Below are 57,671 nucleotides of genomic sequence, written 5' to 3' on the forward strand. Positions count from 1 at the left end.
GACAGGAGCATATAGTTTTCAATTATGGTTTTTCTCTATCTAGATATAGCTCTAAACTATATTAGTAATGCATCAAGACCTTGTAATCGTAGTCTCCGATAGCTTCGCGGCCTTTGAGTTCATCGAGCTCGATCAAGAAGGCACAACCTGCAACGACCCCACCGAGTTTTTCAATCATTTCGATGGTTGCTTTAACTGTACCACCAGTTGCCAAGAGGTCATCGACGATGAGGACGCGTTGACCTGGTTTGATGGCATCGGCGTGCATGGTCAAGGTATCCACACCGTATTCTTTTTCGTAGTCCGCTGAGATAACTTCACGTGGCAATTTACCAGGTTTACGAACAGGTGCAAAACCAATTCCCAACTCAAAAGCGACAGGACATCCAACGATGAAACCACGCGCTTCTGGGCCGACAATCATATCAATCTTCTTATCCGTTGCGTATTGAACGATTTCACGAATCGCATAACTATAAGCATTGCCATCTGCCATCAAAGGGCTGATATCACGGAAGGTAATCCCTTCTTGTGGATAGTTTTCAATGCTTGCAATATAATCTTTTAAATTCATGGTTAACTTTCTTTCAAAAAAATTTTTTACATTCCATTATACCATGAATTCTACAAACGTGCATCATTTTTTGCTAAATCATTTTCCCAAACACCTGCATCAAAAGCAAAAATCCCACACCTGAAAAAGATGAGGGATAATAAATGTTAGAAGAGCCTTTTACTGGTCTTCTATCAATTTGTAGTACTCAATTTTCATATCACCCAGGTTTTTCAAGGAGTAACGCGAGCTTCCGTTTTTAAACCAAGTACCAAGGATGTATTGCTCAGTGACTTTCTTGCTTTGGTTTCGAAGCCATGTGCGGTCTTTGCCATAGGTAGAAAGTTTCTTTAGAAAATCACTCCCCTCAACTGTTTGACCATCCGCATAAAGATAGACATTCCTTTGAAGGAAGACCTTATTTGCAGAATCGTATTTGAAGGACATTCGAACGGATGCATTTTCGTTCAGCTGGTATTCATACCAGTAAACCCATTCAGAACTGTCTCGAAACATCATGACAGATAGGTCTTCCTGACCACCAACGATGTCATCTGAATAGGGATAGGACTGAAATCCTTCATCCTCCTTCCAGATGCGATCACTACCGATTGTCTCTGTATAGGGGCTAAACATCACATAGCGCATCCAGCTGCCATTTTCAGCGTAGTTGATCTCCTCCATGGGGTTTCTCAAACTCCAGTAGATCCCTAGCCAATAAAGGGAAAAGAGTAGAAAAGGGCTGAGCCAGAGGAGTAGTTTCTTCTTGTTCATCACATCGATTCCGTTAAATAATCATAAATTTCTTGCACAGATCCTAGGGCCATGAGCTCTTGGTCTTTGACCGTCTGCACCAAGTCCTGATAGATGGAACTAGAGGTAATCTCCTTCTTCTCCGCATCCTTGTTGACAGTCATGATGCCATTTTCAATCTGGACAAAGCCTAATTCTTGGAAAATCTTGATCATCTTGATCAATAAAACCTGTGGAATCTTGAGGTAGTCAGATAGTTGGCTCAGCTTATGGCGGATATCAAACTCAGGGAACTGGTACAGTGTCTTATAGAGTTTGGCATATTGATCGCGGTTGCCATAACCGGTCAAATAATAGGCCTTGTCTAGGTGATTCTTAAAATAGACCGCTTGGAAGCTCTGTTCTTGGAAGAGGGCTTTCAATTCTGCCAAGTCATCTGGTATGCGATCGATGACAATGGCTGGTGATTCCACCCCTCCTTCTAACTGACTAAAGAGTGGGATGGCTTGTGGGAGAGGAGCATTCTTTCCTCGGATATTGTAAAGCTGTACTCCTTCTACACGGGCATCCACCATCATCAATTGCAGGGTGGTCTGTCCATTCCATTGATTGATGGCCAAGGATACCACCAACTCCAAATTTTTCGCTTGGGAGAATTCCAATTCCAAATGGCCCTGACCAAAAGCCACCACATCAAAGCGGGCATTGCCTTTTTGAATCTTCAACTTCAGATGGCTATTGCCGGCTCCCATGGTCCGGCTAGACTCCACTTGGAAATCTCGAATGTAAAAGACGGGTTTCTTATGGTCCATCCCAAAAGGTGCTAAACGATCAAAGCTCTTCAAGGTATCCAAGGTCAGCTCTTCAAGGTCCAACTCCTCATCTACAAAGAGAGTAGATTTAGCCGTCAGGTCAATCCCTTTTTCACGAATATAATCAGAAAAAATATCGGTCAGACGAGGAAGATTATCTACTTCCAACGTCATACCAGCTGCACCCGCATGGCCCCCAAAGGCGATAAAAAGATCACGATGGGGATCCAGGGCTTCGAAGATATGGACACTTTCTGGGCTTCGCGCACTACCCTTGGCTTTGCCTTGGTCTATGGTTAGGACGATGATGGGCTGATGGAGCTCTTCTAGCAGTCGACCAGCCACGATTCCTAAGACACCAGGATTCCATCCTTCCTTGGCCAAGATTTGAACCGGAAGACTTGGATCGACCATAGCTTTGGCCTCATCATAGATGGCTTGTACGATCTCTTTGCGCTCTTCATTCTTAGCTTGAATCATCAGAGCAATCTCTAGTGCTTCTTCGTCATCAAAGCCTGTCAAGAGCTCGACCGCTGGATTAGGGTCATCCAAGCGACCCAAGGCATTGAGACGAGGGGCAATCTGGAAACCAACCGTTTCTTCATTTACATCTTGAGGAGCGATGGAGGCCAGTTTGAGCATTTCCTGGAGACCGATCCGTTGGGTTTGACGAAGGACACCTAGGCCATACTTGACTAGGATGCGGTTTTCATCTGTCAGACTGACCATATCCGCAATGGTCCCAATGGCCACCAAATCAAGGAAATCTAGGGGCACCTCTTCTAGGAGGGCACAAGCCAACTTAAAGGCAACCCCGCAGCCAGCTAGGTGCTTGAAAGGGTAGTCGGCATCTGGATGCTCGGGGTGAATGATGGCATAGGCATCGGGCAAGACTTCTGGCATGGCATGGTGGTCGGTCACAATGACATCTACCCCCATGCTTTGGGCCAATTCAATGGCTTCGTGGCCTGCTACCCCGTTGTCCACCGTTATGATAAGGGAAATCCCCTGCTGTTCAATAAAATACTTGTAGACACTAGCATTGGGACCGTACCCATCTGTAAAGCGGTTGGGTAGATAGACTGCTACTTCCGCCCCCATCTGCTCCAAGGTTTCCTTCATGATAGAAGCGGCCGTCATCCCGTCTGCATCATAGTCCCCATATACTAGGATGTGTTCATAATCTTCAATAGCTTGGCGAATCCGATCCACTGCCTTGTCCATATCGTGAAGCAGGTAGGGATCATGGAGATCTTCTAGCCGCGGTTCTAGAAAACGATCCAGCGCTTCTTCCGTCTGGATCCCTCTTTCTCCCAGTAACTTGGCTACGGATGCTTCTAATCCTCTCTTCTTTGCTTGCGCCAAAAACGTATCATCTGAAAAGGGCGTAGCAAACTGCCATTCATATTTTGACGTGATCATCTCGGTCCTTGTCTCCTGTTTTTCTTATCAGCATATTATAACATGAAAGCCGGTAATCCGGAAAATGAAAGAGCCTATTTGGAAAGATTGGGAAGAGCAAATAGAAGATAACCCATTATAGTTTCCCCACTAACACACTGGAACCCCATTTCAAGTGTATCCATTAGATCCACTCTATCTCCGCTAAATTCATTTTACGAATGACTGACCCTCCCTATAAATAGTTTCTACTATATTTTTTTATTATTTAGATACAAATTACTTGACACTGCAAAGGATTGTAATATAATATAAGTGGCTTTAAATTATATGGTAACGGACTGATCGGTTCTTCAGCCGTCTTGGTTTGAAATCCTTGACTTTATGGCCATTGGAGTTATTAATTCTGTGTGTGGAAAGGACAATCAGTTTTTTATTTTAAGCTGTCCCAGTCGACTTCCGCTTTTCTCTGGCTACAATAATGGTCTCTACCATTCAGTTCTAGCAGAAAAACCGTCATAAAAATCTAGCCGACTCCTTGTCGGTATAGAACTGGACACGCTTAAAATGTGTGGAAAAAAAGTGATCTACTTCCAAACCAGGAAAAAGGAATGGAGGAACAAGTGAAAACTTTCTATAAAAAATTATTCGCGTTTGTAGCAATGATTAGTGTAGTTGCTCTTGGCTTATCAATTATTAAGCCAGTCTCTGCAGCGACTGTTACACCAACCATTACAAACCTTAAAGCAACAGCAGCTGGTCAAAAGGTCACATTTTCTTTTGACTGGGACTTAACAGGTATCTCTGTTAAGGAAGGTGATACGTTTACCATCGACGCTCCAGAAGGTGTCAATATCACTGAAATCGCAACACAATCACTACAAGCAAACGGTGCTGAAGTGGCGACTGTTTCGATGACAGGTAAAAAGATTACTTTTACTTTCAAAAAAGCAATCGAATCCATGAACCAAAACGTAAAAGGTGGATTCTCATACAAAGCAGAATGGGATAACACACCAGGAAATCCTGGAAACAAGACTGCCACTTCTAAAGTCGGTTCAGAATCCGTTGTCATCACTCGTCCTGATGGACCTGGTGTATTTGAATCTGTGATCAATAAATATAACCTTACTGGGGACTATGTTACTAAGCAATTCAAATTAGATGCATCTGAAAACTATGCATGGATGAATGTTGGAGATGACTACTATCTTACAAAATGGTTCATCCGTATCAACGGAGATGGTAAGAAACAGGCCATCACGAACCCAGTTGTGTCAGATCGCATCCAAGCTCCAGCGGTAGATTACTCAAAAATCACTTTTGCTCCAGCTGCGAACCACGCTGCAAGTGAATTCTTCGTTGGAACTTACTTGAAACCATCCTTCACATTAAGAAAAGGTGGACAAGTGGTTGCTTCAGGATGGAACTTCTGGCAACATGTGAAATTCGATGCTGACGGTAATGGATTTACTGTGAATTTATCAGATGTCAGTGATGTTTTCAAAACAGCTACAGACGAAGAATTAATCATTGAATACCAAACATTAATTCCTAAGACTACTATTCGCGTAGACAACAACGCTACCTTGAAAGCTGACGAAATTACAACACCTCAAGAAGATCCAGCTTTCTGGAACAACACTGAGTTGAAATTCTGGGTTTCTGGTGACACAACTGTGACCGTTCAAAAAGAATGGGTTGGAGATAGCGAAGCTGACCGTAAAGATATCACTGTTCAATTGTATGCTGACGGCCAAGCCTTGGAAGGGATGACACAAACTCTTACAAAAGCTTCTGGTTGGCAAGCAACATTTACTAAATTGCCTGGTATCAAAGACGGTAAGAAGATTGAGTACTCAGTAGTGGAAACAAACACACCTGAAGGTTACACTTCAAAAGTTGAAAAAATTGATGATGCAAACGTGATCAAGGTTATTAACACATCAAACAAACCAACTACAACAACCACTACTACGACTACTACAACCACTACAACTACAACGCCTGAGACTCCTGCTACAACTGTTTCATCAGAGGAGCCTAAGACTACAGTAACTACTACACCTGAGACTCCTGCTACAACTGTTTCATCAGAGGAGCCTAAGACTACTGTAACGACTACGCCTGAAACTCCTGCTACAACTGTTTCATCAGAGGAGCCTAAGACTACTGTATCTACTACACCTGAGACTCCTGCTACAACTGTTTCATCAGAGGAGCCTAAGACTACAGTAACGACTACACCTGAAACTCCTGCTACAACACCTGGAACACCAACTACAACACCTGGAACACCAACTACAACACCTGGAACACCAACTACAACACCTGGAACACCAACTACAACACCTGAAGGACCTAGTACAACACCTGAAGGACCTAAAAAGAATGGTTCTACTACCACTACAGCTGAAAATCCAACTGGACCAAACGGTGGAGAAAATGGTGGCGGACGTAAGAAACTTCTTCCAAGTACAGGTGAAGTTGTCGCAACAGGTCTTGTTCTTACAGGAGTATTGGTCTTGGCTGGTGCCGTTGTCTTGAAACGTAAAATTACTGATAACTAATTCAGTCACATTAACACTATTAGCTTGCACTAGCTCCACCTCCTAGTCGCTAATAGCAAGAGGCTGGGACAAAAGTCCTAGCCTCTTTATTGTCTTTAGATTGTCGAGCAAGACGCAGTGGCTGAGTGGTATCTTTGTTCGCTTTTTAAGCTCCAAATATGACCTAATGAGGGAAACAAAGTTTCCTTTATCTGCAACCTTCAACAGTCTCCCAGACTGTTGAAGCTGTGCGGAGGTGGGACGACGAAATCGAATTCTAACGAATTGGCGATTTCTGTCCCACTCTCTTTTTCTATGGAACTATGACGATAGAATATAAAAAAGAGCCTGTGAAAACTTCACTAGGCTCTTTCGTATCTTCACTTGTATTCCAGTCTATTTCATATATGGGAAAGCTTCTATTATTTTCTTCCTTAATTTTTCATTTTCTATCTTTTCAATATTGAGGACCTCTTGAAATTGGAGCGTATCTTGAACCACATGTTCTTGCCCATCTTTTGAAAACTCGGCGGGAATGGTCAAATTTTTAAAAAGCTCTTTCCTTAGGTATCCTTCTGGTGTTACTTCGTAAAATATATTCATAAGAGCTAACTCAAAATTAGCACTGTGTTTTTGAGGCTGAGATTTGAAGTATCGAAGAAATTCTTCTTTATTCTGAACAAGGTGCTCTTGCCCATCTATTGAAAAATCAGCAGGAAGCGTGAAATCTTTAACGAATGAATTATAGGGACTTGTTAGTAATTCTAAAAAGGAAAGACGAAACTCTACATCTTCTTCGCCTAAGAAATACAAAACTGAGCGATAGTGATTTTTCAACATCTGATAGACCTTTGGATGGGCTGATGCTAGAGATATTTTGCTCCCTTCAGTTTCCCTAAAACTTTGATTAAACCTAAGTTGTAACCCTCTAGAAATATAGTCATTTCCTCCGGAACCAGTTAATTTCGTTTTTGACATAAGAGCGAATGGATGCCTATTCTCAAATCTCTGTTTTGACTCCGTTTTAACTTCTTCAACACTTTTACCAGAGGAACTTATTGTGGATATTTTTCCTGTTTTTGCATCAATCAACCCCTCCTCAACCGGATACTCTGAAGTCTCGTTAAACTCCTCCGTAACAACTTTCATAGCTCCATTTTCAATCACTACTTTTGATTTCTTGGGTGCTAACATAGTAATAAGAAAGTAGGTTTCATTATCCTCTGTTTCGTATATTTCTTCTGAAATATCGAGTGGGATATATTTCTTATTATAGTCACGAACCATTTTAAAGACATCATAGGTTTTAGGTTTTAGTTTTCGATCGTTTGTGTCGTAAACATCAATCAACCAATACTCCCCTTCTTTGGGCTCATTGTAGCTTAGATAAGGTGCCGAATCTGGTGCAGTACGATAGCGTGAAAACTTATCACTACTCGCTTTTAACCTATAGCTTTCTTGCATGATATAGCGCTCACCACTTGCACCATCATGTGTATTAAGTTGGTACGCAAATTTTGGTTTACCATTATTAACTTCTTCAATTAATTCTCTCTCATCACCATCGTCCCATTCGATAACTAGCGCTTCCCCATTATGAATAAATTCATAGTCCTTAATTACTGGCCTTGGTTTCCACTGAACATACTGACGCAATTCTCTTATACGAATTTGTTCTTTAATAGAGTACACAGAGCCAACTACCACGACGAATAAAGTAAATAAAAACATCTTTGACTTAAATAACTTAGGCATAAACAGTTCCTCCTAATCTCCCCCTCATTTTACCATCAATTCCCTCTTTTGTCAGTCAAATAAATAATGAGGCTGGGACAAAAGTCCTAGCCTCTCAATTGTCTTTGGATTGTCGAGCAAGACGCAGTGGTTGACTGGGCTCTACTACGCTGATTTCATCAGCTTTTACAGCCCTACTCAACTATGCGGAGGTGGGACGACGAAATCGAATTCTAACGAATGACCGATTTCTGTCCCACTCTCATTTAACTAGCATTACAAAAATAGATTTATTAAATCTTATTAGGATACCCAAGAAGACTCATTTTAGTTTTGATCTTCTAGTCCATCCTGTTGATCTTCATAAAAAACAACTTGACCATCTTTAACTTTGAAGGAGTATCTGAGCGTGTCATCCGAATCATCTTTACGATTGGAATAATAGAAACTATAGGCACCATCCGGTAGTTTGCTAGCATCTAGCTTTTTCACAGCCTTCTTCAAGTCTTGATCCGTAGTGACAGATGCACTATCATCGACAAAAATAGTCATACGTACAAGCTCTTGATCTATCAAAGTTTGAAAAGGGATTTGATAGTAGCCGGCAAAGTCCTTCTTTCCTTCTTTGAGATTTTGCTTAGCGATGCTATCCAGGTTTTCCTCTTTTTCTTCAGGATAAAAGTTACTTAAAACGATAAAGAATTCAATTGGAAGGCCGAGAGATTGCTTCTTTATTTCCTTCTCTAGTTTTTCCTCGATATTTTTTATGGATTTCTGCTCTAAAAACACTTTCTTATAGTCCGGAAGATTAGTAATAGATGAACTTGACCAGTCATCATGAAAAGTTGCATCATGTTCCAATCGTACCGTTTGATCATCGTAAGTTTTCTCAGAGTAAGCGTAGCTTACGTGATAAGTTGGGAATTCTAGGGCAGTCCAGGACAAGTTAGTGATGGTAACTTTGCCATACAAACCAACGTGAGTAAGCTCACCGCTAACAACTTCTTTAGCCTTTTTGTAATCGCTCGATGTCATGATCTTACAACTGGTTAGGAACATCGTTAAGAATAGGATGGGAACTAGGAATAAAAAAGAATAAGGTTTGTTTTTCATAGATCTACCTCCAAAAACAGAAAACTTCCAAAAGTTGGATAGATAACGAGCAAGAACTATAGGATGAAGGGTTCTCATAATTTGAAATGCTGATCAAGGTACTCAATAATCTAGCTCTATTCTACCATTATTTACAAGGAATGTCAGGAAAAACAAAAAAAGAGGCCGGGGCAAAAGTCCTAGCCTCTCAATTGTCTTTGGATTGTTGAGCAAGACGCAGTGGTTGAGTGGGCTCTACTAGGCTGATTTCATCAACTTTTACAGCCCTACTCAACTGTGCGGAGGTGGGACGACGAAATCGAATTCTAACGAATGACCGATTTCTGTCCCACTCTCTCTCCGTCAATTATTATAAATCATCCCCGTACAGGCTTGCTCTGAAAGTTCGACAAAGCCCAGGGATTGGTAAAAGGCTAGATTCTTCTCGCTCCGTTCAGTGACAAGGAGGCGTTGATAGACATGGGGGAAAGTTGCTAAAGCCTCTTCTAAGAGTTTCTTTCCGATGCCTTGGCGCTGGTAATCTGGTCGTACCAAAAGGTCCTGCACAAAAATGATAGAGTGGCCGTCTCCTACCAAGCGAATGTAGGCTACAAGCTCTTTCACATCATAGACGGCCAATTGCCAGAGACTGGCTTTGACAGCTTCTTCTAGCATAGCTGGATTGTTGGTATAATTGGTCCAGCCGACTGAGCTGTAAAGTGCGACTAGGTCTGGCATTGCTGGAATTTCTTGTTTGTAATCGAACATCTTAACTCCTTGTTAACCAATAGTGCTGAAAGAAGGCCATATCCCGGTAAGGGGGCTCTTGGCAGACAGCCAGCTCCATTTGAAGCATAGATTTTCGCCAGCCTTCTTGGCCTTTGAAGCGATTATCCTGCAAGCCATAAAAGACTCGAATTCCTTGGTAGTCTTTGACTTCAAGGGCTAGGTCTTCTACTGCTGCATCCAGATCATAGGCCTGAGCCAAGCCCATGGAGTGGGTTTCTAGGTCCTGACCTGCTAAGAGAGCAAGCGCCTTCCGAGTATCGTTTTCAAAGACCACCGTCTGCAGGACGCGGCCCACCTCATTGTGCTTGACGATAGAGAGAAGGCCACCTGGTTTCAAGAGGCGGGTAAACTCCTTGAGAATCGCCTTGCGATCCTCTACATACTCCAAGACATTGTGGCAGAGGATGACCTCAAAGCTAGCATCTTCAAGACTTGCTAACTGGTCCAGACTTCCGACACATTGCTGGTAGGGATGATCCTGGACCCGCAAGGCCACCATTTCCTCATTAGGTTCCACAGCAAGGACTTGATTTTCTTTCGCTAGGTGATTGGCCACAAGGCCGAAGCCACTGCCAAAATCAAGGAGCCGCTTGCCTTTGATGTCCTTTAATTGCTCAAAAAGGATATCATAATAGAGTTGTCCCCAGGGTTGCTGGAGGTTTTCTAAATAGGCTTGAATATTTGCGACCATCTAGCTCCTCCTATTTATAATTGAACATCTTGCTGGCTAGCTTGTCCGAGATACGTGGAAACAGGGTATAGAGCTTGTGGGTCAGGTTCAAGAGCCAAGGAAGATTGAGCTCGCGTTTTGCTTTTCCAAAATTCTTCACAATCTTCTTGGCCACAAAATCTGGTTCCAAAATATAACGGTCCACAGCTTTGACATAGGTCCCGTCTGGATCTGCCTGGTCAAAGAAACTAGTCCGGATAGGACCTGGATTGACCGTCGTTACATAGACACCAAAGGGCATGAGTTCCAAGCGGATGGCATTGGAAAAGCCAATGGCCGCAAACTTGGTTGCTGAATAAAGGCTAGATTTAGCAGTTGCAACTAAGCCCGCCATACTGACGATGTTAACAATGTGCCCCTTGCCTGCTGTCTTCATGTGCGCACCAATCATGCGTGAAAGGTTCATCAGGGCAAAGGTATTGACTTCAAACATGGCATGAATCTGCTCATTAGTGATCTGATCAAACTCTTCAAAGATTCCATAGCCAGCATTGTTGACCAGGACATCAATCTTTCCATAGCGCTGAATCAGCTTTTCGACAAGCTTTTGGACAGCTGAGGAATCTGTGATATCAAGCCCAATGCATTCTGCCTGAGGATGGCCGGCATAGAGGTCTTCCAGTTTTTCTTGATTTCTCCCTAAGAGAATGAGCTGGTCTTCGGGGAGGAGTTTGACCATTTCCTGAGCCAGGCCTCCACTCGCTCCTGTGATGATGATGGTTCGCATCTTAGATCTCCACTTCTTCTAGGTCCTTGACCACATGGACCTTGTCAAAAATAGTCGCGGCGTCCTTGCGCAATTGGCTGACGTCCTTGGAGAGGAAGCGGGCGCTGATATGGTTGAGAAGAAGGCGTTTGGCCCCTGCTTCACGCGCCACCTCTGCCGCCTGCATATTGGTCGAGTGTCCGTGCTTCCGAGCAATCTTCTCATCGCCCTTGCCATAGGTGGACTCGTGGACGAGGACATCGGCATTGACCGCCAGTCTGACACTGGCATTTGTCTTACGTGTATCGCCCAGGATCGTGATGACCTTACCAGATCGAGGGGCTGAAATATAATCCGCAGCAATAATCTGGGTGCCATCTTCTAATGTAACGTCCTGTCCATTTTTAACCTGGCCAAAGAGCGGTCCAAATGGAACCCCTGCCGCTTTGAGCTTGTCTGCGTCGAGCGTTCCTTCTAAGTCTTTCTGCATGATGCGGTAGCCCACACAGAAGATGGTATGGTCTAAGGCCTCCGCATAGACTGTGAATTTGTCTGTCTCCATGATTTTCCCAAGTGAACCTTCATCAAACTCATGAAAATGGATCTGGTATGGGAGACGAGAGCCAGAAACCCGAAGACTAGTCAAGACAAAAGACTTGATCCCAACTGGGCCATAAATCTCTAGATCGGTCTGCTCTTCATTGGCCTGAAAAGCTCGGCTAGAGAGGAAGCCTGGCAAGCCAAAAATATGATCCCCGTGAAGATGGGTGATAAAAATCTTGCTAACTTTTCGAGGACGGATGCTGGTTTCTAAGATTCGGTTCTGCGTCCCTTCCCCACAGTCAAAGAGCCAAACTTCATTGATTTCATCCAGGAGTTTGAGAGCTAGACTAGAGACATTACGAGATTTGGACGGTTGCCCCGCACCCGTTCCTAAAAATTGAATTTCCATTGTATACTTTCTAACTAATATAGATCATAGCGGTCCGATTCTTGGTTCGAACAGCGATTTTCCCAGGGTAGGCAGTGGCTAATTGAACCAATTCGTCCTGGTTGTAACCAGATAGACGTATGGTCCCATCTGCCAGCTCTTCGAGATTCGACAAAGCTGACAATTCCTTGGTCTCGACTATCTCTTGTTCCCTAACAAGGCGCATCAAGATCAAGCCTTCCTCTTCATAGACGAGGTAGTGAGGAAAGATTTGCGCGATCTCAAACAAGAGGTCCATGCTGATGGCTTCTGCTTGCTGAGCAAATACTTGAGCCAGTCCCTTCTCTCGGTAGCAAAAACCATAGGCCTTACCCGAAAGATTGAGACGGACAAAGGGTTTCTCCTCCTCAAAGCTGGGATGTGTCTGATAGAGAGCAAAGGCCTCAGTGACTTGTTCATAGTAGTCAGTTGCAGCTTCTGGGTTCTTTTTTTGGTAAAGCTCAGCGAAGTAGGCATTGATCACACTCGGTGGTGGTGTAATAAACTGGAGCTTCTGCTCCTCTGTCAATCCCGCCAAGATCCGATCTAAATAGACCTTGTCTAGACTGGTATAGCCTCCATAGCTGAGGGCGAGGTTAAGATAATCCATGATGATAAAACTCCTCTAGTCTCCATGCATTTTTAGGGGCGATGTAGCCTGTTAAGACCTCGCCAGTCTCCTCATAGGAACGCTCGGTCAGAATAGCTATGGTCTCCAAATCATGGATCCGGTAGGCTTGCTCAAAAGGTACTTGAATCGTAAAGGGCTGGAAGAGCTCTTGCATCTTTTCAAGTAGAATGTCCTGAAGTTTAGTCCGACTATCGGGATCCTTGGCTGAAACCAGGCGGTAAGGTGTTTGAGTCGGGGTAAAGTCCTCGACCTTATCTGCCTTGTTGTAGAGGGTCAAGCGTGGAATATCCAGCATCTCCAAATCTTTCATAATCTGAAGGACTGTCTTTTCATGCTCCTCATGGTTGGGATCAGAGACATCGATGACATGGACCAAGAGATCCACATTCTTACTTTCTTCTAGGGTTGACTTAAAGCTGGTCACCAGCTCTGTCGGCAAATCCTGAATAAAGCCAACCGTATCTGTCAGGGTTACTTGTAAATTACCTGTTAGATGAATGCTCTTGGTTGTAGCATCTAAGGTTGCAAAGAGTTCATCTGCTTCGTACTGGGTCTTACTGGTCAAGGCATTCATAATGGTTGACTTCCCTGCATTGGTGTAGCCAATCAAGCCAATCTTAAAAACAGAAGATTCTAGGCGTTTTTCTCGAACCACTTCTCGGTTCTTCTCGACTACCTTGAGTTGACGCTCAATATCGGTGATTTGATTGCGGACACTCCGGCGGTTCAACTCCAACTGACTTTCCCCTGGGCCACGTGAACCAATCCCTCCAGCCTGCCGGCTGAGCATAATCCCTTGACCCACCAAACGAGGCAAAAGGTACTTGAGTTGGGCCAGATGAACCTGGAGTTTGCCTTCATGGCTCCGAGCCCGCATGGCAAAGATATCCAAGATGAGTTGCATCCGGTCGATAACCTTTACACCCAAAATTTCTTCTAAATTCACATTTTGTCGTGGGGTCAAACGATTGTTAACGACAACTGTCGAAACCTCATCAGCATCGACCATTTGGGCAATTTCTTCAAGCTTACCAGAGCCGACGAAGGTCTTACTGTCGTACTTCTCTCTCTTCTGAGTGTAGACACCGACTACTTCAGCTCCGGCTGTCTTGGCTAGACTGGCCAACTCCTCCATGGACATGTCAAAGTTTTCCATGCCTTGGAGTTCGACCCCGACAATGAGGACTCGCTCCTGTTTTTTCTCAGTTTCTATCATCTAAAAATCTTTCTATATCTTGAAGAACCCGCTCCTTAAAGCCTTCTTCTCCTATCTGGTAAAAATGGACCGTCATCCGATTGCGGAACCAGGTCAACTGGCGCTTGGCAAAGCGGCGCGTGTTTTGCTTGAGCTGCTCCAGGGCCTCTTCTAAACTTTGCTCCCCCTTAAAATAAGGGAAGAGCTCCTTGTAGCCAATCCCCTTAGCCGCCTGAACCTCAGGATGGTTATCATAGAGCCATTTAGCTTCTTCTAACAAGCCTTGCTCAACCATGAGATCCACCCGTCGGTTAATGCGGTCATACAAGGCTTGGCGATCATCGTCTAGACAGATCATATAGGTCTCATAGGCTGGAGCTTGATTTTCCAAGTCCTGACCGAAATGGGCGATCTCCAAAGCCCGCATGGCCCGTCTACGATTGATCTGCGGAATCTCCATTCCTTCTTTCGCTGCTAGCTCAAACAGTTCTTCGTCCGTAAGAGGAGACAATGACTCCCGATAGGCTAGGATATCTTCGTGGGCAACGTCCCCTCCTAGATGATAACCTTCTAGGAGACTTTGGACATAGAGACCTGTCCCTCCAGCAATAATGGGGAGATGGCCCCGTTCTTGAATCTCCTCGATGGCTTGGCTGGCTTCTTTGACAAAATCATAAGCCGAGTAGGTCTCTGTCACCTCACGGACATCGATCAGATGGTGGGGAGCCGCCGCCTGCTCTTCTGGACTAGCCTTGGCTGTCCCAATATCTAGTGTGCGGTAGACTTGCTGACTGTCCCCACTGATGACCTCGCCCTGAAAGCGCTGGGCCACCTCGATAGCAAGGGCTGTTTTTCCAACAGCGGTCGGCCCCACTATCACAATTATCTTGTTTTTCATCGTTTTTCCTTGCAAAAATCGCATTTTTTCGTTACCATATATTATAACATAAAAATTTAAAGTTCTAAAAAGGAGAAATTCTCATGGCTAAAGGATTTGGTAAAGGTTTTGTTACTGGTGTTGCTGGTACTGTCGCTGCTGTAGCAGGTGCAGTTTATACTTTCAAGAAGAAAGTCATCGAGCCAGAAGAACAAAAAGCAGCTTTCATCGAAGAAAATCGTAAAAAAGCAGCACGTCGTCGTGTATCACACTAATCAGTCAAAAAAGCTCCGGAAAACCGGAGCTTTTTTGTGTTCTTATCGTTCTTTCAACATTTTGGTCGCAAGGTCTAGCATCTCCACTGCCTTTTGGTAATGCTCGTCCAACAAATCGTAGACGGCATCTTCGGATAAGACACCACAGTAGACCTCTTCAGGAAAGTCTGGCTGATTAGAAAGTTCGACATCCTCCATATAGACCTGGCTAGTGTAGTAATCGCGAAGGGCGATATAGCGAGACTGGCCAGCTTCTACTCGTTGCAAACATGCTTCAAGCTCTTCGATTAAACCTTTGTAGGCGTTGAGATGGCCTTCCATCTCTTGGATTCGTTCGATAGGAGTCATGATTAATCCTTTCTATCTGCTAGTGAAACGACCTGTAATTGCTCGCCTCCTAGTAAGATTAAATACGATTCGATGCTGTCTATACCATAAGAGCGACGGAGGGCTTCTGCGTAGAGTTCCAGTTGGGCTTGGTAGCGATCTAGCAAGTCCTGAGGGTTGCGGTAGCGGTCTGTCTTGTAGTCAAAGAGAAGGATCCGATCTTCTAGAAGCAGGTAGCCGTCCAAGATCCCCCGGACTACAAAGTCCTGGCCACTAGTCGGATCCGTCTTGAGCATGGCAAATGGGGCTTCACGATGGACTTTGCCTGACTCCTTGAGCAAGAGTTGGCCCAAGTCAGACTGGAAGAAGGCCAGGACCTTTTTGAGGTCGATTCGCTCCTTGACAGCTGGGCTGGCATTGACCTCTTGGAGAACCATTGTTAAGCTCTCCATCGTTGGAACTGTCGTCAATGGAATTCGTTGCATCAGTTCATGCAGGGCACTACCGACTGCTGCCCCTGTCACAGCTTCTTCCTTGCCAAAATTTGGAAACTCAAAGCTTGGTAAGGGAACGTCCGCTTTTTCCATGAGATCCACTCCTTCGATATCTTGGATGGGTTCATAGAATTTTTTGATTTGACTTGGGGTCCGCACACTAGGCAGTTGGATAGCTGCTTGGTACTGGGTGTTGAGCCGGTCCACAGATTCTAAGACATCCAGGGCACGCCGAATCTCTTCTGATTGGCGGTTGTCCTTCAGGTCATCGACTGGGAGGGACGTCTTCAACTCCAAGTGGCCGATTTGCTCCGGCGTCAAGTCTTGGTCGGTCACAAAATGAGTCTGATAGGCTAAGTGTTGCTGGGCAAAGACTGCCTGAATGGCATAGAGCCAGTCTTGGAAACAATTGATCTCCTTCCGAAGAGCTGGGCTCAAGCGTCCATTGACACTGGCTCCCCATTTTCTCTCTTCCAGCTTATCCTGCCGGCCCTTACCGACAAGATAAAGCTTACGCTCTGCCCGGGTCATAGCGACATAGAGGAGACGCATCTGCTCCGACAAGGCTGCCAGACGAATTTCCTCGACATTTCGCTGGTAAGGCAGGGTCTCAATGACCAATCGAACCGCCTCAAGAAGTCCCTCTTGATCAGACTCGACAGGAAGATTCGCAATATACTTGATGCCCACCCCATTTTTCCGACTGATAACGGCATTGGTAGACAGTTCTTTGCCGACAAACTTTTTATCGGTATTGAGGATAAAGACGTAGGGGAACTCAAGTCCCTTGCTCTTATGGATGGTCATGAGTTGGACAGCATCCTTAGGAACTGCCTGGGCAACATTGGCCAAGTCGTGCTGGTTTTCCAAGATCTTATCAATCATGGAGATAAAGCGAGGCAATCCCTTGAAGCTAGATCTTTCGAAGTCATTGGCCCGAAGGGTCAAGGCATAGAGATTGGCCTGCCGTTGGGCACCATTTGGCAAGGCACCCACATAATCATAGTAGTGTCGATCCTGGTAAATCTTCCAAAGCAGGTCATAGAGAGAATGCGTCTGGGCATAGTCACGCCAGGCATCCAGTGTCTCCATAAAGCGAGTGAGTTTCTCTCTTAAGCTTGAATCGATCAACTGAGGAGCACTTCCAGTCTGGTCTAAGGCATGCTGCAGTTTCTCATAGAGATTTTCTGCTTTCTTGCCTTCAACTCCCTGTAAAGCTAAGCGAGCTAACTGGTCCTCGTCAAATTCAAACATAGCTGATTTCATGAGGGCCACCAAGGGATAGTCCTGTAAGGGATTGTTAATGGTCCGGAGGGTATCCAAGAGGACCATGACCTCAACAGACTGGAGGTAGTTTTCCTCTCCCCCGTCCGCAACGATAGGAATTTGATAGGCTTCAAAGGCTGAAAGCACCTTGTCGTTACGGGTCCGAGAAGCCGTCAAAAGCGTAATATCTTTGAAGTTTACCCCTTCTTCATTGTGGAGGCGGATGATCTCCTTGATGACCAAAAGGACTTCACCTGAGGATAGGCTATCACCTTCTTGCTCCTCTTCTTCACTTGTTTCAGCTACGTCCTGACTGCCATCATAGAGCAGGAACTCCGTCTCATAAGCTGGCGTCGGCTCTTTCTTCTCCGGATTTCCCGCTATCAAGCGGTGGCTCTGGTCATAGAGAATCTCCCCAACTTCCTCATCCATTAGACGTTCAAAGACATGGTTGGTCGCTTCTAAGACCTCTACATGGCTCCGGAAATTCTCCTTGAGCAGGATCAATTTGCCATCTGCCCCTTCTTCTTGGTAGGCCTTAAACTTGTCATTAAAAATCTGAGGATCAGCCTGACGGAAGCGGTAGATAGACTGCTTGATATCTCCCACCATGAAGCGGTTGTGGCCATTAGACAAGAGCTCCAACATCCGCTCTTGAGTGTGGTTGGTATCTTGGTACTCATCGACCATGACCTCGTGGTAGCGCTCCTGATAGAGACTGCGGATATGAGGAAATTCTTCAAGAATCTGGATGGCAAAATGGCTGATATCGCCAAATTCAAAGGCATTTTCCTGCTTCTTGCGCTCCAAATAGGCAATCGAGAAAGCTTGGACAAAATCCCTGAGCAAGACTAGCAAAGGCAAGGGTTCATCCTTGAAGCGAATCTGATAGGTTAGTTGGTAGTGCTGGGAAGCTGCTGCCCGCAAGGCTTCGATGCGTTCTTTGCGTTCGTCATTAAAGGCAGTCGCTAACTCTCTCAGGTCTTCTTTTCGTGTCGTGATGGTCAGGCTTCGTCCTCCACTGGCACGGGAGATCAAGACCACCCGCTCCAAGACTTCAAAAATCGCTTCCTGGCTGGATTTCTCATTGAGACGAGCAATCAAGTCTTGAATAGAGGTGACATTTTCTTGGTACTTGGCCCCTGAAAATGCTTGTCCTTCGTTAGCCAGATGGAAGCTAAAGAAAGATTCCAATTCAAAGAGTTGTTCTTTGACCTTTTGGGCTAACTGGTCCAAGGCTTCATCATAGTCCAGATCCTGATAGCCTTTGAGGAAGGACTCCTCCAACCAGGCGAGAGGATCCGCAGTGGATTGCAAGAAGTCTACTAGGGCGTATACCTGGTCCTTAAAACCTGCTAGCGACTTACCCTTTCCTGTGAAGTTCTTAACCAAGCGACTAAAGAGGCGTTCAGGCCCTTGCTCCTCATAAAACTGCTCAAAGACTTGCTCGAAGCAGTCATTCTTGAGTAAGGACTGCTCACTAGCACTTTGGAGGATACGAAAGGTCGGCGAGAGGCCTAATAAATAGCTATATTTGGAGACCAGTCGCTGCGTGAAGGCATCCATGGTCCCGATATCACTAGTTGGTAATTCTGCAATTTGTTGGGCCAGGTGGTGCTTGAGCTCCTCGTCCTTGGTAGCCTTTAGGCTCTTCTCCAACTCCTTTTCCAAGCGTTCCTTGAGCTCAGTCGCTGCCTTGACCGTAAAGGTTGAGATAAACAATTGCTGTATGGAAATCCCTCGGTGCAATTGATCCAGGATCCGTTGGACCATGACAAAAGTCTTCCCAGAACCGGCCGAAGCTGAGACTAGGATATTGGTTCCTGACGAATAGATAGCTTCTATCTGCTCAGGTGTCCGCTTTGGTTCCTTATCAGACTGGGCCTCCTGGACTTGGAGGTCTTGAATCTGGCTGGGATTTAAAAATTCAATTGGTTTCATTGATTCAATTCCTCCTTCATTTTTTCTATCCAGGCCTGGCGGAGCTTGTCCCCGACTGGGCGTTTCTCGTAGTGACTTGGATCCAATTTCTCCAAGAAGCGGGCTTGTCCTAGGTGGAGATTGGCTTCAAATCCCGTAATCGATTTGTACTGTTCTACATAGGGAGCAATGCTTCTCCCATTTTCAGTATAAGGGTTGATCGCAAAGTTACCCGACAAGATCCCTTCGGCTGCTTGTTGATAGAGGTGGGCATTGTAAAGCAAGAGCAGGTCTAGCTCTTCTTGACTCAGGAGCATAGCCTTGTTTTTCTCATAGTTCTCGTCAAGTTGGCTGGACTGATCTACCAAGAATAGACCCTTGTATTGTTGGGTCTTTAGAACGGCTTGGACAGCATCATCGACCGCCTTGGTATCCTTAAGAGGCACCAAAGGATCCACCATCTGCAAGTACATGGCTCCAAAGATCCCCTTGTCAGGATCAAAGGCCTGAAAGTCTTTGATAGCAGAGAGATAGGTTGGCAATTGGGAGTTGAGACCGTTAAAGAACTTCTCAAAGTTAAACTTGGTCTCACTGGACTTGTAGTCCACCACTCCCAAAGCTCCTGTGTCAGACAGCCGGTCAATCCGATCGACCTTGCCCTTGACCAAGAGCGGACGACCATCTTCTAAGGTTAAGAAGGGACGATCTGCCTGACCGAAGAGAGCTTCTTCTCCAATGGTTTCAATGCGATCATTGTGAGCAAGTACACGTCCAGTTGCTCGAGCTGTATCCAGGAGCAATTCTTTTGAAAAGGCAGCCATGGCATTCTCCTGATAAAGGAGGGCAAACTCTGTCTCCTGGCTGGTTTCGCGGATGGCCTTGTTCAAGCGCTCATCAAATGTCTCTTCTGAAGGATCTTTCAACACCCGTTCAAAAATTCGGTGCAAGAAGTTTCCATGGCTTCTCGCATCTGGTCGCAAGTGCCACTCCTCCTGCAAACCTAGGACATAGTGGAGATAATAGCTGTATTGGTTTTGGAAGTAGGTGTTGAGAGCTGAAGCAGATAAAGTCAGAGCCTGACCTTTTGGATAAAGGACCTCAAGGGTCTCATCCTCTAGTACCTTGGTCGTCAAGCTTTGGCTGATTTGCGGGATGTGCAAGCCTTCTGACGCCAATTTCTTCCGAAGGACACGAATGGCAACTGCCCAGAAAGTCGCTTCTTCCTTGCTCAACTCCTGGTCAATTTCTCCCTGGTGCAATTCAATCAATCGAGCTAAGAGGGCCTGGTAAGACCCCATATCTTGACTAGAGGCTGTTGCCTTCTTCGAAATGACAGATAAATTGAGGGGTGCCTTGGTCAGCTCGAGCAAGTAAGGGGACATCTTGTCATCCACCTCGTTGACAAGGATAGGACTGGACAAGACTAAGTGTTTGGTGGCTGCATTGAAGAGGGACAGGGCGACGAAGCGATTCTTCCGTAAGTTGTCCTGACTGGCAATTTGAAGATTGGCCTGTTGGTCTGAAGCTTGGTTCAGGACCTGACGCTCCTCATCCGTCAGCAAGGATTGGTCCTTGGCAATCTTAGGGAAACGCTCCTGGGTCAAGCCAATGGCATAGACATAAGGAGCTGATAAGGGCTCAATCAAATCATAGGACTGGACTGTCACTACATCCACAGTCGCTGGGACCGTTCGATAACTTGCCAACAAGATCCCTGACAAGAGAAGGCTAAGAAAATCATCTAAGGTCACCTTGATTTGATCAAAGACCTGGGCAAATTGTTCTAGCACATGGCTAAAGGACTTCCAGACCTGGTCATAGCGTTCTATTTCCTGTTCAGAGCCACGACTGGCTAACTGTTGCATGTTTTGCGCCAACTGGGCATCTTGACAAAACTGGGCAAACTTTTTCACTAGGCCCTGGCTGGTCTGGCTCTTGGTCTTGTAAAAATCCTGCAGGGGATTGATGACTTGCTGGCGAATCTGGTTGAGACGCTCTAGATCAAATTTGTCCTGGTGGTTGGCTGTAAAGTCACGAGAAAAGGCAGCCAGGCCCTTGATCTCCGCAAAGCGAACATATTGTTCGAAATGGTCAATGTCCTCTCGTGTTAGCGTCCCATAGAGCCCCGTCTTCAAGAGATTGACCACATCCTCGGTCAAAAACCGATAGCGACGAAGACGGTCCAAGGATTCCACCCATTGGACCAGGGGATGCTGGGACATGGACTCACTCTTTCCAAGATAAAAGGGAATCTGGTACTGGTCAAAGATGGTCTTGAGCTGGAGCTGATAAGCATCCACATCCCCCAAGAGGACTCGAATATCTTTGTAACGAGCGCCCTCATACAGGTGCTGACGAATGGAGCGGGCTACAGCCTCAAGTTCTTCCTTTTGATGGTTACAGGTCCAAATCTCTACTGCTTCTCTGTCTTGATCAGACAGCTCACCTTCTACCTCTGTAAAGTCATAACGAGCTTCCAAGATCCGCGTTATACGACTAAAGGCATCCTCTTTTCCTTGACCGACATAGCTTGGCGTGACCTGGTAGGTCCTAGCCAAGTCTAGCAGGAAGTCCACACTGGCCTGGTAGAGGTTTCCTTCACGAAAGGTCGAGCGATAGGCTTTCTCACTGGCGTATGCCCCAATAATGATCTCTACGCCCTTGTCGTGCAGTAAATGAACCAGGTAGTCCTCCTCGGCTGAGAAACGGGTAAAGCCATCAATCACTAAGGCCAAATCCTTTAACTCCTCATCCAAATCTCCCTTGATAAGATGAGAGGCAAAACTAGCCAACTTAGACTCAGACTCAAAAGAACCTGCAACTAACTGGTCTTGAACAGCCTTCAAGATATGGACCAAGTCTTCTCTCTTCTCCTGATCTGGCAAGGCATCCAAGTCGGATGCTGTCATCTGGGCTGTCTGCAACTCATGAAAGAGCTGGATCAATTGTTGGATAAACTGGGGATCCTTCTTAAGACGGGCATAAACCTTGAGCTCTTCATCCAGCATCTGAGAAAGCACCTTAAAAAAGAGCATGCCAAGACCGATATCATCTAGCGCTTGCTGCTGGTGGCTTTCATTAAGTGTAAAATAGCGTGCCATCTGAGCAAAGCGCGTAATGGTGATGGCAAAAGAAGCCTTCTGGTCTAGGAGTTGCAAAACTTTGCGCTCCTTCTCAAAAGATAGAGAGTTGGGTGCGATATAAAAGACCCGCTTCCCTTCTTCAACCAATCGATTGGCCTCATCCACCAAGACCTGGGTTAAAGGGGTTCGAATATCTGTATAGACTAATTTCATAATGTTATGATTCCTGTAAAATGATAGTTCTATTATACCATCTTTGCGCCTTTTCTACAGGGATTTTCCCATCATTAAAGAGTTTCAGAGCAGATAAAAAACTGGACAAAACGTCCAGTTTTAGAATGCAGACTAACTATTTTTTCATAAAATGGTTAGATAATTTTTTAAAGTCTTTATATATTTTTGAGTCATTTAAACAGAACTAAAACTTTCCGCCGTGAGAAAAGTTCCTGAAACGCAATTGTTTCAGGAACTCGGAATTATTGAGACCTTAGGCTCAATAATTAGTCATGGAACTTCTACCAAGTTCGCTGACGTCCGTACTCACCTTAGGAAAGTTTTTAAGAAGACTTTATCTTAAATATGAAACCGGACAAAACGTCCAGTTTTTCAACTATGTTATTAAGTTCCCCAGTTGATTAAAAGATAGAGTATGCTAGAGCCAAACATATCGGCCAAAGCATGCATGAGGAAGAAAGGTAAGAGGTTTTTGATCACCTTCTTGTAGAGAACATAGTAGAAGAGTCCATAAATAACTCCAATAACCACTGCCCAAAGCAAACCTTGATAGGTATGGAAGGAGATCCGAATCAAGATCGAATAAGCTAGCGCCAACCACTTGTACTTGTCATTAACAGATGTCATGACTCCCAAGAAGAAGAACTCTTCGTAGAAGCCATTGAGCAAGGCATAGGCAATTGTCATGGGACTAAGCGCTAAGAACTTGTGGATAATCTGCATGGGATCGATATAAGCGAGGAGATTGATATTGAAGTAATCATACTCTCCACTCACCGTTGTCACGATATCCCCAAATAGCCCAACAATGGCAAAGATCAAAGGTACCCAAAAGAGGACGGACCATTTAAAACGAATCGGTAGCTGTTTAAAATCAAAATTCCGGAGAAGTAAGTAGGCAAAGGCGAGAGTTAATAAGATGATCTGCAGGGTAAAGTTGCTCGAGTATGCTGCCCCATCCCTAGCTGTTTCAGTCGTCGTTTCTGCTACACTGGTCACCGTTTGAGCAACTGGTTGAAGACTGGCAAGGAAGAGTTCTGTAGACCATACAATAAACTGCCCAAACATGATCGCAGTCACAATAGCGATATCAAACCACTTAAGCTCTTTTAAAGGCTTTTCAGGTCGTATCAACTTTAAAATTTTCATCATTCATCCTTCTATTCCCATAATGGAAGTGTTTTTGATAGTTCTACTATAGTAGAATATGCTTAAAGAAACTTTAATTCTTAGTTAGTAATAAAATCATATCAGTAAAAAACGACCATTTGGCCGTTTCTATATTTCTATTCTTCTAAGAGGTCTTGGATTCTATCCAGATATTGGTTGTCTGTCACCGCCATCACGCGCACCCCTTCTGGCCAGATAAAGTCGGGACCAATCTGACTTCGCAAAGGCTGGTCTTCCGCATCTCGATAGCCAATAATATTGAGTTGATATTGGTCTCTGATTTCCAAGTCTTGGATGCTTTTTCCTACCCAGCTAGCTGGAACCGTAAACTCGACCACCACCACTTCTTCATCCAACTGGAAAACTTCAATCCCATGTTGGAAGAGAATCATCTTGGCTAGGGACATTCCCGCTTCCACCTCTGGTAGGATGACCAAATCAGCCCCAATTTTCTCAAGGACTTCCTTGGTCACTTCATTCTTGACCTTGGCAATGACATGCTCGACGCCAAGTGACTTACAGTGCATAACAGCCAGCACACTGGACTCCAGGTTTTCACCCGTCGCGATCACGACTGTGTCACAGTTCCCAATATCTGCTGCATCCAAGAGGTCCAACTCCGTAATGTCTCCAACAATTCCAGTTGTAATCATGGATTCATACTGATTAATCACATCTTCGTGATCATCAATTGCAATAATATCCACATCCTGGTCCTGTAGGGTTTTCAGGACACTCTGTCCAAAAATTCCTAATCCTAAAATTCCAATGGTTCGATTCTCCATAAGTTTCTCCTATCCGATAATGATGTCTGCCTTGGCATACTGCAAGGTATCTGCTTTCTTGGCTTGGTAATTGTTCAAGCTAACCATGAGGGTCAAAGGACCAATCCGTCCGATAAACATGAGGACCATGATAATGCCTAGTCCAGCTCCATTTAAGGTTGAGGTTACATTGGCGGTCACTCCCACTGTCGCTAGAGCGGATACCACCTCAAAGACCAAATAAATAAAGCGTTGGCCATCCGGCGTCACCAAACAGATTCCTAATAGCCCCACTAAGAAGGTCAACTGGAAAATCACCGCTGTCCCAAAGGAACGTTGAACAATGTCTGGTGAAATCGTACGTTTTCCTAAATTGGTATGTGGTAGCCCCAATAGTTCCTTCCGAGCCAGGAGCAAGAGGACCAGGAAGGTTGTGATCTTCATGCCCCCTGCTGTCCCACCTGGTGCTCCACCTAAAAACATCTGCAAGAGATAGACGAAGAGCGTCACTGGCCGGACTGCTGTATAATCTAAGGAAGCAAAACCAGCTGTCCGCATGCTGACGGTTTGGAAAAAGCTGACTAAAATTTTCTCTCCTAAGGGGAGGGACCCAATGGATGCCGGATTATCAAACTCGGTCAAGAGACTGGTTACTGTCCCAAAGAGGAGGATCGCAGCTGTTAACCAGAGAACCACCTTGGTATGGAAGCGAAGAGTCCGCCGTCCGGATTGATTGCGGGCCTTGGTAGCGAGGTCAAACCAAACCATAAAGCCCAAACCGCCTGTGATAATTAGGGCAGACAAGGTCAGGTTCACCAGCCAATCGGTCTGGAAACTCATCATACTATCGCCCCCAAAATTATCGAAGCCCGCATTACAAAAAGCTGAAATCGCGACAAAGATGGAGTTAAAGATTCCATGCCCCCAGCCGAAGCGAGGAATGAAGCGAATCATGAGGAGCAAGGCCCCCAGTCCTTCGATGGTAAAGGTGGTTATGAAAATAGAACGGACAAAACGGGCCAAGCTCTGGTTATTGCTAAAGCTAAAGCTGTCCCGGATGGTCTGTCGGTCCTTGTAGCTGAGCTTTTGACGACTTTCCATAAAGAAAAGTCCGATAAAGGTCAAGATTCCCAGGCCACCGATCTGAATCAAGAGCATACAGATTAACTGCCCCCAGGCATTGTAGGTAGAGGCTACTGATTGGGTAAAGAGCCCTGTCACACAGACCATGGAGACTGCAGTAAAAAGGTGGTCGACATAACCTGCTGTTGAGCTTGCTTGCTGGACAAAAGGCAGACTCAATAAGAGGGAGCCAATTAAGATAACCAAGAAAAAGCTGAAAAAGATCCTCCTTGCTGGAGACAGACTTTTCATCTTGGACTGCCATTGTTTAAAAAATAATTTGACTAACATAGCTTCATTGTACCATAAAAAGTGAATAGACCTACAAGTGATGAACCATTTCTAGGCACAATTCTAAGGCTTTATCGAATGCTTCAGATCCCCAATCACGCTGGTCATAATTTTCCAGGTCTGCAAGAGAATCTGCGGTAAATAGGAGCAAGCCCCAAACCGCATCACGAAGCTGGGCTACTGCTGCCAATGAGGCGCACTCCATCTCCACAACGCTACACCCTTCTTCAATGCGATAGGCTACCTTGTCAGGCGTTTCTCTATAAAAGCCGTCCGTCGTCCAAGTCATGACCTCTTGATAGGGAATGGACGCTTGTTTTAGGACCCTTTCAATGGCAGTCAGTGCTCGACTATCCACTTCGATATAACGGGAGGGTGCCACATAATGGTAACTAGCTCCCTCATCTCGCAAGGCCTTGGTCGGGATTAAAAAGGCATTTTCTTCCATGTCCACCAAGACGCCACAGCTACCTGCCGAAATCATCTTCTTCACCCCATAGCCAATCAACCAATCCATGAATTGGGCAGCAGGTGCAGATCCAACCGGCGCTTGGGCCAAGCAGATTTCCTCTCCTTGGTGCTCCATGACATAAACTGGATAGGTCTTGGTAGCTGAGATAAAAGAAGCTACTTGTTTGGCCCCAGCAGCTTTGGCAAAGCGATCAATCTCATCCTCTAAGAAAGCATAAACGCATTTTTCAGGCAAATGCAGGTCTAACCCCTCATGAGTCGGCATAATGACTGCCTGTGGGTTGTCGTCAAACTCTAAAATAGGAATTTCATGTTTATGGATCATCAGCTACCTCCAAACTTGTTTGTAACATTATATAAGTCCATCTAGCCGGTGTCAAGAAGAGATAGCGAAAAGGACGATTTCCCTTCCATGGCAACTCCCCTTCTTAACTGAATACCTTCAACTATGATATAATGGGGACAGTACAAGGGAGGAAACCAATGTTACAAGAACTAGCTTTTACAGGTCAATGGAGACACTATCAAAAACGCGTTCTCGATAAGAGTGACACTTTTATGGCGGATGGGCACCTACATTTGGTAGCGGCTCCTGGCTCTGGAAAAACAACCTTAGGTATCGAATTTATCCGGCGCTTTGGCCAGCCAACCTTGATTTTGGCACCTACGGTCACGATTCGTCAACAATGGGTCGATCGGATTGTCCAGGCCTTCTTGACGAATGAAAGCCAAGCGGAGCAATTGATTTCTCAGGACCTCAAACATCCTAAGCTGATTACAGTGGCTACCTATCAGGCCCTACACAGTGCCATGAATCAAATCGTCGGCCAATCACAAGTTGAGGATACCGATGACCAGGCAGAGATTGAAACCTTTGATTTTAAAGGCTTTGATATTTTTTCTACCTTTAAAACGATTTCACTCGGGACCCTTTGTTTGGATGAATGTCACCACCTTCGCAATGAATGGTGGAAGAGCTTGGAAGCCTTTCGTCAAGCCTTCCCTGACTTAAAGATGATCTCCCTCACTGCTACCCCTCCCTATGAAGGGGACCCTGCCCTTTGGGAACGCTATATCCGCATGTGTGGCGAGATTGATGAGGAAATTACGGTTCCCGAATTGGTCAAGGAAGAGACCCTTTGTCCCCATCAAGACTATGTCTACTTTGCCTTTCCAACCAAGGAAGAGCAGGCTCAGTTGGATGCCTTTAGCCAACAAAAGAATGCCCTCTTGCAGCAACTGACTTCAGACCCCCTCTTTTGTCAATACCTGCAAACCTGCCAAGCTTTATCTGGTCAGATCAGTGATGATGAATTGCTCAATGAGCCCAAGTATCTCTCTGCTACCCTGATCTTTCTTCGGAGCAAGGGAATCGCCTTTCCCCAACGTTTCCAGGATCTTCTAGGAGCAAAAAAACTTCCTGCTTTCACCCTAGACTGGCTTGAAATTCTCCTGCAAGGTCTGCTCTTTCAGGTGCCTCACTGGTACAATCTACCAGAAGAATACGAAAAGCAACTCCTCCATGAATTAAAAGCAGCGAGCTTGATCGATCGAAAACAAGTCAAACTGGTCCGCAACAAAAAACAGGATCTCCTGCTGAACCAATCCCTGGGAAAACTCAATGCGGTTCGAGAGATTTTCAAGGCAGAATATCAGGCTCTTGGAAGCCAACTGCGCCAACTGGTCTTAACAGACTACATTCGTCAAGACTTTGAAGTTCATCTAGGGGACAAGGACGCCCAATTCACTCAATTGGGAGTGCTCTCGTATTTTGAATCCATTCGCAGAGAAAGCCTAGAGCTAACTACTCCACCTGCCATCGCTGTCCTAACAGGTAGTATCGTCATCATCCCGACAGTTGCTAAGCCAAGACTAGAAGAGCTTCTAGGAGCGAATCGGCTGACTTACCAAAGTGTCGGCCAATTATCCCCTGATGATTTTCTCAAGGTTCGCTTGGTTGGCTCTCAACATGATTTAGTGACAGCTGTAACCCAACTCTTCCAAGAGGGGCTCATCCAAGTCGTGATTGGAACCAAGTCTCTTCTAGGAGAAGGCTGGGATGCTCCTTGTGTCAACTCCCTGATTCTAGCTAGCTTTGTCGGGAGTTTTATGCTCAGTAATCAAATGCGAGGTCGTGCCATCCGAGTGTGGCCCGAAGAGCCAAATAAGACCAGTAATATCTGGCATTTAGTCTCTATCAATCTTTCCCTAAAGAGATGGTATGAAAAGTCAGATCTTGAAAAGGAAGAAATTGAAGCTATCACTGATCAGCTGAAACAATATAGTCCTGATTTAGAGCTCTTAGAGAGACGGATGAAGCAATTTTTAGGCCTCCATTACAAGGAACCTTTCATCGAATCCGGCATTGAACGTTTGGCCTTTGATCAGATCCGCTATACTAAAAAACACTTAGAAAAACTGAATGAAGAGACCTTAGAGCGCTCCACCCATCGTCAAGAACTCAGAGATAGCTGGCAAAAAGCCCTTCCTATTTTAGAGAATATGGAGATTGCAAATGAGGTCCAAGTGGACAAACACTTCCTACCTCTGGCTCTATTTTTCGATGCTAGAAAGCTGGCACGGTGGCTTACGGCCGGCGCTTTGACCGATGCTTTCGCCAACCTTATTTACTATTCACATAGAGGAGGAAGGAATTCAGCTTCTCTGATTCTTCTCTTCTTCTTAGCTGTTCTCTCACTCCTTGCTTGGCTTCGCTACTATCTCTATAAGAGTCCTTACAAACGCTTAGAAGTCTTTGGCCAAGCTATTCACAAAGTCCTGCTTCTTTCGGGACAGATTCAAACACAGGAAACCCGCATCCAAGTAGTACGAGACAGAAAGGATGCTATCAACACGCTGATTTATTTGAAGGGCGGAACCATGCGGGAGAAGGAACTCTTTTCGCAAACCATGATCGAATTTTTCGCACCAATTGAAAATCAACGTTACATCCTGAAAGCACAGGAAAAAGTGTCCGATCAGACAGAATATTTCGCTGTACCAAGCCTCTTTGACAAACGGAAAGAGGATGCGCAAGCCTTTCTTGAGCAGATTCGAAAAAGCTTAGGTAAGTATGACCTCATCTATACCCGAAGCGCTGAAGGCCGTGCTATTCTTTTAGATGCACGCATCAAGGCACTTGCCAACAAACAAGAGCGCACCTTCACCAAGAAGCAAGTGATGTCAGATTTGAAATAAGAGTTCATTTAACTAAAAAGAGGCTGGGACAAAAGTCCTAGCCTCTCAATTGTCTTTGGATTGTCGAGCAAGACTCAGTGGTTGAGTGGGCTCTACTACGCTGATTTCATCAGCTTTTACAGCCCTACTCAACTGTGCGGAGGTGGGACAACGAAATCGAATTCTAACGAATTACCGATTTCTGTCCCACTCTCTTTTCGTTATTCAATCACAATCATAGCCTTAATTGTCTTGCGTTCATCCATATCTTTATAGGCTTGATCAATTTCGTCCAAGCTATAGCTATGGGTGAAGACGCGTCCTGGATTGATGTCGCCATCAAGGACAGCCTTGAGCAAGAACTGCTTGTCATAGGTAGTGACAGAGGCTGCTCCACCTGCCACGGAAATGTTTTGGGCAAAGGTTGATCCAAGCGCACGATTATTATAGTGAGGCACACCTACAAAACCTAAACGCCCCCCATTGTGAAGGACCCCAAGGGCTTGATCGACAGCTGCTGCAGTACCAACACACTCGAGGGCGGCATCTGCTCCTCCTCCAAGGATTTCACGAACCTTGGCAATTCCTTCTTCACCCCGCTCTGCTACAACAGCTGTTGCACCAACTTCCAAAGCCATTTGTTGGCGGTCTTCGTGACGGCTCATGAGGACAATTTGCGATGCTCCTCGCATCTTAGCAGCAATCACAGCACATTGACCCACAGCTCCATCCCCGATGACCACGACTTTGTCACCTGGTTTCACATCTGCGACACGCGCCGCATGGTAACCCGTCGGCATAACATCTGCTAGCGTCAAGAAGGATTTAAGCATGGCTTCGGTATAATCAGACGGTTGCCCCGGGATTTTGACGAGAGCCCAGTTGGCATAGTCGAAGCGCATGTACTCCGCTTGCACCCCGTCAGACCAGTTGGTCCCAATATGGCGGTCACAGGTCCCATCATAGCCAGCACGACAAGCATCACACTCCCCACAGCCATGGGTGAAAGGCGCAATCACAAAGTCACCCGGTTTCACCGTTGTAATAGCTTCTCCGATTTCTTCGACGATCCCAATGGCTTCGTGACCACTATTTTGGTGGCCCTCTTCAATATCTGGATTGCGGTAGCTCCATAGATCAGAGCCACAGACACAGGTGCGAACGATGCGGAGAATGACATCATCTGGTGCTTCTATGTGTGGACGCTCCACTTCTACAAGGCCCACTTGCCCAGCTTTTGTATAAACTGTTTTCTTCATAGGAACAACCTACTTTCTATTGCTTACTTACCTATAATATACACTTTTTATCGAGCTCTAGCCCACTTCCTGTTTTAAAGCTCCATCATTTAATCATATTTTTTCCCATACTTCTTTTCTAGCATTTTCTTAACTAGATATGGCATCTTGACATTCTCTCGACCTTTTTTAGCAATCAATTTTTTGACGAAATCAGGCATCTGAATATCTTCTGACTCTTCTAAAATCTTTCCTGTGTTTGAAGGAGCTTCCAACTCATCAAAAGTCTCTAGTTGAGGTTGAAAGTAACAATAGTCACCGTCTATATGAGACTGAATGGTTGAAAGAAGGGCTTTAATCAATCGAGTATCACTATTTGGCATAGGAGGACGGTGATAGGTCACACCAAGCTCATGACAAAGCTCCTTACACTCCACATCATTATCAAAAAGAACCTCAATATGCTCACTAATAAAAGCTATCGGGACAAAAATATAGTGGTCAGGGTGTTCCTTCTCATCACGAAGGTATTCTAAGACATCAGGCTTAATCCAAGGAATACCAATATCACTTTCACTCTGCCATGTATTGGTATACCGGTCTTCTTCAAGGCCTAAAATTTCCACAATCAAGCGAGTATTGTCATAAATCTGATCGATATAAGGATCGCCAAAATCAAGTGCCAAAACTGGGACACTATGAGCTGAAAAAATCACCTTATAGCTGTCATCTCTAATTTGATCTAAAATATTTCGAATCTCATCAGCCCAATAGTGGAGAAGTGAAGGTTCTTGGTACCACTCCTTGATAATTTGGAACCTAATCTGCTCACTTTCTAAAAATTTCTCATATCCCATGACAGAATAGTAAGAATAATGGGGCTCTAAAATCAAGCATAAACATTCTTCAATTCCGTCATTCTCCATCTCTTTGATTACATCAGTGATAAAAGGGCGGGAAAATTTATTAGCAAAGTATACTGATGCGTGTTCTCCAAGAGCAGAAGCAACCAAATCCACTTCTTTTCTAGTTATCCTTTGGAGTGGAGTTCCGCCAATTCGTACGTAATTGTCATATAAAGTCTGAATTTCATGTGGTTCAGGACGAACACCACGCCGGATATTCGTGAAAAACTCCGCTACTCCTTCATAGGTAATCTCTTCAGGCGACCCAAAAGTCATCATCAACACAGCTCTTTTACTCATAATTACTCCTTGTTCCACGTTTGTTCTATTTTAGCACGAAAAGGCATACTTTAGAGAGTTTAGTGTAAAAAAACTCCTAGAGAAGCCTCTAAGAGTTTAAAAACAAACCTTAATGATGGTGTTCCTGCTCACTTTCTGCTTCCAGCTCTTCGATATTGCGCTTGTGGGCGCGGTGAGTTGCTAGGTCTTCATCCACCTCAATGGTGACGTTTTGAAAGCCACGATCTTTGAGCAAGCCACGTATGGCTTCTTTACAACTCTCCATCTGTTCAATCTCTTTTAGACAAACATGGACAATAGCGTTTTTTTCCAAACTATCCATGGTCCAGAGATTAAGCTGATTCACACTGGCCACATGCTCCAATTGCTCCAAATCACTCGTTACTTGCTCAATATCTACCCCTTCTGGCACAGCATTCAAGAAAATCTTGAGTGTAGACCAAAAACGCGGAATAGCTTTGGACAGAATAATGAAGGAGATAGCAAGAGACAAGAGAGGATCTAAGATATACCAATCCGTAAATCGGAGGACAATGGCCATCAGGATGACGGCGACCCAACCAAGGGTATCTTCCAGAAAATGCAGACTAAGAATAGACTCGTTCTTTGTTTTTCCATTACAAACCACTAAACTCGCTAGCACATTGATCGTAACCGCAATAATTCCTAGCCAGAGGATTCCCTCATCATTGACAGGTTGGGGATGAAAGAGTTTTGTTATATTCTCCAAAATGACAAATGAAAAAGTGGATAAAGAAACATTTTTCTATCCACTTTTTGGATTACGGCTTCTATTCGCTACGCAAAGATTCCACTGGGTCTTTCTTCGCGGCGATGCGCGAAGGGATGAGACCTGCCAACATCGTTAATACAATCGAAATACCGATGAGGATAAGTGCTGCTTCCCATGGTAATTGTGCCACGTTTTCCACGTTGGTCATTTTAGAAACAACTGCATTGATTGGAATCGTCGCAAGGAGTGTAATGGCGATACCGAGCACCCCGGAGATAAATCCTTCGATGGCTGTTTCGGCTGTGAAGATGCGACGGATGTCTTTCTTCGAAGCCCCCATTGCACGTAGAATTCCGATTTCTTTGGTACGCTCGAGAACCGAGATGTAGGTAATAATTGCAATCATAATTGATGATACGATGAGCGAGATGGCTACGAAACCAACAAGTACGGTTGTAATCACGCCCACCATTGTCGTAATCGAAGACATGATGGTTTGAATATCATCGGAGTAGGAGAGCACTTTATCGTCTTCACCGGCGTCTTTTTTGGCCGTGTTATAGGCGTTAATGAAGTCCTTCAACTCTTGTTTTTGTTGGAAGGAAGAGGTGTAGAACTCGATGGCAGCCGGTTTGGATTTGTCGATGACACCCAATTTCGCGAGATTTTCCTCGTAAGTGGCAGCCGAGTTTTCGTTGTATTGTTGGATGTATTGTGCTTGTTGTTCAGGCGTCAATTTGACCAACTGGATTTTTTCTTCTTCGGTTAAATCAGCCGAATTGAATGGTTTTGGATCTTTGGCAAATTCTTTTCCAGTAAATACATTGATAGTTGGGTTAGCTTCTTGCTCCTTCACGATGTCACTGTTTTGAATTTGTTCAGAAGTGTCATCGATAAGGGCGCTTGTATAAGCTACCCCACCAGAAGGAGAGTTCACCCCAGAACTGGTGCCTTCTTTCTGACGAAGAACGCCGACAATTTTAAGCTCGAGGCCATTCTCGATTTGCGTCTTCATATAGGCTTCGTCGTTAATTTTATTTATCCATTGGTTGTTTTCTTTAACGAAGCGGTTCGTGTTGACAACAGCTTTGAAAGTTTTTCCAATGAAATCCCTATACTGATAGGTTTGTGATTTGAGTTCATCCAGTTTCTTCGCATCGTTTAATTCGCTAGGGTCTTTGATGCGTAAGCTATAAAGGAGAAGGTCACTGATTTGGTTCTCTTCATCCACGATCAGGACGATTTCAGATTTATCCTTCGGAAGGCGACCTTCTAGCACATCATATTGCGCATTTAGCATCTCCTGGTCGCTTGACAGTTGGCTCCAGTAGTCGATGTTTTGCAAATAGCCTTTAATTGTTTGGTTGGCCGTATCGACTTCGTCCGCGAGGTTAGACGGAAGAATGCTCTTTGGACCGTTGGAGGTGTCACTGGCGTAAATATAGGGTTGTAAATTGTATTGGTAACGAATGTCTTTTGTAAGGTGTTCGACTTCTGAAGCGTGTTTATCCAAGTAGTTTTTGAAGGAAGCGAGGTCATTTTTCCCAATTTGTTTTTTCAATAGATTCGTTAAAAGCGTATTGACACCGAGTTCGTTTTTATCCCTATAAGGCTTTTCACTCAAGTCTGGAGAGGTTGCCATCAGATTACTCTGGTTCTGCTCGCTAATCGTCAATGGCAAAGAGACGAGAGTGTCTTCTTGCACCTTTTTCACATAGTCGCTCACACCATTTGAGAGGGCCAAGATCAGGGCAATCCCGATAATCCCGATGGAACCAGCAAAGGCAGTCAGAAATGTCCGACCTTTTTTCGTCAATAGGTTATTAAACGAAAGGGCCAAAGCCGTCAGAAAGCTCATCTTTGTCTTTGTGAAATGAATGTCGCCTTGTTTGGGTTCTTCGGTTGGTTCGTATGGATTCGAGTCGCTTAAGATATTTCCATCTAATACTTGTACGATACGTGTAGAGTAGGTTTTCGCCAGTTCTGGGTTATGCGTCACCATGATCACTAGACGTTCCTTGGCGATGTCTTTTAATAACTCCATGATTTGAACAGAAGTCTCAGAATCGAGCGCTCCTGTTGGCTCATCGGCTAAAACGACTTTAGGATTATTGACAAGGGCACGCGCAATCGCAATCCGTTGCATTTGTCCGCCAGACATTTGGCTTGGTTTCTTATATAAATGATCTTTTAGGCCAACGCGTTCAAGTGCTTCGATGGCACGCTTCTTACGTTCCGATTTAGAAACGCCAGAGAGCGTCATCGCAATCTCGACGTTTGAGAGTGCCGTTTGGTGACCAATCAGATTATAGGATTGGAAGACGAATCCGATGGTGTGGTTTCTGTAGCTATCCCAATCGCGGTCTTTAAATTGCTTGGTTGATTTTCCTTGGATGAGTAAATCACCCGATGTGTATTGGTCGAGTCCACCGATGATATTTAAGAGGGTGGTTTTCCCTGAACCCGATTGTCCGAGAATCGAGACGAACTCATTTTCACGGAAACGAATCGAGATATCCTTCAAAGCGTGAAACTCTTGATTCCCCGTATAATACACTTTTGAAATACGTTGTAGTTGTAACATATACTCGATCCTTTCATAAATATGAGTAGTCTATCACAATTTGAATCAGGAGTCAATATATTAAATCGATGATTTCTAAAATATCCTCAACAAAGGAATGATCGATTTCCATTAATGATGGTGATGGTGGTGGTGATCATGTCCATGACTTTGACTGGCTTCCAGCTCTTCGATATTTCGCTTGTGGGCGCGGTGAGTTGCTAGGTCTTCATCCACTTCGATGGTGACATTTTGAAATCCCCTCTCTTTGAGCAAGGCACGGATCTCTTCTTTACAGACCACCATCTGCTCCATACGTTTGAGACAAACATGAACAATAGCATTTTTCTCTAGTCCATCCATGGTCCAAAGATTAAGCTGATTGATACTAGCGACATGGTCCAACTGCTCTAAATCATTCTTAACTTGCTTGATATCTACCCCTTCTGGCACAGCATCCAAGAAAATCTTAACGGTGCTCCAAAAACGTGGAATGGCTTTGGACAGAATAAAGAAGGAAATAGCAAGAGACAAGAGGGGATCTAGGATATACCAGTCAGTAAATCGGAGGACAATGGCCATCAGGATGACGGCCAACCAACCCAAGGTATCTTCCAAAAAATGCAGGCTGAGAATGGATTCATTCTTGGTTTGTCCCTTGCGAATGACCAGACTCGCCAGCACATTGACACTGATAGCAATAATTCCCAACCAAAGAAGCCCTTCGTCATTGACGGGCTGAGGGTGGAAAAGCTTGCTTACATTTTCTAAAATCACCATACCAGCCCCGGTCATCAGAATGACTGCCGTTACTAAAGCCCCTAATAAGCTAAAACGCTTGTAGCCTAGGGTATAGCGACTATCTTCTTGACGATTGGAGATCGTTTCTAGAAAGGCCGAGAGGCCAATGGCTAGAGCATCCCCCAAGTCATGGACAGAATCAGCGAGAACAGCACTGGAGCCAAAGAGTCCACCAAAGATAAATTCGATAATGGCAAAGCTAAAATTTAAGAGAAAGGCTAGCCAAATGGCACATTTAGAACTCAATTTTTTACCTCCTCTGGTATATGGTATAATTGGAATAGAATCATTCCCTTACTATTATTATCTCCTACAATGGAAAGAAAGGATAGGAGCATTCTGTTCAGTTTGTAAGATACTGAACACTTTGTTCAAAGTGTCTATATGACAAAGATTGACCGTCGCATCACCAAAACAAAAAAATCCATCTATACAGCCTTCTTACAGCTATTAAATGAGAAAGGCTACGAAGCAACCACTGTCCAAGATATCATCGACCTAGCGGATGTTGGTCGCTCTACTTTTTACAGCCACTACCCGAGCAAGGAACTCTTGCTAGACGAACTCTGCCATTATCTCTTTCATCATTTGTTTGAACGTGAAGCTCATGTCTCGGCAGAAGATTACTTGGCTCATATTTTTCTCCATTTCAGGAAAAACAAAGATCATGTAACCAGCCTTCTCCTATCAAAAAATGACTACTTCCTCCGTCAGCTCCATAAGGAATTAGAAACCCATGTCTTGCCGATGGTGGCGGATGATTTAAAAACATCCCATCCTAGGATCCCCACTTCTTACCTCAAACACTTTGTCATCACCAACTTCATTGAAACCTTGACCTGGTGGTTGAAAAAAGGGAAATCTTATAACGAGCAAGAAGTTGTTAGCTTTTATTTAGACGTCATGGAAATGACAACTAAATAAAAATATATTATTATTCTAGTTAGAAAGGGAATCTTATGCTCCTCCCCATTCTTCTCGGCTTTTTTACAGCCTTCTTAGCCCTTGCTTTTGCTCTTCTTCACTTATTGGCTTCTCTTACTGAAGTTAAAAAAGGGAATCACACTCTAGGAAATACATTTCTCCTCATCGGAAGTGGCCTTGCGACCTTCTCTCTCATCCTCTACTTCCTTTTGCCAATTGTTGCTTTATTCATTTGGCTGATCGGAGTTAGCTTGATTTGCTATGGAGCCTATTGGAATGGCAAGCACAAAGAAAACTTCCATCTAGCCCATCATGTCATTCGGATTGGAATCGCTCTGGTACTTACTATCTTGTTAGCCTTAGTATGAAAAAAAGGATCTTTTGATCCTTTTTTTCATACTCATAAATTAAGCTAATACTCCTTTAAAAATCTATTTCTTGGTCATCTCTTCCTGAATCAAAAAATCACGCGCTACTTGATTAGCTGACTTACCTTCCACACCCACTTGGTAGTTGAGCTGGCTCATTTGATCTGCTGTGATTTTTCCAGCCAGTTTATTAAGAACAGACTCCAATTCTGGATGTTTTTCGAGTAATTCAGCTTTCATCAGTGGGGCCCCTTGATAAGGAGGGAAGAGTTGCTTGTCATCTTCGAGGACCACGAGGTCATAGCGAGCAAGCTCGGCATCCGTTGAGTAGGCATCTGTTATCTGGATATCACCGGACTGGATAGCCTGGTAGCGAAGGGCTGGCTCCATGGTGGAGACTTGTAGATTAAGACCATAGACCTTTTTCAAGCCCTTGTTCCCATCCTCTCGATCATTAAACTCTAGCGTAAATCCTGCCTTGAGTTCTCCTTCCACCTTTTTCAAATCGGAAATGGTCTTGAGGCCATACTCTTGGGCAATTTTCTTAGGCACTGCGACAGCATAGGTATTCTGATAAGCCATGGGTTTGAGGAAGGCCAGGTCGTCTTGTTTCTTGATCCCATCTCGGGCCGCTTGATAGACTGTTTCTGGATCATGACTGACTTGCGGCGCCGGCTTGAGGAGACTTTCGGTCACGGTCCCTGTAAACTCTGGATAGATAGCGATATCCCCTTTTTTCAGAGCTTCATAGAGGAAGGTGGTCTTTCCAAAATTTGGTTTGACGGTCACTGTCATATCCGTGTTTTCTTCGATCAAAATCTTGTACATATTGGCTAGAATTTCAGGTTCTGGACCTAACTTACCAGCGATGACCAGGTTTTCTTTTTTCGGTTTGGGAAGAAGACTTGGTGTATAAGAAGCTCCTAATCCAATAACCATCACAGCAAAGGCCGCAAAGATGGTCCGCAATTTGGCATTTTCCATCCATTTGAGAAGCAGGTTAAAGGCGATGGCTAAGAAGGCAGAAGACAAGGCCCCAATCAAAATCAGACTGGCATTATTGCGGTCAATCCCCAGAAGGATAAAGGAACCAAGTCCCCCTGCTCCAATCAAGGCAGCAAGGGTAGCCGTCCCGATAATCATCACAGCTGCTGTCCGAATGCCAGACATGATGACAGGCATGGCCAAGGGAATCTCAAACTTCTTGAGTCGTTCCCACTTGGTCATTCCAAAGGCGACCCCTGCTTCTTCGAGGCTAGGGTCAATTCCTTGCAAACCGGTGATGGTATTTTGAAGGATGGGGAAAATGGCGTAGATGACCAGAGCTGTCAAGGCCGGAAGCGTCCCAATCCCCATGATGGGAATGAAGAGTCCCAAAAGGGCCATGGAAGGTATGGTCTGGAAGATCCCAGCTAACTGTAGGACCCAGTTGCTCGCTCTCTTGCGACTACTTAAATAAATAGCTAGTGGAACAGCCAGAAAGATAGCAAGGAGCAAGGTCAGTAATGACAGTTGCAAGTGTTGCCCCAGTGCAGTAACCCAGTCTCCAAAGCGTTCTTGAAAGGTTGCAAGTAGTTTAGACATGGTGAGTACCTCCAAATAAATCCGCAACAAAGTCGTTGACTGGCTGGGCTAGAATAGTCTCCGCATTCGCTACCTGTACAATCTCTCCTTCTTGTAGAACCGCAATCCGATCGCCTAATTTCAAGGCCTCGTCCGTATCATGAGTTACGAAAATAGTCGTCATACCAAATTCTTTGTGCAAGTCTTTAGTGAGAGACTGTAGCTGCTTGCGAGAAATAGCATCTAAAGCTGAGAAGGGCTCGTCCATCAATAGAATCTTTGGTTCTGCAATAATGGCCCGCACAATGCCGATTCGCTGTTGCTCCCCACCTGATAACTCGCTCGGTAAACGATGAGCATAATCTACAGCAGGGAGACCCACCTTGTCCAGGAGCTCTTCTGTTTTAGAGGCAATTTGTTCCTTGCTCCACCCCTTCATCTCAGGAATGAGAGCAATATTCTCAGCGACAGTTAAATTTGGAAAGAGGGCAATGGCCTGCAAAACATAACCAGTAGAAAGACGCAACTCTCGTTCATCATAGTCCTTGATGCGTTTTTCATCCATATAGATATTGCCATCTGTCGGCTCCAAAAGACGATTTATCATTTTGAGCATGGTGGTTTTCCCAGATCCTGAAGGTCCCACCAAGACCATAAATTCTCCTTGCTCAATACGGAGATTGACATCTTTTAAAATGTCAGTATCCGTGTAGCGCAGGACTACATTTTTGTATTCAATCATGTTCTTCCTCACCATCTTCTTAAAAGCTAAGATTCTTATCCCACTTTTTATAAGAGTGTAATCATTATCATAACATTGTAATACTAGATATTACATCTGTCAACGATTTTGATTTGAAATTATATATAAGAAAAAGAGGCTGGGACAAAAGTCCCAGCCTCTCAATTGTCTTTGGATTGTCGAGCAAGACGCAGTTGTTGAGTGGGCTCTACTACGCTGATTTCATCAGCTTTTACAGCCCTACTCAACTGTGCGGAGGTGGGACGACGAAATCGAATTCTAACGAATGACCGATTTCTGTCCCACTCTCTTTTCTTACCTTCATTAGGCCAACTTGACACAGAAGGCATCCCAAGGGGCTAATTTTCCGGATTCAAGTACTTGCTCTACCTTGGTATTGGAAATGATGACCTTCTCAACTCCATTAACCAGCGGTAACTCTTGCTCTTGGCTTGAAAGATTGACCACAACCAAATAGGCTTGCTCTCCTTCTACCCGCTTATAGGCAAAGACCTTGTCTGCTGCGTCCACCAATTCATAATGAGCCGTTACAAGCCAAGGCTGCTCTTTTCGTAAGGCAATGAGAGCTTGGTAGGTATAGAATATAGAGTCTGGATCTGCCAGGGCAGCCTCTACATTGATCTCTTTATAGTTTGGGTTGACTGCAAGCCATGGACGGCCTGTCGTAAAGCCAGCTTCTGCTTCATCATTCCACTGCATCGGTGTCCGCGCATTGTCCCGACCAATATGGCGGATCTGATCCATGATCACTTCAAGTGGCACTCCTTTTTCTAAGGCTTCATGGGCATAGTTGATTGACTCGATATCTTCTACGTCCTCAAGGGTCTCAAATGGATAATTGGTCATTCCAATTTCTTCGCCTTGATAGATATAAGGAGTTCCCTTCATCAAGTGAAGCAGAATAGCCAAAGCCTTGGCGGATTTGACCCGATAGTCGCCATCATCCCCCCAAGTGGACACAATCCGTGGGAGATCATGGTTGTTCCAAAAGAGCGAATTCCAGCCTTCTTCTGTCCCCAATTCTGTCTGCCACTTAGTGAAAATTTCCTTTAATTTAGGCACATCCAATTCCTTGGCGTAGTGCCATTTTGGTTGCCCTGGTTGGTATTGAAGACCGATGTGTTCAAATTGGAAGACCATGGACAATTCTTGATTTTTTGGATTGGAATATTGCTTGGCAATCTCAGGTGTCGCCCCCCACGTTTCCCCTACCGTAAGCAAATCCTTGTCTCCAAAGGTAGCGCGATTCATCTCTTTCAAGTAAGGATGGAGCATGGGACCATTGCTGATGATTTCCTGATCTGGGATCTTGCCGATCATATCGATGACATCCATACGGAAGCCACCAATGCCCTTGTCAATCCAGAAATTCATCATGTCATAAATCTGATGACGAAGCTCCTCGTTTTCCCAGTTGAGGTCTGGTTGCTTCTTGCTAAAGTTATGCAGATAATATTGACCAGAGGCCTCATCAAATTCCCAAGCAGAGCCACTAAAAGCAGATATAATGCCATTGGGTTCATCGCGCCAAATATAGAAATCCCGCTTTGGACTATCTGGATTTTCACGTGCTTCGATAAACCAAGCATGCTCATCAGAGGTATGGTTGACCACCAAGTCCATAATGATTTTGATCTTGCGCTTATGGCCTTCTGCGATCAATTCTTCCATATCTTCCATCGTCCCAAAGATGGAGGCAATATCCTCGTAATCCGAGATGTCATAGCCGTTATCATCCATGGGACTCTTGTAAACTGGTGAGAGCCAGATGGCTGTAATCCCTAATTTTTCCAAGTAGTCTAGCTTGCTCGTGATCCCCTTGAGATCCCCTATGCCATCGCCATTACTATCCTTGAAACTTTTTGGATATACTTGGTAAATTACGGCATTATGCCACCATTTTTGTTCCATTTTCTCTTCTCCTTTATGATTGTGAAATCACTTTCATTTTACAAAAATAGGGGTGAAATTGCAAGAATTTACAAGTCTTCATTCTCTTCACTGGAATAAATCACTTCAAAGAGACGTTGACGCAAACCTTCCTCTAAAGGCGTAATGATCTTCATCAACTGTTTCCAATCCTTGGCTGTTGAACAAGCCACAAACAATTCATTCTTCCTATCGTAGGGCAGGTTGGCAGATTTCAAGAGCTCAAACATCCGATCTTCTTTGGCAGTAGGACGCGATTGCAACACACCCATCGCAATCTCCTGACTGTGATTGTCCACTAAGATAGGGGCTGTCTCAAAGGTATGGAGGAAGAACCGGTGCTGTCTCTTTTCAGGAAGCAGCGTTAGATCACCTGTTAAATCCAGCCTAATCTTTCTTTCATCCCAATTGACAGTTAGGCGGGTTTCAACCCGGTTATCTCCTTCTCCTTCAACGAGTACGAAGGAACGATTGTCACCTGGGAAAAGATGCCAGTCCAGCATTTCCGGGAGCTCTACCCCTGTCTGCGGTTGTGCATCCATAGGGATGATGGCTCCTGCACGCGCAAAGACCGGAATATCCTGGCTAGCTCTAAAGACTGTGAGTTTGCCTTTTCCTTCGTACTTCCAATCATGGAAGAAATCATACCAAACTCCGTTTGGGAACCAAACACTCACAGAAGCACTATGAAAGACAGGATCCAGAGCCTCTGTAATTGGGGCCACCATGAGTTCACTGCCAAAGAAATATTGATTTTTAGCCTCATAAGCATCTTCTTGGTTTGGATAATGGTAATAAAGGGGTTGAACCAAAGGCAGTCCTTCTTCATGCGTCGCCACATTCATGGTGTAAAGATAAGGTAGTAAGCTGTGGCGCAGGCGCAAATACCGCTTCATCAAGCGACAGGTCTCAGGCGAGTAAAACCACGGTTCCTTGCTGTTAAAGGCATTACAAGAACTATGGAGACGATTGATCGGGCTGAAGACCCCAAACTGCAACCAGCGAAGAGCCAAGTCTTCATCATAGTAACCCCGCATATGGCCACCAATATCGTGACTCCACCACGTGTAGCCGATATTTGAAGCTGTGCTGGTAAAATAGGGTTGAAAGGCTAGGGATTCCCAAGTCACAATGGTATCCCCTGAAAAACCGATTGGATACCGGTGGCTTCCAGGCCCCCCATAACGTGATAAGATGAGACCAGCTTGACCTGTTCGACAATTGTCTAGATAATGATAATGATTTAACAACCAAAGTGGATCCATCTTGCCATGACTTCCCTGTTGCCAATCAATCCACCAAAAGTCCACTCCTTGATCTTCTAAGGGATGGTGGACATCTTCGAAATAGGCTTCACGAAAGGCTGGACTATAAAAGTCAAAGCTGGCTACTTCTTCCTTTTCAGTATTGAGTCCCAAGCGATTTGCGACCATGGGATAAGCATCCTCGAAGGCTCGAATTCCGTCTGCTGGATGAACATTCAAGGTCACCTTTAAACCACGCTTATGCAAACCATGTAAGAAGGCAGCTGGATCAGGAATCAAGTCCCGGTTCCAACTATAGCCCGTCCAACCACTTCCAAAGCGAGCAGGAATCTCCGTCTTGTGCCAGTCCATATCGATCACGCTGACAGCTAGAGGTACCCCTTCAGCCTTGAAACGATCCATCAAATCTGTGTATTCCTGACTGGTATAAGGCCAATACCGGCTCCACCAGTTTCCCAGAGCATATCGTGGCAAGAGGGGTGGCTGTCCCGTCAGATGGTAAAAATCTTTCAAGGCCCCTAGATAATCGCGCCCATAACCGAAGAAATACAAATCCACTTCTGGACATGACCGTGCTCTAAATCCGCTTTCGACATCATACAAATAAGAAGCAGAATCGTCCAAAAGAGCATAGCCTGCTTTGCTTAAAATCCCATCTTCCAACTCCATAGCTCCATCGACCTCATCGAGCGTCCGACTGGTCCCCTTTAAGGTCTCAGGCCGATCCCCATAGTGCCATCGGCTACCATAGACTGCATACTGGCCCTTGAGTTCGATAAAAAGCCGATCCGGTGCAAAAGGTCCCTTTTCAAAATGAAGGTGGAGATGCTCCGTATGCAGATCGAGGACCTCTTCGGTCTCTGTGATCTCACAAGAAACTGGTCCAAAATCTCTATCTTGCACAACTTGCGTCTGTCCATCCTCAAAAACACCATTCTCTGAATATTCCAAGCGCACCAAAGATTCCGTTAACACGGAGATTCGGTAGTGCTCTCCAACTATCACTGGTCCTGCCATTTGTTTTTTCTCCTCTTTTTATAAGGCATCTAACTTGCCCATCTTTTCATCTACTTCGTTCTACTGTGTAAGCGTTTACGATTTTACTATAGCATTCAAAAAAAGGCCTGTCAACACTTGACAAAGCCTTTCCTAAAATTTTATAAGATCAACTTCCCCAATTGATCAAGAGATTCTTGACGACCTTGAGGACGGACGTTAGGTGAAATTATCCAGTGGATGATTTCAGCAATCCAGGAAGTTCCATGACTAAATCAAGATACAAAGGGCGTCTGCGGATAAAGTCAAAATAGGGAGCTGGGCAGAAGCACTGTTGTATAGGATTGCTTCGTTGTCCTGCCCCCACATCTCCTCCTGCGATCCCTTTTGGTAATTGGGTTGAGCAAGTCTTTCCCCCCAGTCCCATTAAATTTCTCCGATATCCTCCTGCTCTAACAAACAAAGAGACCTTCATAACAAAACACCCCAAAAGTTAGTTTTTCTGTCTAACTTTTTGGGGTGCAGAACCGCTTAGAATATCAAAACATTATTTTTCGACCATACCACTGTTAATGAGACTTTCTTTCGTCACAGAATAACTAACTGTACTGTCATTTAGAGGATTAAAGCCTGGAACGATTTCTTTTAGCTTTTGCAAATCGATTTTCGTGTAATCAATTGTATTGTAGATATAGAAGATACCGTCTTTGTATTCTGATGTCAGTTCAAATCCGTTACCTATCAGATCTTTGAATTTTTCTTGGCTTATGGCAACGGCTTCTTTCATTTCTTCAAGAGGGTTATCTCCATCCATTTTTGAAATATTATAATCATCAACCTTTTCTTGTACTAATAAAGTATCTCCCTTGTAATACAAGGTTACGGTTGACTTACCTGCTTCATCACTGGTTTCGAGAACCGTTTTTTGGGCACCTACTCTTGAGTCCTCTTCTTTAACCTCATCAGTTGATGAATTTTTGGTCTTTGCTTTAGTTGATGACTCAGTTGTCGCTTTCGTCGTCGCTTTAGTGGACGTTTGAGCGGTAGATTTTGGTTTCTCTTTTGACGCACAACCAACTAAGAGAAGACCAGCTGACAATAAGATGGCTACTGTTTTTACAGTTTTATTCATTTTGAATCCCTCACTATTTTATGATGATTTAGGAAATGACTGACGTCTGAAACCAGTCATTTGGCAAGATCAACTGTAGATATAGATGTTATAAGAAAACCCTCAAAAATGATGGACGCAGTCCCCTCCTTACCGATCATTGTACCCATCTGGGTGGCTGGAATGCCATGCCCAGGCTGTTTGGATGATGGTTTCGATATTATCAAATTTTGGTTGCCATCCGAGGATCGCACGCGCCTTCTCAGAAGATGCGATCAGGGTATCTGGATCTCCTGGTCTGCGGTCTGCAATCTCAAGCGGGATCGGATGCCCCGTCACCTTGCGGGCTGCTTCAACGATTTGAAGATTAGAGAATCCGGTAGATGAGCCCAGATTAAAGGCAGTAGATGGATTGCCATTACGCAGATACTCCACCGCTAGCAGATGGGCATCTGCCAAGTCAAATGGATGAACATAGTCACGTACATTGGTGCCATCTGGTGTATTGTAGTCATCTCCAAAAATGGCGATCTTTTCGCGTTTGCCTTGGGCCACTTGTAAGACGATTGGCAGGAGATGGGTCTCTGGTCCATGGTCTTCGCCAATGGATCCATCTGGTTTGGCACCAGCCACATTAAAGTAACGAAGGGGGACATACTTGATACCATAGGCTTGATCGGCCCAGCGCATAATGGTTTCCATCATGAGCTTGCTTTCGCCATAGGGATTAATCGGTTTTTGCGGAGTGGTTTCAAGGATCGGAATTTCTTCTGGAATGCCGTAGGTGGCTGCGGTTGAAGAAAAGACGATGTAGTGAACCCCACATTCCTGCATGACTTCCAAGAGTTTGACCATGCCCGCCGTATTGTTGTCAAAATATTTCAATGGATCTGCCATGGATTCAGCGACTAGGGAATAGGCCGCAAAGTGGATGACGGCGTCAATATCTGCATGTTCCTTAAAAACAGTGCGCATGAAGTCTTGATCCGCCAGGTCTCCTTGGTAAAAGACGGCATCTGGATGCACCGCTGCGCGGTGGCCTGTGACCAGGCTATCCACCACCACGACTTTTTCCTGTCCTTCATTGACCAAGCGGTCTACCATGTGGGAACCGATATAGCCAGCTCCTCCGAGTACGAGTATTGCCATTTGTTTTCCTTTCGCTTCTTTATCTTCTCTCTTATTGTACCAAATTTCCGCATCTTCTCCATCCTTAAAGTGTCGCGACAAAGCGTCTAAAGGCTGCTTGCCCTTCTGCTGTCCGCTTGTAGACACCCGCATCTTCCAGCACCCGCGCAAAGATTTGGCCGACCGATTCACGGACAATGGCCTCAGCCTCTGCTTCTTCTGTAATGGATGGGTGAGTGGCTTTCAAGTCAGCTGCCCAGTCCAGGTGGTAATTGGCTACAGTGCTCTCTTGTTTAAGCAGATAGTCTTGGACCTGCTTAAGCTCTTTCTTAAGTCGAGGAGGCAAGATAGCCAAGCCCATGACTTCGATCAGACCGATATTTTCTTTTTTGATGTGTTGCACATCCGCATGTGGGTGGTAAATGCCATCTGGATGCTCTGGTGAGGTTTGGTTGTCACGGAGCACCAAGTCCAGTTCATAATGCCCATCACGGATTCGTGCAATGGGGGTAATGGTATGATGGGGTTGACCGTCGGATGTGGCTAAGACTTGAACGGCTGGATCCGAGTAACCTCTCCAGGTCTTTAGGATATGGTCCGCCAGGTCAATCAATTGCGCCTTATCATCTGATTGCAAACGAAGCACGGACATGGGCCAGTTGACAATCCCTACCGATACAGCCTCAAAGCCCTCAATACTTAAGCTATCCTCAACAGAAGCCAGCTCCATAGGGAAGGTATGTCGTCCCCCTTGGTAATGGTCATGAGTCAGGATGGATCCCCCTACAATGGGTAGATCTGCATTGGACCCTGCAAAATAGCCTGGAAAAGTCTCTACAATGGTCAAAAGTCGCTCAAAGGTTTTGCGGCTAATGGCCATAGGAACGTGTTGGCTATCGAGGAAAATGCAGTGTTCATTGAAGTAGGCATAAGGGGAATACTGGAAGCCCCAGTCATGACCGTCCATATCAAAACGAATGATCCGATGATTGGCACGGGCAGGATGATCTAGGCGACCTTGATAACCTTCATTTTCAAAACACAATTGGCAGGCTGGATAATGACTGGCTTTCGCAAGTTTAGCCGCTGCAATGTCTTTAGGATCTTTTTCAGGTTTTGACAGATTGATGGTGATTTCAAGAGAACCGTAGGGAGTTTCTGCCTCAAAGGCGATATTTTGCGCAATGGCCTCTACTTTGATGTAGTCGTTGCGCTTCGAAAGGGCATAGAAATCAGCAATCGCGTCCTCCTTGGACTGACGGTAGGTCTCCCAAAAATGATGGTTGACCTGACTAGGACTGGGGGTGATCCAATCCATCAACTCTGCACCCAAGCTGTCCTTGGCGGCCATGCTATCTTGAATCATATTATTCGCAACTGCAATCTCCACCAACTGATCTTTGAGCGCGATCAAGTCTTCTTTTTGGGCTGGTCCATCTAGCCCTTCTTCTCCAACGCGACTCATGATGCGATTTTTTAGATAAATCCGATCCATCTCTTCGTAGTCACTCGCCGCAATGACGGCTGTGACAAATGCATCTAATATCAGTTCTGTCATCCTATCTCCTTTTTAATCAAGCACCCGTGTCCCCGCAGCAACCTCTGCAATGTAGAAACTTGGCGCATAGCCAACGATTTCCTCATAGCGTTTGCCGACAGCTTCCTCAAAAGCTTCAACCTTGTCTTTGTTGACGAGGGCGATGGCGCAACCACCAAAGCCTGCTCCTGTCATACGAGCTCCTAAGACGCCGTCTTGTTTCCAGGCTGTATGCACCAAGGTATCCAATTCTAAACCAGTCACTTCGTAGTCATGCTCCAAAGATACGTGGGAAGCATTCATGAGACGGCCAAAGCCTTCCAAATCACCTGCTTCAAGCGCCTTGCGTGCTTGGAGGGTCCGTTGGTTCTCAAGTACAGCATGACGAGCCCGTTTGATGCGATTTTCATCCTTGATCAAGTAGCTGTAAGCATCAAAAGCCCAGAGATCCAATTCCCCTAAGGTTTGGATGTCTAGTTTTTCTTGGAGTTCAGAGACGGCGGTTTCACATTCTGCACGGCGTTCATTGTATTTGGAATCAGCTAATTCCCGGCGTTTGTTGGTATTCATGATGACCACGACATTGTCTTTAAGGTCGAGCGGTACCAAATCATATTCTAGGGTGTTGGTATCGAGATAAATAGCCCGTTGGTCAGCCCCCATACCGATGGCAAACTGATCCATGATACCAGAGTTGACCCCGATGAAGTGATTTTCGGTTTGTTTCCCGATCTTAACCAGATCTAAGCGGTCTAACTGAAGATCAAATAGTTTCTCAGCGATGACGCCAATTAAGAGCTCAAGGGAAGCTGAAGAGGAAAGGCCTGATCCATTTGGAATATTTCCGTAAACATAGACATCCATTCCGCTATCAATGACATGACCAGCTTCTTGTAAGAAATGAAGCACGCCTTTTGGATAGTTGGTCCAGTTGTGCTCTTTTTCAAAATGAAGATTCTCCAGTGGGACTTCAATAATCCCCTTGTCTTCAAAATTGCCTGAGAAGAAACGCAAGACCTTGTCTTCGCGCTTTCTTGCAGCCCCGTAAGTACCAAGCGTAATGGCTGCCGGGAAGACATGTCCTCCATTATAGTCCGTATGTTCACCGATCAGATTGATCCGTCCTGGTGAAAAGAAGGTATGATCAGCCTTCTCGCCAAAGACAGCCTGAAACTTTTCTTGTAGAGATTGAGACGTGATTGATGTAGTCATGAGAAACTCCTTTAGTTCTTTGTAAACGTTTTTATACCTGTATTATATACGAATAGAAGTAAAAATTCAAGTATTTTTAGTAAAAATTTATTTAATTTTTATTTTGACTTTAAAAAGCATACAATAGAGGTTTTTGTCCTGTTTCAATTCCTATTTATTTCTTCCTATTTCAAGTTAATTTTAGTAAATTTTTACTAAAAAATCTCAATTGGGAGATCACCCAATTGAGATACTAAATCCCTTAATTTTTCTTTCTCGGATAGACAAAAGATCCAAGGAAGGTTAAAAGGCTGACACCCATGAGGGATAGAAGGTTTTCTGTTTGACCCGTCTTTGGCAATACCGATGATGCAGGGCTTGCTGAAATGGTGGCAGGAGCCTGATCCGTGTCATGTGACACAGAAATCGGAGTGACTTGTGGACCATCAAGAGGGCTTGTTTTTTCTTGCTTGCTAACAAGGACCTGTGTTCCCGTCTTTCCAACCTCTACTGGTTTTGTCTGATGAGCTGGATCTAGAGCTGGTGGAGTTGGATCTTGGGCTTCTGGTGTCGGTAATGGAGCAGGTGCTGGATAAAAGAGACCATGACCAATGCGGTAGGCGTACTCTGTTTCCGACAGTTTTCCATCTACAATTTTTGGAATATCAACTGGTAAGGTACCTACGTGTTCCTTGCCATTGAAGATGACTTCCACTCCTGCAGGAATATTTGGACCAAAGGCATTGTCTGGTCTGAGGGATTCCGTTGGATCCATTCCCTTATTTCCATAGACTGCTAAAATGGCTTTAGCCGCTGGATAGTTGGCTACATCATAAGGTTTGGAGATCGAAAGGATAGCTGCCTTCTTCTGCTTGGTGTTGGCATAATGGATGATCTCTGTTGGGATCTTGGTCCGCCAGAAATCTTTATCCAGTTGCCCCTCATAACCGATCTCTGAAATCACCACGATATGGGTTGCTTTCTCTAGGTCTTCTTTTAGACTATCAAGGGTGGATGCTTTGGTGAAGTTCTTCGCCACAAAGGAGGTATCTTTTGGAAGCACCCCATCCGCTATTAAGCGACGCATGCCCAAATTTAGTCCAGGGACTTCATTTTCAAAAGCTCCTAAGAGTAAGACATGATCCCCTTTTTGGACCTTAAATGGCAAGGTATTGTCTTCATTTTTAACAACCGTCACCGCTGCTGCCGCAATCTTGCGTTCCAAATCACGATTCAGATTGGATCCGACTGTTTCTTCTGCTTTTTCAGGCGTCCGAGCACTTGGATCAAAATTTAGGACCCCACGTTTTTCTTTGAGGGTGAGGATCCGACGAACGGACTCATTTAAACGTTCTTCTGAGATGTCACCCGTTTGCACTGCACGAACTACTTCATCAACAATGGTATCAATTTTGGTCAAATCAGTTTTACTGCGAAGGGTTGTTGGCATCAAGACCAGGTCAACTCCTGCTTTGATCGCCATTTTCACAGCTTCAACCTCACCGAAGTTCTTAGAGATAGCGTCCATTCCCATAGCATCGGAGACAATCACACCCTTATAGCCGTATTTCTTCCGTACCAAGCCTGTTAAAATATCATCTGAAAGTGTCGCTGGAACATAGATTTTCTCACCGGTTTCCTTTGACACAACCTGATCCTTTTCAATTTGTGGGTATTGGATATGAGCCGTCATCAAGAGGTCTACACCTGCATCCATGGCTTTCTTAAATGGAAGGAGTTCTAATTTTTCAAGTTCGGCAAGAGATTTATCCACCAAGGGGAGTCCTGTATGCGAATCAACCGCTGTATCTCCATGACCTGGGAAATGCTTAGCAGCTACGGCCACATTGTAGTCCTGAATTCCCTTCATCATTGGAATTCCTAAGTAAGCAACACGGTTTGGATCAGAGGAGAAGGAACGAAGCCCAATGACAGGGTTTTGTGGATTATTATTCGTATCCAATACAGGTGCGAAATCAACATTCAAACCTAAGGCAGAAAGTTCTCGACCGATAATCTGACCAGCTTCTGTCGCTAACTTGGGATCATTGGTAGCTCCAATGGCCATATTTCCAGGGAGAGCTGTACCGCTACCCAATCGATAGACGATACCCCCTTCTTGGTCGATCGCTAACAATAGCGGAATCTTCCCATTATTGGCCTTGTTTTCAATGGCCGCCTTTTGCATATCTTGTGTCAGTGCAAGTGTTTGTTTGGTTTCTTTCACATTCTCAGCAAATAAAATGACGCCACCAAAGTCATACTTATCAATCGCCTCTGCCACTTCAGCATTGACCTTCGTGAGATCTTGTGGCGACTCCTGGCCTGCCTCCTGCCACTTACGGAAGTCTGGCATAATCATTTGAGTAACCTTTTGCTTGAGAGGCATGTCTTCCAACAGTTTTTCCACTTCAGGCGATGCTGTCTCCCTTGTTGTTTCTGTTGGCGAGGCAGCAGGGACTGCTTCACGGTCAGTCGCAGCCGGTGTCTCAGTTTCCCCTCCCTGATTTTCAGTGGAGGTTTCTGGAGTTGGAGAAGCCACAACCTCTTCTACTGTTGCTGCCGGTTCATTGACCTGATCCGGTGTTTGAGCTGTGTCTGCCTTTGCTGTTTGGACCGATAATAGAGCAAAAGCCGTTAATAGGGCCGCAGATGGATACATGATTTTTTTCATAAAGCGACCTCCTTTCCTCATGGATATTGTACCATGATTTTATAGTTTTGTAAACGGTTACATATTCTAAATTTAAAAAAGGATAAGCATTTTTTACTTATCCCTATCTACCTTCTTATTTTTTAAAATACGATTTCTTGGTCGTTTTCTGTCACTTGGTAAGTCCCATCAGTAAGATTGATTCGGGCTCTTGCTGTGGCGGTCTGGTCCTTGTTTTGGCGCGTGATGACAATAGTCTGTTCATCAGGTGTCTCCACCTCGATCCTTCCTTCTAAGTCAAAAGCTGAGGAATTGTTCCGGAAGCTAAAGAGCTTGAGAAGAGACTGCACGACTGGACGCTCTACTTCTTGAGCAATTTCTTCATTGCTGTAGTAATGCCGGTTGATATTGCGTCCTTCTTTTGTGCTTTCTAAGAGTTCCAAATCATTCTTTCCAGCCAAAAACCCAACATAATAAACTTGTGGAATACCTGGCGCAAAGGCTTGAATCAAACGGGCTAGGAAATACTTGCGATCGTCATCTCCAAGGGCTGAATAATAAGTTGAGTTGATTTGGTAGATGTCCAAGTTATTGTATTCTGCTGTTGAATATTTGCGTTTAACATTCGCTCCTACCTTGTAGAGCTCATTTGAAGCATAGTTAATCTCTTCATCTGTCAAGATATCCTTGACATCGACCACCCCAATCCCATCATGGGTGTCGAGTGTCGTGAATTGCTTCATCGGACTCATCTTCAACCACTTAGCAAGGCGTTCCACTTTGGAGCTATAGAGGGTATAGAGGGTCACCATTGGAAGGGCAAAGTCATAGACATAATAGCCGTGATCGGCAATCTTAAACTGGATGGAATAGTGCTCATGGATCTCTGGCAAGAGTTCAGCTCCATAACTGGCTGCCATATCTCGCACCTTGTCCAGCAAGTCCCAAATATCTGGCTCCACGAAGAAATCATTGGTGTCTAATTTCTTGACGGCATAGGCAAAGGCATCTAAACGAATGAGATCACAGCCATTGCTTGCCAGGTGTTCGATGGTCTTGCGGATAAAGTCCATGGTCACTTCCTTGGTCACGTCCAGGTCAATTTGCTCCTCCCCAAAGGTATTCCAGAGATGCTCAGTCGTCCCATCCGCAAAGGTAATTTCTTGCTTAGGAGCTCGGTCTTTGCGCTTGTAAATCAAATCGACATCTGCTTGAGTTGGACGATTCTCCGGCCAGAACTTATCCCAGTTGAGAAAGAGATCTTTGTAAGCACTTTGGTCGTGCTTTTCTTGGTAGTCCTTGTAGTATTTAGACTGACGGGAAATGTGATTGATCATAAAGTCAAACATGAGGTAATACTTGTCGCCCAGCCGTTTGACATCTTCCCAATCCCCAAAGGCTGGATCCACTTGATCGTAGTCCACAGGCGCAAAGCCTCGGTCTCCTGTAGATGGGAAAAATGGCAAGAGGTGAACCCCTCCTACTGCATCCCCAAAGTGTTTCTCCAGATTTTCATAGAGGTCCTTGAGGTTATTTCCCAAGCTGTCTGAGTACGTAATTAACATGGTCTTGTTTTGAATTGGCATAATGGTTTCCTTTTTCTTATTTGAAAACCAAGTCTAAGAAGACCTGGCTTTCCTGAGTATATCTATTTTAAGAATGACTTTTTAAGATACGAGGGATACGATTTAAATCAGCAAGCTGAATCGTCCCTTTGTATCCGGAATTGAACACGGGACTAATTTCTTAGGAAAAAAGATAAATCTTCTTGTGTGCAAGCACACTACGTTGATTTCCTATTTTTCTACAGAAATTTTCAGCAAGCTGAATCGTCCCTTTGTATCTTATTTCACTGCGCCGTTGCTCATTCCTGCGATAATATGGCGTTGGAAGAAGAGATAGACAATGGTGATACTGATAATGCCGACCACGTAAGAGGCAAAGCTTGGTCCGTAGTCGTTGAAATATTGTCCTGCGTAGTTGTATTGGAACAAAGGCAAGGTCCACATTTTAGAATCCCGGTTCAAGACAAGGAGTGGCAACATGAAGTCATTCCAGAACCAAAGGGCATTGATGATCATGGTTGTCGCATGCATGGGTTTCATCATTGGGAAGATGATGCGGAAATAGGTTGTAAATTTATTCGCACCATCGATCTCTGCTGCTTCATCCAAACTTTCTGGAATAGAGATCTTGATATAGCCCACATAGAGAAAGAGGGTCTGTGGAATCGCATAGGTCAAGTAGAGCAAAATCAACCCAAAGGTGTTGGCCAAACCGAGCTTGCTCATCATGACGGTAATCGGGATCATGATGACTTGGAAGGGTACGAAGATACCAAGGATTAAGAGGGTATACATGATGGTAAAGGCTTTTCTCTTACTCATATTACGAGCAATGGAGTAGGCTGCCATAGGGATACAGATCATCACAGCAAGAAGGGACAAGACAGTGATGACGACTGAGTTCCAGTAATAGCCTCCAATACCATCAGCCAAGAGGCGACTAAAGTTGTCCCATGTGAAGTTGGTTGGAAAGCCAAAGAAATTATCTACAATATCCTTAGTTGGTTTGAAGGAACTAAAGAGGGTGGCAAGGAGCGGCACTAAAATCAGAACCGATCCTAGAATCAATAGAATGTATTTGCCAATCAAGGCTTTTCTTTCATCTTGTTTCATCGTGCTTCTCCTCTTAAATTTCAAATTTCTTAGATACTCTCAATTGGATGATCGAAATCACTACAATCAAGAAGAACAAGATTACGGCAATGGCATTGGCATAACCGAATTGGTTGTTTTTAAAGGCATAGTTATAAACCAAGAGCCCAAGTGAAGTTGTGGCATTGTTTGGACCACCACCGGTCATGGCAAAGACTTGGTCAAAGGCGGTCAACCCACCTTTTAGGGCTAGGATAAAGACCATAGAGACACTTGGTAGCAAGTAAGGCAATTCAATGTTCCAGAAGACTTGCTTACTAGTCGCGCCATCGATCCGTGCTGCTTCTGTAATCTCAGTTGGAATGGATTGCAAACCAGCTAGGAAGATGATGATGGGCATAGCCACCCCTTGCCAAAGAAGGACAAAGACAGCCGCAAAGATCGCTCCCCACTTAGTCCCGAGAAGACTAGTTTGGAGAAACTCAATGTGAAGGGCATTACCAATCGCTGGAAGGCCGTAGTTGAAGACTTGCTTGAAGATCAAAGCCACTGTCAAACCAGACAAAACGGCCGGGAAGAAGAACCAAGCACGGAAGAAGGTTTGGCCTTTGATTTTAGAGTTCAAGACACGCGCAATGAAGATCCCAAGAGCAATCTCCCCAACCACCATGGCAATCGTGATAATCGCAGTAAATCCAATCGCATTCATGAATTTTGGATCCATGAAGAGGAGCTTAAAGTTGTTTAAGCCGACAAATTTGTAGTTATAAGTCAATCCTGTCCAGTTGGTAAAACTGTAAAAGGCTCCTTGAAACATCGGCACATAGAAGAAAATTGCTTGTAACAAGAGGGGGATGGCCACAAAAGCCCATGCCCAATATTTTTGTAATACTTTTTTCATAGTCTCTCTACTCCTAATCCACATCCGCTTTCATCGGGTTAAAGAAGGCATTCAAATCATTGACCATTCCTTGTTTATCACCGGTCAAGACATAGTTCATGGTCAAGGTATGGAAGTCTGCTTCACTGGTCCAGTATTGTTGCAACCAGACCAAGTGACGATCCGTAAAGGCATATTTGGTCATACCAGCAAGCGGTGAATCTTCTCCTGCTTGTTTGACCCCTTCGATCGCTGTTGGAGATCCGTCCACATCGTAGTATTTTTGCATGACTTCTGGACGGGTCATGTATTCCACAAAGGCATTGGCTTCTTTGGGATGTTTGGTGGTAGCTGAGATAGACCATGCCAAGTCTCCTGCACCAACCGTTAAGCTTTGTCCTTTTTCTTTTCCTGGAATCATGAAGGTTCCAACCTTAAATGTCGGTTTTTGTTCATTAATCGCTGTGATCGCCCAAGACCCATTTGGTGTCATGAGGACATCCCCACGTGCGAAGGCTCCGATAACGTCTGTATAGCCGGCACCTTCCCAGTTCTTTTGCTTAGAACCATTAATGCGAAGGATATCCATGACCTTGATGTCGTCTTTCATAATCGGATCAGACAATTTAATGGCATTTGGTTGAGAATAACGAAGGTACTGATTGGCTTCTTTACCTCCACCTGTTGCTGTTGCAAAGGCTAATTGATTGTAACCATTGAGTGTCCAAGCATCTGCACCTGCAATTCCAAATGGTGTTTGTCCTTTAGCGACGATGTCTTTGACTAACTGTTCAAATTCATCCCAGGTTTCAGGAACCTTCAAGCCCAATTCTTCGAATTTATCCTTATTGTAATAGATGCCATAAGCATTGGCTGTGAAAGGAACGTTGTAAACTTTACCGTTCACTGCATATTTTTCAGCATAGCCATTTTTCACGCGTTTCAGATAGTCCTTGTTGCTCAAATCTTCAAAGACACCTGCTTTTGCCCATTCTTGTAGTTCGATGGACTGTGGGTATATATTAACCACATCTGGCACATCTCCTGCGAGGACACGTGTTTTCAATACTTCACCACCGTTCGGTACATTGACAACTTTGACCTTGACCTTAGGATTTTCCTTTTCAAAATCACGAGCGATTTCTTCCAAGGTTTTGGTCATTTCTTTTTTCTGGTTGAAATACTCGATGGTCACTGTGCCATCCGCCGATTTACCATCGTTGGAGCAAGCGCCGAGCCCAAACAAGGCTAAGCCTGTTGTTGCAAGAAGTCCGATTTTTTTATACCATTTCATTTGGCTGTCTCCTTTTATTTTTTGACAAAAACATATTGTTTCGTGAGGAAATCTCCCTGAGGAAGAACGACGGTTAAGCCCGCATACATGAGCTCAGCTCCTGAATAGACTTGGTTCGTCCCTTCTAAGCTATAAAGCGCCTCTTCTTCCAATCCTTTGAGTTTCAAGGTCGGCTCGATCTCTTCAACTGTTGATAAGACCCTTACATAGTTTACAACCGTGCGGTCTTGATAAGTAAACTGGACGGCTGCTTGATTGGCACCTTGACTAGGGTTCATTAAGCGGTAGTGTTGTCCGAATTGGACAACTGGTCGAATTGTTTTGTAGTGAGCGACTTGAGCTGCGATGGTAGCCAACTCTTCTTGAGAAAGGCTGGTCAGATCCAATTCATAGCCCAGGTTTCCCATCATGGCTACATGCCCACGCGTTTCAAGCGGTGTGATCCGCCCCATCTGATGATTTGGCACAGCTGATACGTGAGCCCCCATGGAAATGGTTGGATAGAGATAGCTAGATCCATACTGGATGGGAAGTCTGGCCATGGCATCCGTATTGTCACTCGCCCAGACCTGTGGGAAGTAACGCAACATACCAAGGTCATTACGACCACCACCACCGGAGCAAGACTCAAAGAGAACCTGGTCGTATTTCTCCGTCAAGTAGGAAACCACTTCATAGAGACCCAAGATATACGCATGAGATTGCATCTTGGTTTCAAGGTAGGTTTTCCCATTTCCAAGCTTGGTGATATTGCGGTTCATGTCCCATTTGATATAGTCGATCTCATGGTTTCCAAGTAAGTCATCCAAGACCTGCTTGATATAGTCCACTACTTCTCTATTTGAGAAATCGAGCACCAGTTGATTTCTTGAATAGGTGTGTTCGTAGCCTGGGACTTGAATAGCCCAGTCCGGATGAGCCCGATAGAGGTCACTATCAACAGAAATCATTTCTGGCTCCACCCAAAGTCCAAATTGAAGTCCCTTGTCATGGATGCCCTGGATCAATTCTGCTAGGCTTCCTCCTAATTTTTCTTCATTGACGGTCCAGTCACCGAGGGCCCGATTGTCATCATACCGATTGCCAAACCAGCCATCATCAAGAACGAAGAGTTCGATTCCCACTTTTTGTGCTTCATCTGCTAGCTCCAATAATTTGTCTTTTTTGAAATCAAAGTAGGTCGCTTCCCAGTTATTGATGAGGATCGGACGTTCTTTATAAGCAAACGGAGCTGGAATAATATGGTTTTGAACAAACGCTTGGCTCTCTTGGCTAAGACCGGTCAATCCCTGATGGGAGTATGTGATCATGGCCACTGGGGTATCAAAGCTCTGATCTGGTGCCAATTCCCAGGCGAAGTTTTCAGGATTGATCCCTAGTCCAACCCGAACTTCATTGAGTTGATTTTTCTGAACAAAAGCTTCAAAATTTCCACTGTAGAGTAGTTGGAAGGCAAGAGCAGAACCCGCATCTTCTGTCACTTCAT

The 57,671-nt window shown here is 44.8% G+C and carries 42 protein-coding genes and 1 pseudogene (1 of these 43 cut by a window edge); 5 read left to right on the plus strand and 38 right to left on the minus strand.

What is annotated here, in order from left to right; genetic code table 11:
- Positions 1-61: 61 nt before the first annotated feature.
- From DW930_RS02890 to recJ, 3 genes are all read right to left on the minus strand, one after another.
- Complete coding sequence (locus DW930_RS02890) at positions 62-574, minus strand: adenine phosphoribosyltransferase (protein ID WP_023022957.1); 513 nt, start codon at positions 572-574, stop codon at positions 62-64.
- Positions 575-733: 159 nt separating this feature from the next.
- Positions 734-1,327 (minus strand): TipC family immunity protein, encoded by a 594-nt coding sequence (locus DW930_RS10435; protein WP_165851208.1) that lies wholly within the window; start codon positions 1,325-1,327, stop codon positions 734-736.
- Positions 1,327-3,540: a single-stranded-DNA-specific exonuclease RecJ gene (gene recJ / locus DW930_RS02905; RefSeq protein WP_123159282.1), complete on the minus strand. Its 2,214-nt coding sequence runs from the start codon at positions 3,538-3,540 to the stop codon at positions 1,327-1,329. Before recJ ends, DW930_RS10435 begins: the two co-directional genes overlap by 1 nt.
- Positions 3,541-4,130: 590 nt before the next feature.
- Between recJ and DW930_RS02910 the strand changes: the two genes are divergently transcribed.
- Complete coding sequence (locus DW930_RS02910) at positions 4,131-6,089, plus strand: Cna B-type domain-containing protein (RefSeq protein WP_243635756.1); 1,959 nt, start codon at positions 4,131-4,133, stop codon at positions 6,087-6,089.
- A gap of 375 nt (positions 6,090-6,464) precedes the next feature.
- Here DW930_RS02910 and DW930_RS02915 read toward each other — a convergent pair whose 3' ends face one another.
- The 9 genes from DW930_RS02915 to miaA all read right to left on the minus strand — a co-directional run bounded on the left by DW930_RS02915 (position 6,465) and on the right by miaA (position 14,813).
- On the minus strand, positions 6,465-7,823 hold the full coding sequence (locus tag DW930_RS02915) for a hypothetical protein (protein WP_123159283.1): 1,359 nt from the start codon (positions 7,821-7,823) through the stop codon (positions 6,465-6,467).
- Between the two features lie 306 nt (positions 7,824-8,129).
- Positions 8,130-8,915: a hypothetical protein gene (locus DW930_RS10515; protein ID WP_174705358.1), complete on the minus strand. Its 786-nt coding sequence runs from the start codon at positions 8,913-8,915 to the stop codon at positions 8,130-8,132.
- 342 nt (positions 8,916-9,257) lie between these two features.
- Complete coding sequence (locus DW930_RS02935; RefSeq protein ID WP_120702024.1) at positions 9,258-9,662, minus strand: GNAT family N-acetyltransferase; 405 nt, start codon at positions 9,660-9,662, stop codon at positions 9,258-9,260.
- Between the two features lies 1 nt (position 9,663).
- Positions 9,664-10,374 carry a class I SAM-dependent methyltransferase gene (locus DW930_RS02940; RefSeq protein ID WP_120702025.1) on the minus strand — a complete coding sequence of 237 codons (711 nt, stop codon included), beginning with the start codon at positions 10,372-10,374 and terminating at the stop codon, positions 9,664-9,666.
- A 10-nt stretch (positions 10,375-10,384) separates the two neighbouring features.
- Positions 10,385-11,140 (minus strand): SDR family oxidoreductase, encoded by a 756-nt coding sequence (locus DW930_RS02945; RefSeq protein ID WP_120702026.1) that lies wholly within the window; start codon positions 11,138-11,140, stop codon positions 10,385-10,387.
- Position 11,141: 1 nt separating this feature from the next.
- Positions 11,142-12,071 (minus strand): ribonuclease Z, encoded by a 930-nt coding sequence (gene rnz, locus DW930_RS02950; RefSeq protein ID WP_120702027.1) that lies wholly within the window; start codon positions 12,069-12,071, stop codon positions 11,142-11,144.
- Between the two features lie 10 nt (positions 12,072-12,081).
- Complete coding sequence (locus tag DW930_RS02955; RefSeq protein WP_120702028.1) at positions 12,082-12,699, minus strand: cystathionine beta-lyase; 618 nt, start codon at positions 12,697-12,699, stop codon at positions 12,082-12,084.
- Complete coding sequence (gene hflX, locus DW930_RS02960) at positions 12,686-13,936, minus strand: GTPase HflX (protein WP_120702029.1); 1,251 nt, start codon at positions 13,934-13,936, stop codon at positions 12,686-12,688. Before hflX ends, DW930_RS02955 begins: the two co-directional genes overlap by 14 nt.
- Positions 13,923-14,813, minus strand: a complete 891-nt coding sequence (gene miaA / locus DW930_RS02965) for a tRNA (adenosine(37)-N6)-dimethylallyltransferase MiaA (protein ID WP_120702030.1) — start codon at positions 14,811-14,813, stop codon at positions 13,923-13,925. The genes hflX and miaA overlap by 14 nt, the downstream gene beginning before the upstream one ends.
- Positions 14,814-14,896: 83 nt before the next feature.
- On the opposite strand from miaA, the gene DW930_RS02970 reads away from it, so the two are divergent.
- Positions 14,897-15,067 carry a DUF3042 family protein gene (locus DW930_RS02970; RefSeq protein ID WP_003002781.1) on the plus strand — a complete coding sequence of 57 codons (171 nt, stop codon included), beginning with the start codon at positions 14,897-14,899 and terminating at the stop codon, positions 15,065-15,067.
- 42 nt (positions 15,068-15,109) lie between these two features.
- Here DW930_RS02970 and DW930_RS02975 read toward each other — a convergent pair whose 3' ends face one another.
- The 7 genes from DW930_RS02975 to DW930_RS03005 form a co-directional block, all read right to left on the minus strand.
- Positions 15,110-15,415 (minus strand): DUF4298 domain-containing protein, encoded by a 306-nt coding sequence (locus DW930_RS02975; protein ID WP_120702031.1) that lies wholly within the window; start codon positions 15,413-15,415, stop codon positions 15,110-15,112.
- 2 nt (positions 15,416-15,417) lie between these two features.
- Complete coding sequence (gene addA / locus DW930_RS02980) at positions 15,418-19,095, minus strand: helicase-exonuclease AddAB subunit AddA (RefSeq protein WP_120702032.1); 3,678 nt, start codon at positions 19,093-19,095, stop codon at positions 15,418-15,420.
- Positions 19,092-22,370, minus strand: a complete 3,279-nt coding sequence (rexB, locus tag DW930_RS02985) for an ATP-dependent nuclease subunit B (protein WP_123159284.1) — start codon at positions 22,368-22,370, stop codon at positions 19,092-19,094. Before rexB ends, addA begins: the two co-directional genes overlap by 4 nt.
- Positions 22,371-22,775: 405 nt before the next feature.
- Positions 22,776-23,540 (minus strand): CPBP family intramembrane glutamic endopeptidase, encoded by a 765-nt coding sequence (locus DW930_RS02990; RefSeq protein WP_120702034.1) that lies wholly within the window; start codon positions 23,538-23,540, stop codon positions 22,776-22,778.
- Between the two features lie 137 nt (positions 23,541-23,677).
- Positions 23,678-24,346 (minus strand): TrkA family potassium uptake protein, encoded by a 669-nt coding sequence (locus DW930_RS02995; protein ID WP_120702035.1) that lies wholly within the window; start codon positions 24,344-24,346, stop codon positions 23,678-23,680.
- 9 nt (positions 24,347-24,355) lie between these two features.
- The gene (locus DW930_RS03000; RefSeq protein WP_120702036.1) at positions 24,356-25,738 is read right to left on the minus strand and encodes a potassium transporter TrkG; all 1,383 of its coding nucleotides are present in this window, start codon (positions 25,736-25,738) and stop codon (positions 24,356-24,358) included.
- A 31-nt stretch (positions 25,739-25,769) separates the two neighbouring features.
- Positions 25,770-26,534: a nucleoside phosphorylase gene (locus DW930_RS03005; protein ID WP_120702037.1), complete on the minus strand. Its 765-nt coding sequence runs from the start codon at positions 26,532-26,534 to the stop codon at positions 25,770-25,772.
- A 158-nt stretch (positions 26,535-26,692) separates the two neighbouring features.
- Here DW930_RS03005 and DW930_RS03010 point away from each other — a divergent pair, with 158 nt between their 5' ends.
- The gene (locus tag DW930_RS03010) at positions 26,693-29,407 is read left to right on the plus strand and encodes a DEAD/DEAH box helicase family protein (protein WP_120702038.1); all 2,715 of its coding nucleotides are present in this window, start codon (positions 26,693-26,695) and stop codon (positions 29,405-29,407) included.
- A gap of 200 nt (positions 29,408-29,607) precedes the next feature.
- Here the strand turns inward: DW930_RS03010 and DW930_RS03020 are convergent, their stop codons facing one another.
- The 5 genes and pseudogenes from DW930_RS03020 to DW930_RS03040 form a co-directional block, all read right to left on the minus strand.
- Entirely contained in the window at positions 29,608-30,645 is a 1,038-nt protein-coding gene (locus tag DW930_RS03020; protein ID WP_123159285.1) for an alcohol dehydrogenase catalytic domain-containing protein, read from the minus strand.
- An 89-nt stretch (positions 30,646-30,734) separates the two neighbouring features.
- Positions 30,735-31,829: a ferrochelatase gene (hemH, locus tag DW930_RS03025; protein WP_123159286.1), complete on the minus strand. Its 1,095-nt coding sequence runs from the start codon at positions 31,827-31,829 to the stop codon at positions 30,735-30,737.
- Between the two features lie 109 nt (positions 31,830-31,938).
- Positions 31,939-32,565: pseudogene (locus DW930_RS03030) on the minus strand (cation diffusion facilitator family transporter); the annotation flags it as partial.
- A 55-nt stretch (positions 32,566-32,620) separates the two neighbouring features.
- On the minus strand, positions 32,621-35,146 hold the full coding sequence (locus DW930_RS03035) for an ABC transporter ATP-binding protein/permease (protein ID WP_123159287.1): 2,526 nt from the start codon (positions 35,144-35,146) through the stop codon (positions 32,621-32,623).
- A gap of 111 nt (positions 35,147-35,257) precedes the next feature.
- Entirely contained in the window at positions 35,258-36,172 is a 915-nt protein-coding gene (locus tag DW930_RS03040; protein WP_120702041.1) for a cation diffusion facilitator family transporter, read from the minus strand.
- A 138-nt stretch (positions 36,173-36,310) separates the two neighbouring features.
- Between DW930_RS03040 and DW930_RS03045 the strand changes: the two genes are divergently transcribed.
- Together DW930_RS03045 and DW930_RS03050 are read left to right on the plus strand one after the other, a co-directional pair.
- Positions 36,311-36,850: a TetR/AcrR family transcriptional regulator gene (locus DW930_RS03045; RefSeq protein WP_120702042.1), complete on the plus strand. Its 540-nt coding sequence runs from the start codon at positions 36,311-36,313 to the stop codon at positions 36,848-36,850.
- A gap of 35 nt (positions 36,851-36,885) precedes the next feature.
- On the plus strand, positions 36,886-37,218 hold the full coding sequence (locus tag DW930_RS03050) for a glucuronide permease (RefSeq protein ID WP_120702043.1): 333 nt from the start codon (positions 36,886-36,888) through the stop codon (positions 37,216-37,218).
- Between the two features lie 63 nt (positions 37,219-37,281).
- Here DW930_RS03050 and DW930_RS03055 read toward each other — a convergent pair whose 3' ends face one another.
- The 14 genes from DW930_RS03055 to DW930_RS03125 form a co-directional block, all read right to left on the minus strand.
- Positions 37,282-38,802 carry an ABC transporter permease/substrate-binding protein gene (locus DW930_RS03055; protein ID WP_123159288.1) on the minus strand — a complete coding sequence of 507 codons (1,521 nt, stop codon included), beginning with the start codon at positions 38,800-38,802 and terminating at the stop codon, positions 37,282-37,284.
- On the minus strand, positions 38,795-39,523 hold the full coding sequence (locus tag DW930_RS03060) for an ABC transporter ATP-binding protein (protein WP_123159289.1): 729 nt from the start codon (positions 39,521-39,523) through the stop codon (positions 38,795-38,797). Before DW930_RS03060 ends, DW930_RS03055 begins: the two co-directional genes overlap by 8 nt.
- A gap of 324 nt (positions 39,524-39,847) precedes the next feature.
- Complete coding sequence (locus DW930_RS03070; RefSeq protein ID WP_123159290.1) at positions 39,848-41,455, minus strand: alpha-glucosidase; 1,608 nt, start codon at positions 41,453-41,455, stop codon at positions 39,848-39,850.
- A 68-nt stretch (positions 41,456-41,523) separates the two neighbouring features.
- Positions 41,524-43,755, minus strand: a complete 2,232-nt coding sequence (locus DW930_RS03075; protein ID WP_123159291.1) for a TIM-barrel domain-containing protein — start codon at positions 43,753-43,755, stop codon at positions 41,524-41,526.
- A 526-nt stretch (positions 43,756-44,281) separates the two neighbouring features.
- On the minus strand, positions 44,282-44,866 hold the full coding sequence (locus DW930_RS03080; RefSeq protein ID WP_120702047.1) for a DUF1307 domain-containing protein: 585 nt from the start codon (positions 44,864-44,866) through the stop codon (positions 44,282-44,284).
- Between the two features lie 129 nt (positions 44,867-44,995).
- Positions 44,996-45,994 carry a UDP-glucose 4-epimerase GalE gene (gene galE, locus DW930_RS03085; protein ID WP_023022895.1) on the minus strand — a complete coding sequence of 333 codons (999 nt, stop codon included), beginning with the start codon at positions 45,992-45,994 and terminating at the stop codon, positions 44,996-44,998.
- A 64-nt stretch (positions 45,995-46,058) separates the two neighbouring features.
- The gene (gene galT, locus DW930_RS03090) at positions 46,059-47,531 is read right to left on the minus strand and encodes a UDP-glucose--hexose-1-phosphate uridylyltransferase (protein ID WP_123159292.1); all 1,473 of its coding nucleotides are present in this window, start codon (positions 47,529-47,531) and stop codon (positions 46,059-46,061) included.
- A 12-nt stretch (positions 47,532-47,543) separates the two neighbouring features.
- Positions 47,544-48,722, minus strand: a complete 1,179-nt coding sequence (locus tag DW930_RS03095; RefSeq protein ID WP_207801597.1) for a galactokinase — start codon at positions 48,720-48,722, stop codon at positions 47,544-47,546.
- A 241-nt stretch (positions 48,723-48,963) separates the two neighbouring features.
- Positions 48,964-51,375, minus strand: a complete 2,412-nt coding sequence (locus tag DW930_RS03100; protein WP_123159293.1) for a glycoside hydrolase family 3 N-terminal domain-containing protein — start codon at positions 51,373-51,375, stop codon at positions 48,964-48,966.
- A gap of 122 nt (positions 51,376-51,497) precedes the next feature.
- A complete protein-coding gene (gene gtfA, locus DW930_RS03105; protein ID WP_123159294.1) occupies positions 51,498-52,940 on the minus strand; it encodes a sucrose phosphorylase in 1,443 nt (480 codons plus the stop codon).
- A 258-nt stretch (positions 52,941-53,198) separates the two neighbouring features.
- Entirely contained in the window at positions 53,199-54,032 is an 834-nt protein-coding gene (locus DW930_RS03110; protein ID WP_023022885.1) for a carbohydrate ABC transporter permease, read from the minus strand.
- Between the two features lie 13 nt (positions 54,033-54,045).
- A complete protein-coding gene (locus DW930_RS03115; protein ID WP_165851209.1) occupies positions 54,046-54,912 on the minus strand; it encodes a sugar ABC transporter permease in 867 nt (288 codons plus the stop codon).
- 13 nt (positions 54,913-54,925) lie between these two features.
- On the minus strand, positions 54,926-56,185 hold the full coding sequence (locus DW930_RS03120; protein ID WP_123159296.1) for an extracellular solute-binding protein: 1,260 nt from the start codon (positions 56,183-56,185) through the stop codon (positions 54,926-54,928).
- Between the two features lie 14 nt (positions 56,186-56,199).
- On the minus strand, positions 56,200-57,671 hold the 3' portion of the coding sequence (locus DW930_RS03125) for an alpha-galactosidase (RefSeq protein ID WP_123159297.1). 691 nt of this gene lie beyond the right edge of the window; only the last 1,472 of its 2,163 coding nucleotides appear in the window; the start codon falls outside the window, past its right edge — the gene reads right to left on this strand; its stop codon occupies positions 56,200-56,202.

Source organism: Streptococcus sp. AM43-2AT (genome assembly GCF_003603405.1).
Taxonomy (GTDB): Bacteria; Bacillota; Bacilli; order Lactobacillales; family Streptococcaceae; genus Streptococcus; species Streptococcus ilei.

Coding starts and splice junctions, on each gene's coding strand:
- hflX (WP_120702029.1), bottom strand. CDS start 13,936: ATGATAGAAACTGAGAAAAAACAGGAGCGAGTCCTCATTGTCGGGGTC.
- DW930_RS10515 (WP_174705358.1), bottom strand. CDS start 8,915: ATGAAAAACAAACCTTATTCTTTTTTATTCCTAGTTCCCATCCTATTC.
- DW930_RS02975 (WP_120702031.1), bottom strand. CDS start 15,415: ATGACTCCTATCGAACGAATCCAAGAGATGGAAGGCCATCTCAACGCC.
- DW930_RS03120 (WP_123159296.1), bottom strand. CDS start 56,185: ATGAAATGGTATAAAAAAATCGGACTTCTTGCAACAACAGGCTTAGCC.
- DW930_RS02910 (WP_243635756.1), top strand. CDS start 4,131: ATGGAGGAACAAGTGAAAACTTTCTATAAAAAATTATTCGCGTTTGTA.
- gtfA (WP_123159294.1), bottom strand. CDS start 52,940: ATGCCAATTCAAAACAAGACCATGTTAATTACGTACTCAGACAGCTTG.
- DW930_RS03095 (WP_207801597.1), bottom strand. CDS start 48,722: ATGACTACATCAATCACGTCTCAATCTCTACAAGAAAAGTTTCAGGCT.
- miaA (WP_120702030.1), bottom strand. CDS start 14,813: ATGAAAAACAAGATAATTGTGATAGTGGGGCCGACCGCTGTTGGAAAA.
- rnz (WP_120702027.1), bottom strand. CDS start 12,071: ATGGAAATTCAATTTTTAGGAACGGGTGCGGGGCAACCGTCCAAATCT.
- DW930_RS02915 (WP_123159283.1), bottom strand. CDS start 7,823: ATGCCTAAGTTATTTAAGTCAAAGATGTTTTTATTTACTTTATTCGTC.
- DW930_RS02940 (WP_120702025.1), bottom strand. CDS start 10,374: ATGGTCGCAAATATTCAAGCCTATTTAGAAAACCTCCAGCAACCCTGG.
- DW930_RS03060 (WP_123159289.1), bottom strand. CDS start 39,523: ATGATTGAATACAAAAATGTAGTCCTGCGCTACACGGATACTGACATT.
- DW930_RS02890 (WP_023022957.1), bottom strand. CDS start 574: ATGAATTTAAAAGATTATATTGCAAGCATTGAAAACTATCCACAAGAA.
- DW930_RS03055 (WP_123159288.1), bottom strand. CDS start 38,802: ATGTCTAAACTACTTGCAACCTTTCAAGAACGCTTTGGAGACTGGGTT.
- DW930_RS03100 (WP_123159293.1), bottom strand. CDS start 51,375: ATGAAAAAAATCATGTATCCATCTGCGGCCCTATTAACGGCTTTTGCT.
- DW930_RS03110 (WP_023022885.1), bottom strand. CDS start 54,032: ATGAAACAAGATGAAAGAAAAGCCTTGATTGGCAAATACATTCTATTG.
- DW930_RS03000 (WP_120702036.1), bottom strand. CDS start 25,738: ATGTTAGTCAAATTATTTTTTAAACAATGGCAGTCCAAGATGAAAAGT.
- DW930_RS03020 (WP_123159285.1), bottom strand. CDS start 30,645: ATGAAGAAAACAGTTTATACAAAAGCTGGGCAAGTGGGCCTTGTAGAA.
- DW930_RS03070 (WP_123159290.1), bottom strand. CDS start 41,455: ATGGAACAAAAATGGTGGCATAATGCCGTAATTTACCAAGTATATCCA.
- DW930_RS03010 (WP_120702038.1), top strand. CDS start 26,693: ATGTTACAAGAACTAGCTTTTACAGGTCAATGGAGACACTATCAAAAA.
- DW930_RS02995 (WP_120702035.1), bottom strand. CDS start 24,346: ATGGAGAATCGAACCATTGGAATTTTAGGATTAGGAATTTTTGGACAG.
- DW930_RS03115 (WP_165851209.1), bottom strand. CDS start 54,912: ATGAAAAAAGTATTACAAAAATATTGGGCATGGGCTTTTGTGGCCATC.
- DW930_RS03035 (WP_123159287.1), bottom strand. CDS start 35,146: ATGTTACAACTACAACGTATTTCAAAAGTGTATTATACGGGGAATCAA.
- hemH (WP_123159286.1), bottom strand. CDS start 31,829: ATGAGTAAAAGAGCTGTGTTGATGATGACTTTTGGGTCGCCTGAAGAG.
- DW930_RS03005 (WP_120702037.1), bottom strand. CDS start 26,534: ATGATCCATAAACATGAAATTCCTATTTTAGAGTTTGACGACAACCCA.
- DW930_RS03080 (WP_120702047.1), bottom strand. CDS start 44,866: ATGAATAAAACTGTAAAAACAGTAGCCATCTTATTGTCAGCTGGTCTT.
- DW930_RS02945 (WP_120702026.1), bottom strand. CDS start 11,140: ATGCGAACCATCATCATCACAGGAGCGAGTGGAGGCCTGGCTCAGGAA.
- addA (WP_120702032.1), bottom strand. CDS start 19,095: ATGAAACCAATTGAATTTTTAAATCCCAGCCAGATTCAAGACCTCCAA.
- DW930_RS03075 (WP_123159291.1), bottom strand. CDS start 43,755: ATGGCAGGACCAGTGATAGTTGGAGAGCACTACCGAATCTCCGTGTTA.
- DW930_RS02990 (WP_120702034.1), bottom strand. CDS start 23,540: ATGAAAATTTTAAAGTTGATACGACCTGAAAAGCCTTTAAAAGAGCTT.
- DW930_RS10435 (WP_165851208.1), bottom strand. CDS start 1,327: ATGAACAAGAAGAAACTACTCCTCTGGCTCAGCCCTTTTCTACTCTTT.
- galE (WP_023022895.1), bottom strand. CDS start 45,994: ATGGCAATACTCGTACTCGGAGGAGCTGGCTATATCGGTTCCCACATG.
- DW930_RS03050 (WP_120702043.1), top strand. CDS start 36,886: ATGCTCCTCCCCATTCTTCTCGGCTTTTTTACAGCCTTCTTAGCCCTT.
- DW930_RS02935 (WP_120702024.1), bottom strand. CDS start 9,662: ATGTTCGATTACAAACAAGAAATTCCAGCAATGCCAGACCTAGTCGCA.
- DW930_RS02970 (WP_003002781.1), top strand. CDS start 14,897: ATGGCTAAAGGATTTGGTAAAGGTTTTGTTACTGGTGTTGCTGGTACT.
- recJ (WP_123159282.1), bottom strand. CDS start 3,540: ATGATCACGTCAAAATATGAATGGCAGTTTGCTACGCCCTTTTCAGAT.
- galT (WP_123159292.1), bottom strand. CDS start 47,531: ATGACAGAACTGATATTAGATGCATTTGTCACAGCCGTCATTGCGGCG.
- DW930_RS02955 (WP_120702028.1), bottom strand. CDS start 12,699: ATGGATTATCTTAACCTCGCCCTCAGCTATGGAGGCTATACCAGTCTA.
- DW930_RS03045 (WP_120702042.1), top strand. CDS start 36,311: ATGACAAAGATTGACCGTCGCATCACCAAAACAAAAAAATCCATCTAT.
- rexB (WP_123159284.1), bottom strand. CDS start 22,370: ATGAAATTAGTCTATACAGATATTCGAACCCCTTTAACCCAGGTCTTG.